Genomic DNA, 57,671 nt, shown 5'->3' with positions numbered 1-57,671 from the left:
TCAGCACCTGGCCACCGGCCTCGCCGCTGAAAGAATACAGGCCAACCACGCCGCGCGAGCGACCACCGCCGTCGTAGTTGACTTGAAGTTCTTGACTCACCTGCTGGTCGTTGTAGAAGGCTTTGACGTCCGCGATCGGGAATGGCAGCGTATCGAAATCGATGTTGGTCTCGGTATCAGACTCGCGTTTTGCCAACACGTATTTGAGTGTCCAGTTGTCGTCTGCCCGATAGTTCACGGTCATCGATGCACCATCCACCTTGGTGTAATTCGTGTTGGGCATCCCGTTACGTACGTCGTAACGGCTGTCCAGCGGCAACCAAGTAGACAGCCCCGGGAACAGGAAATTGGCCGTTGCATTGGTGTTGGGTGCTAGCAGCTTGGCACCGCGCACGCCGGAATCGTCCTTCATCCAGTCCATTGCAAACTGGATGTCGAAACTGTCGGTGACATATGCACCCAGTTGAGCACGCACGACCTTGATGTCTTTGTCGCTCACCTGATCGCCAGTGCGAATGTTTTCACCAAAGCCGTCACGGCTCAGGCTCGCAGCAGTAATGCGAGCGCGCAAAGTATCGCTACCCAAGCCGCCGCCCAACCCCAGCTTGAAATCGCGCTGACCATAGTTGCCAAGGGTGACCGCACCGAAGCCGTTGAACTCTGGCGACAGTGCGCGTGTTACGTACTTGATTGCGCCACCGATGGTGTTCTTGCCGTACAGGGTGCCCTGCGGGCCGCGCAGCACTTCCACGCGCTCAACATCCAGTACATCCAGTAAGGCACCCTGCGGGCGGGCCAGATAGACATCGTCCAAGTACAGGCCCACACCAGGATCAACGCCCCACAGAGGATCAGACTGGCCAACGCCCCGGATGTAGGCAGTGATGGTGGTATTTGATCCACGCGCGGCGTAGATGGTCATATTCGGCACCTGCGCACCCAGATCCCCCAGATCCTGGATATTGAGCTTGTCTAACGAATCGGCAGTGAACGCGGTGACCGCGACTGGCACGTCCTGCAGGGTTTCTTCGCGTTTGCGGGCAGTGACCTTCACGCTTTCAAGGGTTGTCGCCTTTTGTGCCGCGGGAGTGGCCGCCTGCTCGCCGTCCTTGCCCTTGGCAGCATCCTGCGCCAAAGCAGGAGCTCCAATCAGGAACGACATCGCCAGTGCACCGTGAACAGCCAGACTCAATTGCTTACGCTTCATCGCCAATTCCTCCCGGGATATGCAGAACCAGCGGACGGATGCCGCCATTGCTGTGCACGGTAATCACTTGCCGGGCGGGTGGGCATTGGACGTTAGGACAATGTTGCATCGCCCGATTGGCAACGACACTCGCAGCCCAACGTCCGTTGCCCGGAGTGGCGCATGTCGTTTTTGATCGTATTGGCCGCACTGTGCTTCCTGATGGTGGTGGCCTACCGCGGCTACAGCGTGATCCTGTTCGCGCCGGTAGCGGCGCTGGGCGCGGTACTGCTGACCGATCCGCAACTGGTGGCACCGATGTTCACCGGCTTGTTCATGGACAAGATGGTCGGCTTTCTGAAACTGTATTTTCCGGTGTTTTTGCTGGGCGCGGTGTTCGGAAAAGTGATCGAGTTGTCGGGGTTTTCCAAGGCCATCGTGCGGGCCACCATCCGGATGGTCGGCGCGCAGCGGGCGATGCTCTCCATCGTGCTGGTCTGCGCGCTGCTGACCTACGGCGGGGTGTCGCTGTTCGTGGTGGTGTTTGCGGTGTATCCGTTCGCTGCCGAACTGTTCCGCCAGTCGAACATCCCCAAGCGGCTGATCCCCGGCACGATTGCGCTGGGCGCGTTCACCTTCACCATGGATGCGCTGCCGGGCACGCCGCAAATCCAGAACATCATTCCCACCACGTTTTTCGGCACCAACACCTGGGCCGCGCCCACGCTGGGCAGTTTGGGCGGGGTGTTTATCCTGATCGTGGGCATGAGCTATCTGGAATGGCGCCGCCGCGCCGCACTGCAAGCCGGCGAGGGCTATGGCGATGCCGCCAGCCTGCGCAACGAGCCGGCGGCCTTTGCCGGTGGCAAACTCGCGCATCCACTCATCGCCATCTTGCCGCTGCTGCTGGTCGGTGTGGTCAATAAGCTGCTGACCTTGTGGATCCCCCAACATTACGGCGATAGCACCAGCTTCGTGCCGGCGGTGATTGGCAACCCTGCACCGGTGGTGCAGGAAATTTCGAAAGTCGCGGCGATCTGGGCGGTAGAAGGCGCGCTGCTGGCCGGTATCGCCTGTGTGCTGCTGTTTGCATGGAAGCCGGTCAAAGCAAGTTTTGCCGAAGGCAGCAAATCCGCCATCTCCGGTGCACTGCTGGCCGGCATGAATACCGCATCCGAATACGGCTTTGGTGCCGTCATCGCCGCCCTGCCCGGCTTTTTGGTGGTGGCGCACGCGCTGGGTTCGATCCCCAATCCGCTGGTGAACGAAGCGGTGACCGTCACCGCCCTGGCCGGCATCACCGGCAGCGCATCGGGTGGCATGAGCATTGCGCTGGCGGCGATGGCGGACACCTTCATCGCCAATGCGCATGCCGCAGGCATCCCGATGGAGGTACTGCATCGGGTGGCCGCAATGGCCTCCGGCGGCATGGATACCCTGCCGCACAACGGTGCAGTCATCACCCTGCTCGCGGTCACCGGGCTGAACCATCGCCAATCCTACAAAGATATTTTTGCCGTTACCTGCATCAAGACGCTGGCGGTGTTTGTGGTCATTGCGGCCTATTACATGTTCGGGCTGGTGTGACGGGCTTGTCAGACAGGTGGATTGCCACGCACCATGCGTGGCATGAATGACATCGAAAACCCGCACACACTGTCACGCCGCACCACTCCGACGTGGGAAGTTGAATTACTGATTTCCGGTATTGCGGTGTTTGCCATGCTGCAATTGCCAGGCTGGCTGGATGACCGGTTTTTCGCGCTGCGCCCGCGGTTTGATTCCGACTGGCGAACGGTGCTGCAGCTGGTGTACATCTACGCCAGAAGTGCGGCGCTGATCCTGGCCTTGACCTTCGTCCTGCATCTGCTGCTGCGTGCGCGCTGGATTGCCTTGGTGGGCATGCATTCGGTGTATCCCGATGGCATTCGCTGGGACAAACTACGCATTGGCCCGATTGCACGCGCGATGGAGCAAGCGCGTGAAATATCATTCCCTGACATCATCGAAAACGCCGATAACCGCGCCACCATCTTGTTTGCAGTCGGAGTCACTCAAGCGATGTTTGTGGTGGTGATCTCAATCGCCGCGATCAGCATACTTGGGTTGTCCATGATAATTGCCGCACTGAGCGGCGGCCGACTAGATCCAAGCAGTATTCTGGTCGTGCTCATGGGGCTCTGGGTGGTGCCGTCGGCAGTAGCGGCAATGATTGACCATAAGTACGGTAGTGCATTAACGCCAAATAGCCGTTGGTACCGGCTATTGCAGCGCATGTTCGGAGTCTATGCGAGGCTTGGTTTTCGCCGCAGCAACAACCCGGTGATGGCGTTGCTGAGCAGCCACAGCAGCGACCGCAAAGTACTCACTGCCACTATGCTGCTGATGTTCCTTGCACTAGGGGTGACAATATTCAGTGGGACACTGCAGCGTGAGCCATCCTTGCTTGGCAATTACGCACTGTTTCCTGCCGGACGCGATGTGCGGGCCCTCGATAGTGCCCACTACGATGACCAGCGCAACCCTGCGCGGGATGATGCCGTGCCCTATGTGCAGTCCGCGATCATCAAGGATGCCTACGCACAGTTGGTGGTGCCGTTCCAACCCAATCGCGATACTTCCGCGATGCAGCGGCGTTGCCCGCAGACCCGGGCACAGTCCGCACAAACACGGCTGACCTGCTTGTCCGCACTGCACACGGTTACGCTGGACGGCAAGCCACTGCCTGAACTGCGCTATGAAATTTCCAGCGACCCACGCACCGACCGCCCCGCCCTGCTGGCGATGATCGATGTGCGCACACTCGCTAACGGGCGGCATGAATTACATGTAACGCGCCCTCCGCGCAGCGGAAGCTCCGCGAAGGACATCTCACAAGATCCCGGTTTCGATGTGATTGCATTCTGGCGCTGACCTGACCGCCAGCAACTTCTAAACTAACGCGGTGAACACCCCGCAGCGCAAGATCATCCACGTGGACATGGACGCGTTTTACGCGTCGGTGGAGCAGCGTGATAACCCGTCCTTGCGCGGGCAACCGGTCGTAGTGGCGTGGAAAGGATCGCGTTCTGTGGTGTGTGCGGCCAGCTACGAGGCACGCACGTTTGGCGTACGCTCGGCAATGCCGGCGCTGCGTGCGGAAAAACTCTGCCCGCAGGCGGTGTTCGTGCCACCGGACTTTTCCCGCTACAAAGCGGTCTCCCGGCAGGTGCGCAGCATCTTTGAACGCTATACCCACTTGATCGAACCACTGTCGCTGGATGAAGCCTATCTGGACGTCACCACGCCCCTGCGTGACCTGGGGAGTGCTACTGCCATCGCGCAAGAAATACGCAGCGCAATTTTCGAACAAACCCAGCTCACCGCGTCGGCCGGCATCGCGCCCAATAAATTCCTGGCCAAGATCGCCAGCGACTGGAACAAACCCAATGGGCAATTCGTGGTCAAACCCACAATGGTGGACGCTTTTTTGGCACCGCTGGCGGTGGGCAAGCTGCCGGGTGTGGGCAAGGTGATGGAAGCCAAACTGGCCGAGCTGGGCATCCACACCTGCAATGATCTGCGCAGCTTCGGTGCGGAGCCGCTGCAACTGCGCTTCGGGCGCTGGGGCCGACGGCTGCATGAGTTGGCCTTCGGGATCGACCAGCGCGAGGTGCAAAGCGAGCGCGCCACCTTGCAGATTTCCAGCGAAGACACCTTCCCGGTGGATCTGCCGCTGGACGCGCTGGAGCCGCATATTCGTCGCTTGGCGGCCGCTACATGGCAGGGCTATGGCAAGGAATGGCAGCGCCACCCCGGTCGCATCGCCCGCACCGTGGTGCTGAAACTGAAAACGGCCGACTTCCGCAGCCTGACGCGCAGCTTGACCGGGGCGGAACCGCCCACCTCGGAACAGGCCCTGGCCGATATCGCCTGTGCCCTGCGCGCGCGCGTGGATCTGCCCGTGCAGACACGCTACCGGTTAGTGGGCGTGGGGCTGTCCGGCTTTGCCGAGGCCGACGGCAGCCCGGCGCAAGAGGACCTGTTTTTGTCCGCCACGCCGGCATGACCACGCAGGTGTGAACACCGCCGCAAGAATGGAACAATCACTCCAGATTGCAAGCGCTAGGCTGTCGCAATGACCACGCCTGCAGCCAGTCCTGCCACGACTCCCCTAGTGCCCTCAACCGCACCCCTGGGTGATGATTTGCGCGGGCTGTTGCGTCTGTTGCTGCAGGCCATCACCGCCACCAGCGGGCTGGCCGAGCACGTCCATGCCAATGTCCTGGGCGTGCCGTCGCGGCTGCTGGGCGCACCCACCCGTGCGCGCACACGCGGCATTGCGGGCCTTGCTTACGCGTCAGTGCGTACCACCTCGCAGTGGCTGGGTGGCGGGCTGGACGCGGCCTTGGCCAAACTGCCGTTGGCTGCGCAAACCGGCACCCGATCAGCGCGGCGTGAGGCCCTGCTGGCCGCACTCAATGGCGTGTTGGGTGACCACCTGCAGGCCAGCAGCAATTCCCTGGCGTTGTCCGCTTGCCTGCGCAGCAATGGACAAGCCTTGCCGCTGGATGACGCGGCATGGCCCGCCTGCCTGCCCTTCGCAACCCCCAAACTGCTGGTGCAGGTGCACGGGCTGTGCATGAACGACCTGCAATGGCGTCAGCAAGGCCACGATCACGGTGCGCAACTGGCCGCCGAGCATGGCTATACGCCGGTCCATCTGCACTACAACAGCGGCCTGTCGATCGCCAGCAACGGCCAAGCATTCGCGCAGTTGTTGCAACAATTGCTGGCGCGCTGGCCGGTGCCGGTGGAGCGCTTTGCCATCCTCGGTCACAGCATGGGCGGCTTGGTGGCACGTGCGGCGATTCTGCACGCCAGTCGTAACGCGCAAGCATGGTTGCAACAGCTCGATCAAGTCGTGTTTCTGGGTACCCCGCATCACGGCGCGCCGCTGGAACGGGCCGGCCATCTGCTGCAACACACCTTGGGCCTGACGCCGTGGACAGCCCCCTTCACGGGCATCGGACGGTTGCGCAGCATCGGCATCCAGGACCTGCGGCACGGCAGCATCGGCGCACCGAATGCAGACTACCCGCCGTTGCCGGCAGGCCTGCGCGCCTACGCCGTTGCAGCCTCCACCCAAGCCATTGCAGCGGGCCGCGGCGGCCGCTATCCGCGTGGTGACGGCTTGGTGCCCATTGCCAGCGCCCTGGGCGAACACCGCGACCCCCGCCGCAATCTGCGCATCCCCAAAGCGCGCCAATATCTGGTGGCCGGCACTGGCCATATCGGGCTGCTCAGCAGCATCGAGGTGTACCAACAGTTGCGGCGTTGGTTGGCGTAATTGGCATGCACCACAGCGTGGTGCAAATACCCTACGCTTGCGTGATGCACACGCCCATCGACCACACAGCACTCACCCGCCCCCAGCTCAAAACCCTCGCCCTGGCCTCATTGGGCGGCGCGTTGGAGTTTTACGATTTCGTGGTGTTTGTATTTTTCGCCACCACCATGGGGGCGTTGTTCTTTCCGGCGGACATGCCCGGCTGGCTGAAACAAGTGCAGACCTTCGGCATTTTCGCTGCCGGTTATCTGGCGCGGCCGCTGGGTGGCATTGTGATGGCGCATTTTGGCGATCTGTCCGGGCGCAAGCGGATGTTCATGCTCAGCATCTTGCTGATGGCCATCCCTACCTTGTTGATGGGGCTGCTGCCGACGTATGCACAGATTGGCGTGCTGGCACCGATCCTGCTGTTGCTGCTGCGCATCTTGCAGGGTGCGGCGATTGGCGGCGAAGCACCGGGGGCGTGGGTGTTTGTCAGCGAACATGTGGCACCGGGTCGGCGTAATTTTGCGTGCGGCGCGTTGTCGCTCGGGCTACTGGCTGGCATCTTGCTGGGCTCGCTGGTGGCGCTACTGGTCAACGCCAACCTGGATGACGCGCAGCTGTTGGCCTGGGGGTGGCGCATCCCCTTCGTCCTAGGCGGCGTATTCGGATTATTGGCTTTGCATCTGCGCCGGCAATTGCACGAAACCCCGGTGTTTGCGCAGTTGCAGGCGCAAAAACAATTGGCTGCAGGGTTGCCGCTCAAATCCGTGCTGCGCGATCACGGCACTGCCGTCATCATCGGCATGTTGCTGACTTGGCTACTCACCGCTGCCGTAGTGGTAACCATCTTGATGATGCCCACCTTCCTGCAAAGCATGGGGGTATCTCGCAGCGATGCGCTGACGGGGAATGCGCTGGCGGTGCTGGCTGCAATGGCCGCCAACTTGATTGCAGGTGCGCTGGCCGACCGCTTCGGTGCAGGCCGCGTGCTGGCATTGTGGAGTGTGCTGCTTGGCGCGGCATTTTTCGCCTTCTACCAAAGCGCCCAAGCCGGCGAATACTCGCACCTGTTGTATGCACTGGCCGGCAGTGCAGTGGGCCTGACCGCGATGATCCCCGCCATTGCACTGGGCGGGTTTCCGGCCAGCGTGCGGTTTTCCGGATTGTCGTTTGCTTACAACGTGGCGTATGCCATCGCCGGTGGTCTGACCCCCGTGCTGCTGAGTTTGGCAATGAAGGGCAACCCCAGCGCGCCATTGCATTACATGCTGGCCATGGCGGCGCTGGGGCTGGTGCTGGGGGTGCTGGTGCAATTGCGTCAACCGCGCACGGTCACGGCAAGTGCCCCGCTGCCACCGGCAGGCTGATAAAACTGGCCTGTTGCGGCGTGGCCCAGATGCGTTGGGTCGCTTTGCGGTAATCGTCCGGCTTGGCCAGGAAGATGTTGTTCACATACGTCTGTGGATTGCGGTCGTACAGCGGGAACAAGCTGGACTGGATCTGCACCATCAGCCGGTGCCCCGGCTTCAGCACGTGATTCACATTGGGCAAGTCGAAGCTGTACGTCAGCGGCTGATCCGATGCCAACGCCTTGGGCGCATCGAAGCCTTCGCGATAACGGCCACGGAAAATGGTGAGCGCAATCGGCAATTCATAGCCGGCCATTTTCGGGTCATCCGGGTATTGATCGGGGTACACGTCAATCAATTTCACGACCCAATCACTGTCACTGCCGGATGTACTGGCGAACAAATGCGCCACCGGCACGCCAGCCAGCTTCACTGGCGCAGTCAGCTCTGCACTGGTGTAGCTCAGCACATCGGTGCGGCCATCCACAAAGCGCTGGTCACGCACCAGCCACGTGGTCCACGTGGCGCGGTCGCCCATATCCACCGGGCGTGGCACAAACGGCACCGGCTTGGCGGGGTCGGACACATATTCGGCGTACTGCGCGCCGCTGTTGTCCTGCGTACCACGCAAGGTTTGGTCGGCATGCAGATACAGCGGCACCGAGGCCTGCGCGCAGCCCTGTGCGCAACTTTGCGGCCAGTGCTGATAGGTGTCCCAGCGGTTGCTTGCCGCATCGTAAATCCACACCGGCGGCGTCTTCGCGATGGGCGCGCCCGTCTTCAAATATTGATCGAAGAACGGCTTGAGCACGTTGCGCCGCCATTGCTGGGCGGTGTCGCCGTCAAACTTCAAATCCCCCAAGCTGCTGCCATCGTAATTGGCTTGGCTGTGCCGCCACGGGCCAATCACCAGGAAATTGCGGGTGTTGTCGGTGTCCTTGGATTCCAGCGCCGCCCACGCATGGTTGCCGCCGTACATGTCCTCCTGATCCCATAACCCTTGTTCCCACATCACCGGCACGTTGATAGCCGGCAGCCTGGCAAGCAGTTTGTCCAAGCCTTGCTGCTGCCAATAGCTGTCGTAGCTGGGGTGCTCCAGCAGCTTGTGCCACGCCGGCAACTGCTCCAGTCCGGCAGCGCGGGCGTAATCGCCTACCGAGCCTGCACGCAGGAAGTTGGTGTAGTCGTCATTGGTGGCGCGAGGCATCCCCACACCTGGCCCACGTGCTGCGGTCTGGCCGGTGAGATAACCCAAATTGATCTGCCGGTAGGCACCATTCTGGAACCAATCATCACCAATCCAGCCATCGATCATCGGGCTTTCCGGCGCGGCCACTTTCAATGCCGGGTGCGGCTCCAACAGGGCCATCACCACCGTGAAGCCTTCATACGAAGAGCCCAGCATGCCCACCCGGCCATTGCTTTGCGGAATGTTTTTGACCAACCAGTCGATGGTGTCGTAGGCATCGGTGCTGTTGTCGATCCCGGTTTTGTTGAGCGGGCCACGCGGTGGCCGCGTCATCACGTAATCGCCTTCCGAGCCGTACTTGCCGCGGATATCCTGAAACACGCGGATATAGCCATCTTCGGCAAAAGCGGTATCGCCCTGCGGCAGCGCATCCACCATGCGCGTGGCGTTGTCGATGCGTTCTGCACGTTTGGCGGCGTTGTAGGGCGTGCGGGTCAGAATGATGGGCGCATCGTGTGCACCTTTGGGAAGCAGGATGACCGTGTACAACTTGACCCCATCGCGCATCGGCACCATCACCACGCGCTTGGTGAAGTCGCGCTGCGGCTCTGGTACGACGAATGTCTTGCCGGTGATATCCGGCGTCATCGGCGCGGTTTGCGTCCATCCATTGCCGGCCATGGCCAGCGCCAAGGCCAGAGCAGATACCCGCAGTACAGCTTGCAGCTTCATTGCACCACTCCAGCCATCGCGTCAGCTTGGCAGTGTGGCACGCCGCCGCCACCGCCAACAGCCTGTCCATCTGCACTTAGTGACTGGTGCGAAGATCGCCTATGATGGGTCGATTGTGTGTGCAGTGCGGTTAGCGGGCGGCGGCCACGCGCTGTTGCAAATACGCCAGGGATTCCTCCACCTGGTCGATCAGCACCAAGCACAACTCGCCCGGCTGCAAGCTGGCCAACGCATGATCAATCGCTGCGAATTCGCCTTGGATGGTTTCAACCACTTGCGTGCGCGGTGCATCTTGCAGGCCTTCGCGCAGTAGTTGTACCACTTCGCCATCCTCACGCCCACGCTGGCAGGCATCCTGATACAGGATGACCTCATCGAAGGCCGCGCCCAGAATGCGGGTTTGTGCGCGAATGTCGTCATCGCGCCGATCCCCGGCACCACTGATCACCACCTTGCGCCGACGCGCCGGCATGTTTTCAACCGCGGCCACCAATGCCTGCATCGCATCCGGGTTATGGCCGTAATCGGCAATCAAGGTGGCGCCTTGATAATCCATCACGTTGAAGCGCCCCGGCGCGTTGCCGGTGTCGGACTGGAAGCTGGCCAAGCCCTGCCGGATTGCATTCCAACTCAGCCCCAAGCCCCACGCTGCTGCCACCGAAGCCATCACGTTTTCGACTTGAAAACCTATCGTGCCGTTGCGGGTCAGAGGCACGCCAGCCAGTGGCAAGCGGGTTTCGAACGCGCCTTCCATCGCCACGACATCCCCGTTGTGGACATACACCACGCGCCCGCCTTGGGTTTTATGGCTGGTGATCACCGGGTGTTCCGGGTCTGCGGCAAAAAAGATCACCTTGCCGGGGCACTGTGTCGCCATGACCGCCACAATCGGGTCGGCGGCATTGAGTACCGCATAACCATTCTTGGCCACATTACGTACGATCACGCGCTTGAGTACCGCCAGGTCATCCACCGTGGTGATGAAGTTCAAGCCCAGATGATCGCCGACCCCAATATTCGTCACCACCGCCACATCAGCATGGTCAAACGCCAACCCTTCGCGCAGCAAACCGCCGCGTGCGGTCTCGAATACGGCGGCATCCACGGTGGGATTCAGCAGAATATTGCGGGCGCTGCGTGGGCCGGAACAGTCACCCGAATCCACCTGCACCGCATTGACATACACGCCATCGGTATTGGTCATACCCACACTCAAACCACTGGTGCGCAGCAGGTGCGTGATTAAACGCACCGTGGTTGTCTTGCCATTGGTACCGGTGACGGCCACCACCGGGATGCGCCCGTTCTCGCCCGGCGCAAACATATGATCAATGACCGCTTTGCCCACATCACGGGCTTTACCAAACGAGGGCGACAGGTGCATGCGCAGGCCCGGTGCGGCATTGACTTCCACGATGCCGCCGCCCTGCTCTTCCAGCGGCCGCAGTACGCTGTCACACACCACATCGACACCGCAAATATCCAGCCCCACCATTTGCGCGGCTTCCACTGCGCGTGCCGCCACTTCGGGGTGCACATCACCTGTGACATCGGTGGCGGTGCCCCCGGTGGAAAGATTCGCGTTGTTGCGAAGCACGATGCGCCGGCCTTTTTCCGGAATCGACTCTGCGTGCAGGCCTTGTTTTTCCAGCGTACTCAGCGCAATTTCATCGAAACGGATTTTGGTCAGCGACGTCGCATGGCCTTCTCCACGGCGTGGATCGGCATTGACCTGTTGTACCAGCTCACGCACGCTGTGGATGCCATCGCCACGCACATTCGGCGGCTCACGACGGGCAGCGGCGACCAATTTATTGCCCACTACCAGCAGGCGGTAATCGCCACCCGGCAGGTAGCGTTCCACCAGAATGTCATCGCGGAAACCTTGCGCTACTTCAAACGCACGCCGGATTTCGGCTTCACCACGCAGGTTGACCGTCACGCCCTTGCCTTGGTTGCCGTCCAGCGGCTTGACCACTACCGGCAAGCCGATCTCTTGCGCGGCGGTCCACGCATCGTCGGCACTATGCACTGGCCGCCCTTCCGGTACCGGCACGCCGGCGGCGCGCAGCAGTTTTTTGGTCAGCGCCTTGTCTTGTGCAATGGCTTCGGCAATCGCGCTGGTGCGGTCCACTTCGGCGGCTTGGATGCGGCGCTGTTTGCTACCCCAACCCATCTGCACCAAGCTGCCGCCGGTCAATCGCCGGCACGGAATGCTGCGGTTGATAGCCGCTTCGACAATCGCGCCGGTGCTTGGCCCCAGCCGCACCTCCTCGTCTAGATCGCGTAGTCGCCGCAATGCTTCTTGCAGATCGAATGGCGTATCGGCACGTGCAGCCAGGCAGAGCTGCTCGGCCAGTTGCAAAGCCAACCGGCCCACGGCTTCTTCGCTGTATTCAACAACAATCTGGAATACGCCCGGCTGTACCGTTTTGGCAGTGCGGCTGAACGTGACCGGGCAACCGGCTTGTGCTTGCAGGCAAATCGCGGCCACTTCCAGCGCATGCGCCAGCGTCAGCGTGTCGGACTTATGCGTGGCACGCAGAAACCCGAGCTCGGGAAAGCGTTCGCGTAGACGATCTTCGAAACCGGGCATGCCCGCCAATGGGCGCTCGCCCTCGGACAGGGTGACGATGGCCTCGATCGCGGTGCGTCGGGTCCACAGGTTGGGCCCGCGCAGGGCCCGGATACGTGAAATCTCCATCACGCGCCCTTCGTATCAATGGAACGGGCGGCAGCCGCCAATTCCTGTTCAAAATGTTCGATGCCTGCAGGAATCAGATCCACCGGCACATCCAGCGCCCAGCATGCGGCGATTGCGGCCAGCACTGCTTCGAGGTGTGCCGGAGTGGCCGATGCGGAAGTCAAATCAAACCGCGACAGCCTTGCCAGCGGTTCTTCATTGCTGCCGGTGGCCAGAATAATCGCGCCATTGCGCACAAACACGGCGCGCCCGCCTTCGCTCAAATGCTCGGCCAATGGCGCGGCATCTGCTTGCATGGCGTAGAACATCACTTCGCCATCGCTGAATTTGGCCATCTCGGCAACCGCTGGCTCACACGCATTGAGCACCGCTGCACCACCTTTCAACACTACATCGATTTGCGTGCGCAGTACGTTGAACAAGCGTTCGGGCGAGTCAATATAAAATTCGGCCAGTGCGGGATCCGCATCGGCATCGGTGAGCACCGCCACTTGGCAGCGGTCGTACGGTAAGCCTTCGGCAAGGATGGCGCGGGTGCTGGTTTCGATCACTGCCGCATCAATGGCGCGATTGATCAGCAACCGCTCGCCGCCATCAAAATGATTATTGGGACGCGTATCCAACACCCGTTGATCCAGCTGCAAGCCGGCGCTGCAAGCCAAACCCACATGGCGGCCGGAGAGGTGCAACAACCGTGCAATCAAACTGGCCAGCAAGGCCGGCTCACGCCGGCCCAATACGCCAATCACGGGGATCCGCCCACTTTCACCTGCAGGGAACAAATGCTCAACGATAGCCTGCCCTGCCGGCCGTGGCTTGCCGATGGCCGGCTTCAAATGCATCAGCAGACTGGGCCCGGCATTGACTTCCACTATCGCGCCCCGGGTTTCACTCAGCGGCTTGCCGATGTCTTCGGTGACAAGATCAATACCGGCGATATCAAGGCCCACCACACGCGCAGCCAGCACGCCGGCTGCGGCAACATCGGGGTGCACTTCGTCGGTCACGTCAAACGCCATGTTGCCGTGACGCAAGATCAGCACGGTCTGGCCTGCCGGTGGAACCGATTCGGGGGTAAAGCCTTGCCGCTGCAACTCGTGCAGGGCAATTGGCTCGCGCTCCAGCAGCAAGGTTTCCAGCGGGAAGTGTTCTTCCTCTCCACGCCGCGGATCACTGTTGATCTGCAAATCGATCAATTCACGAATGTTGTTCTGGCCATCGCCCACTACTTCCGCCGTGAAGCCTTTGTTGGCCGCCACCAATTTGCCGCCAATCACCAACATGCGGTGTTCAACGCCCTGGATGAAGCGCTCCACGATCACCTCGCTGCCTTCCTCCAGCGCGCCGGCATAAGCGACTTCGATTTCGGCGCGGGTTTTCAGGTCGGCAAACACACCGCGCCCGTGATTGGCATCGGTGGGTTTGACCACTACCGGCAAGCCGATGTCTTCGGCGGCCTCCCATGCATCGTCCGCACTCTTCACCACGCGTCCTTCCGGCACCGGCACGCCACAACTTGCGAGCAGGGTTTTGGTGAGGTCTTTATCGCGCGAAATGCTTTCGGCAATCGCGCTGGTGTGCTCGGTTTCCGCCGTCCAGATGCGGCGCTGGCGGTTGCCATAGCCCAATTGCACCAGATTGCCTTCGGTCAGCCCAAGATGCGGAATGCCGCGGTCGGTGGCGGCGTCCACAATCGCCGCGGTGCTGGGCCCCAGCAAGCGGCGGTCGGCCAGTTCGCGCAGCGGTTGCAGGCGCTCGTCAAGGTCAAACGGGGTGTCATTGATGGCCGCCATGAGCAAATCACGGGCAAGCGCCAGTGCAGCGCGGCCCACGGTTTCTTCACGCGCCCGGATCGCCACTTTGTAGATGCCACGCGGTCCGGCTTCGCGCGCTTTGCCAAAGCCGGTTTGCATGCCCACCAAATTCTGCAATTCGATGGTGACGTGCTCGAGGATATGCGCAGGCCAAGTGCCCTCTTGCAGGCGCTGCACAAAGCCACCGGTGGCGCCCACGCTGCAGCGGTGCTCGTGCAGGCCGGGCAGCCAAGCAATCAAGCGGTCGGTAAAACCATCCAGCTTGTTGGATGGATAGTCTTCCAGATCACCAATATCCACCCAAGCTTCCAGCACCGGGCGATACGTCCACAGACTGGGGCCGCGCAAGTAGGTGACCCGCTGAAACGTGATCTCATTGTGCTTCATAAGTCATCATCGAAAATTCAAACAAGCCGCCTGCGGGATGCTCCGAAGGGTGTGTGGTGCTCTCAACCGACACCCCGCGTGCCCTCGCTATACTGCCATGCTTCAGGGTACGCATTCAGCCTACCCCAGCCACGCTTTTCCGTCATGTTACGGATAATTTAAAGATCCTTATGTCAGCCGTAGCCACCTCACTTCCCATTTCCCACGCAGCCATCGACAGGCTGGGTGGCCAGCGCCACGGGCTGACGGAGCAGTGGCTGCATCAGCTTGTTCAACAATTGCAGCCGGATGAGGCCGTACTAAGTGCCTTCACGATGGATTTGGATGAGGACCTGCACTTTGCTGATGGCGTATTGGTACTGACCGATCAACGCTTGCTCGCGCACATGCCGCACGCGCAGGGTTGGCAAGCGTGGCCACTGGCCCCCGGTTTGCAACTGCGGCATGGCGATCATGCCGGTGTGGGTCTGATTGAATTGCTGGATACCAAAGCCCGGCTATTGCATTGCCGCTTCACCCTGAACCAGAACGTCGCTGCGCTGCGCTTACTGGGCTTGTTCGAGCGCCAACTGGACAGCCTGCAGGGCGCGCAGCCGGTGGATGACGATGACACCCTGTGCCCGATTTGCAAAGCCCCATTGCCTGACGGTGAGGACGAATGTCCCACCTGCGTACGCGAGCTGCACACGCCACCGTCCACATGGACGCTGCTGCGGCTCTGGCGGTTTGCGCGACCTTACAAATGGCCGCTGCTGGCGGGCTTCTTGCTGACCTTGGCTTCCACCGGTGCCACCTTGGTGCCGCCGTATCTCACCATGCCGTTGATGGACAAGGTGTTGATCCCGTTTCAAAACGGCAGTGACATTGATCATCAATTTGTCCTGCTGTTGCTGGCTGGCATTTTGGGGTCGGCACTGGTGGCATGGCTTCTGGGTTGGGCGCGCACCTATATTCTGGCGCTGGTATCCGAGCGCATTGGCTGTGATCTGCGTACCGTCACCTATGAGCATTTATTGAAGTTGTCGCTGGAATATTTCGGTGCCAAGCGCACTGGCGATTTGATGGCGCGCATTGGTTCGGAATCTGACCGCATCTGCCTGTACCTGTCGCTGAACCTGCTCGACTTCGCCACCGATGTACTGATGCTGGCGATGATTTCAGGGATCCTGTTTTCGATCAACGCCAAACTGGCGTTGGTGACCTTGCTGCCATTGCCATTGATCGCATGGATGATCCAGTTGGTGCGTGACAAGCTGCGCAACGGTTTTGAAAAAATCGACCGCGCATGGTCTGAACTGAGTAGCGCGCTGGCCGACACCATCCCCGGTATTCGCGTGGTCAAGGCATTTGCCCAGGAGGGCCGCGAAGTTCATCGCTTCCGTGTAGCCAATCGTCACTATCTGGCAGTCAACGACAAACTCAACAAGGTGTGGTCGTTGTTTACCCCGACGGTCACACTGCTCACCGAGCTTGGTTTGATCGTGGTATGGGCATTTGGCATCTGGCAGGTTTCCAAGCACCAAATCACGGTGGGTGTGCTCACCGCATTTTTGGCCTATATCGGGCGTTTCTATACGCGCTTGGATTCGATGAGCCGAATTGTTTCAGCCACGCAGAAGGCCGCTGCCGGTGCCAAGCGCATTTTCGACATCCTCGACCACGTTTCCAGCGTGCCGGAATCGGCCAACCCGGTGTCACTGCCCGCTGTACAAGGCGCGATCACCTTGCGCGATGTGGGCTTTCGTTATGGCAACCGCGGCGTGATTCGTGGCTTGAATCTGCATATCCAACCCGGCGAAATGATTGGTTTGGTGGGTCATAGTGGCTCCGGCAAAAGTACATTGGTCAATTTGATTTGCCGCTTTTATGACGTGACGGAGGGCGCGGTGCTGGTGGACGGGGTGGATATTCGTTCGCTGGCGATTGCGGACTTCCGCCGGCATATCGGTCTGGTACTGCAAGAACCTTTCCTGTTCTTCGGCACCATTGCCGAAAACATCGCCTACGGCAAACCCGATGCCAGCCGTGACGAGATCGTAGCTGCTGCCCGCGCCGCACACGCGCATGAGTTCATCCTGCGCCTTCCGCATGGCTACGATTCGCTGGTCGGCGAACGCGGGCAAGGGCTATCGGGGGGCGAACGGCAGCGCATTTCGATTGCACGCGCATTGCTGATTGATCCGCGTTTCTTGATCATGGACGAAGCTACCTCGGCGGTGGATACCGAAACCGAAAAGGAAATCCAGCGCGCGCTCGACAACCTCGTCAAGGGCCGCACCACCATTGCCATTGCCCATCGCTTGTCCACCCTGCGCAAGGCCGACCGTCTGGTGGTGATGGATCGCGGACGCATTGTCGAAGTTGGGCCACATGATGAGCTGATGGCCCAACAAGGTGCCTATTGGCGGCTGTATCAAGCGCAGTTGCGCAATGTGGATCAGGAAGATCAACTGGCGGAACTCACGCTGGGAGGCATCAACCGTGAGTGATCTTGATTTCACCTTGGCCGAGGATGCCTTTGGCCAGCTGCAACTCACCTTGGGTGATGGCAGCACGCATGCCGGCGTAGTACCGGTGCGTGCATTTCCGATTGCCGCACCCGATGAAGGCGTCTCGCTGGTGGGACATGACGGTCATGAATTGGTGTGGATCCCGCGCCTGTCTGCACTGGATGCTTCGCGCAAGGCAATCATCGAGGCAGAACTTGCGCAGCGCGAATTCATGCCGGTAATCGAACGCATCGTCAGCGTGTCGAGCTTTGTAACGCCCAGCCAATGGACAGTAGCCACCAATCGCGGCGAGACCACCTTCACCCTGAAAGCCGAAGACGATATCCGCCGCATCAGCACCACTACCCTGCTGATTGCCGATAGCCACGGCGTGCATTATCTGATCCAAGATCTGGTTGCCTTGGATCGCAACAGCAAGAAGCTGCTGGACCGGTTTTTGTAACCTTGGCTCCGGCAGGAGCGCGCACTGCGTGCGGCAGGCTTGGTGGCAGAGCAGTCGCGACCAGTGGTCGCTCCTGCCAATAACGCACGCCGCGTTTGCATGCAAACGCCAGCCTGTCAAGCTTACGCGCCGGCCGGAACAGGGCGAAAATGGCAGTTCCGTTCGCCTTTGGTTTGTCCTTCGCATGACCGAGCTTTCCCCCGCCATCGCCCGCAAAATTGCCGCCACTATTGCCTCTGAAATCAGCGCGCAACCCGCGCAGGTGCTGGCCGCGGTAGGGTTGCTGGACGAAGGTGCCAGCGTGCCCTTCATCGCCCGCTACCGCAAGGAAGTGACCGGCGGGCTGGATGACACCCAACTGCGCAATCTGGAAACAAGGCTGACCTATCTGCGCGAGATGGAAGATCGCCGCGCAACCATCCTTGCCAGCATTGAAGACCAAGGCAAACTCAGCGACGCGTTGCGCGCCGACATCCTGGCTGCCGACAGCAAATCGCGACTGGAAGATTTGTACCTGCCCTACAAGCAGAAGCGCCGCACCCGCGCCCAGATCGCACGCGAAGCCGGACTGGAACCGCTGGCCGACGGCTTGATCCAGGACCCAACCCATGTGCCGGAGGAATTTGCCGCTGCGTTTGTGGATGCGGGAAAAGGCGTGGCTGATGCCAAGGCCGCACTGGAAGGCGCACGCGCCATCCTGATTGAACGTTGGGGTGAAGATGCGGCGCTACTGGGTGAGCTGCGCGACTGGCTGTCACGCGAAGGGGTGATTCGCGCCAAGGTGGTGGAAGGCAAACAGTTGGCGGGTGAAAAATTCCGCGATTATTTCGACCACGCAGAGCCGCTGGCAAGGATTCCATCGCACCGTTTGTTGGCACTGTTGCGTGGTCGCCGTGAAGAGTTTTTGCAGCTTGACCTTGACCCCGGCAACGATGCCGAAGCCGGTCATCTGTATGCCGAAGGCCGGATTGCCTTGCATGCCGGGATAGAAGTGCGTGGCCGCGCTGCGGATATTTGGTTGCGCAATGCAGTGCGGTTGGCATGGCGCGCCAAAATCCATATGCATTTGCTGCTGGACTTGTTCAATCAAGCCCGCGAAAAAGCCGAAGGCGAAGCAATTGCAGTATTTGGCGACAACCTGAAAGACCTGTTGCTGGCTGCACCCGCTGGCCCGAAAGCGGTGCTGGGGCTGGATCCTGGCCTGCGCACCGGAGTCAAGGTTGCAGTGGTGGATGCCACCGGGAAACTGGTGGCCACCGACACCATCTACCCGCACGAGCCACGCCGGCAATGGGATCAATCGTTGGCATCGCTGCGCAAGCTGTGCAGTGCACACAACGTGCAACTGATTGCGATTGGCAACGGTACTGCATCACGCGAAACCGACAAACTGGCCGGTGATCTGCTCAAGCGGGTGCCCGAATTGAAGGCGCAGAAAATTGTGGTCAGCGAGGCCGGTGCGTCGGTGTATTCGGCTTCGGAATTGGCAGCCAAGGAGTTCCCCAATCTTGATGTGTCGCTCCGTGGTGCGGTCTCGATTGCACGCCGCTTGCAAGACCCATTGGCGGAATTGGTGAAGATCGAACCCAAGGCCATTGGCGTGGGCCAGTATCAACACGATGTGGATCAATACCGGCTGGCGCGTGCGCTGGATGCCAAGGTGGAAGACTGCGTGAACGCCGTGGGTGTGGACGTGAATACCGCCTCCAGCGCACTGCTGGCGCGGGTGTCCGGGCTATCGGCCACGGTGGCAGAAAACATCGTGGCGCACCGCGATGCGCATGGTGCATTCAAATCACGCAAGGCATTGTTGAAGGTGCCGCGCCTGGGCGATAAAACCTTCGAACAGTGCGCAGGTTTTTTGCGCATCATGGATGGCGAGCAGCCGTTGGATGCCTCCTCCGTGCACCCGGAAGCCTACCCGGTGGTGGAACGCATCCTGGCCGCCGGCGGCAAATCGGTGAAGCAAATCATCGGTGATGCCAGCTTTTTGCGTTCGCTCAAGCCTGCGCAATTTACCGATGCAACCTTCGGTGAGCCAACCGTGCGTGACATCCTGAAAGAGCTGGAAAAACCTGGCCGCGACCCGCGCCCCGAGTTCAAGGCCGCGCAGTTTGCCGACGGCGTGGAAGACATCAAGGATCTGCGCCCCGGCATGGTGCTGGAAGGCGTGGTCAGCAACGTCGCGGCGTTTGGTGCGTTCATCGATATTGGCGTACATCAGGATGGCTTGGTGCATATCTCGGCGCTGTCCGACACCTACGTGAAAGACCCGCGCGACGTGGTCAAGGCCGGCGACATCGTCAAGGTCAAAGTGTTGGAAGTGGATGTTGCACGCAAGCGCATTGCACTCACCTGCCGCATGAGCGACGAACCTGGCCCAGCGCAGCCCCGCAGCGCCGACCGCAACGCGGTGCGCGGCAATGACCGAAACCAGGACCGTGGCGCACGCCCTGCCCCTCGCCCGCAGCAAGCAGCACCGGCACTCAATACCGCGCTGGCCGATGCACTGAAAGGGCTGCGGCGCGGCTGAACCGTGCTGGCCTTGGAATCCCACACTGGTTTACCTGCACGGCCGGACGCAGCCGAGCGGACATGGATAATGGGCTGAAATGACCATCCAGACCACCCCCGACGATCCCCGCCCCTTGCCGCCAGAGCCACCGCTGCCCAGTGACTGCTGCGATAGCGGCTGCGCCCCCTGCGTGAACGATACTTACTCGGAAGAGTTGACGTACTACCGTCAGGCGCTGGCGGCGTGGCTGGCACGGCACCCTGAGGCCACATAGCGCCAGTAGTCGGGTGCGCCGACCATGGCAGCAATGGCTGCTGCGCCTTCCACCCGCCATTGACTGGCGGCTGGCCCGCACACGGCCAGCGCACCGTGCGCAAACAACCACGTGCAGGCGTCAGCCTGGGCAGAACCGGTCGGCTGGGCGGTCAGTAATTGCGCCTGCTTGGGCTGCAAGCCTTCGCCGCTCCATTTGCCGTGGGCTTCTTTGAGTGTCCACAATTGGTGGAAAGCAGCTTGCTTCAGCGCTGCGGGCTGCTGTTGCAGATAGGCCAGCTCATCAGGTGAACAGACAAACTCTGCCAGTGCATCCCAATTCCGGGTGCGGCGTGGGAGTTCGATATCCACGCCAACGGCAGCTTCGGCCACCGCCAGCACCAACCAGTCACCGCTGTGACTGATGGACAGCTGCAACGGTGCATCGCTGGCATCGGCGCACAACCGTGGGCGACCATCGGGATGCGTGTGTAGCGTAATGCGCTGCCACGCGACCCCCAACTGCTGCGCTGCCAACTGGCGGGCCTGCCAATGCCCGGCGATAAAGCTGTCGCGTCGCGCTTGCGCACGCATGGCCGCAAGCCGCTGGCGCTCGGCCTCGGTCAGCCAGTGATCGGCATGCGCAGCGGCCTGCGCCACCACATCGCCGATGCGCAGCAATTGCAAACGCGCCAGCGTACTCATCCGGGTGGCGCCTTTGGCACGCGGCTATTCCACCAACGCCGGCAGCAGTTTTTCCGGTTCGGCCTGCACGTCCAGCGCCAATTCGCCCGCCACCGCATCCAAGGTCACCCGGCCACCGCTCACCAGTTTGCCAAACAGCAATTCGTCGGCCAACGGGCGCTTGATCTTGTCCTGGATCAAGCGCGCCATCGGGCGTGCGCCCATCAGTGGGTCAAAGCCATTTTGGCCTAGCCATTCGCGCGCGGCCGGCGTGGCCGACAAGGCGACGTGTTTTTCGTGCAGCAACAATTCCAACTCGATCAGGAATTTATCCACCACCCGCAAGATGTGGTCAAAGCTCAGGGCCTGGAATTGCACGGTAGCATCCAGCCGGTTGCGGAACTCGGGCGTGAAGCTGCGCCTGATCGCCTCCATTGCATCCGGGCTGTGGTCTTGCTTGGTGAAGCCGATACTGCGGCGCGCCGCTTGGGTGGCACCGGCGTTGGTGGTCATCACAATGATGACATTGCGGAAATTGGCTTCGCGGCCATTGGTATCGGTCAGCGTGCCGCGGTCCATCACCTGCAACAGGATATTGAAGATGTCGGGGTGCGCTTTTTCGATTTCATCCAGCAACAGCACGCAGTGCGGCGTCTTGACGATTTTTTCGGTCAGCAGCCCGCCTTGGTCGAAACCCACATAGCCCGGAGGCGCGCCAATCAAGCGCGACACCGAATGCGGCTCCATGTATTCGCTCATATCAAAACGAATCAGCTCGATGCCAAGTTGCATCGCCAGTTGGCGCGTCACCTCGGTCTTGCCCACGCCGGTGGGGCCGGCAAACAGGAAATTGCCGATCGGTTTGTCGGGGTTGCCCAACCCTGAGCGCGCCAATTTGATTGCACTGGCCAAGGTGGCAATGGCCGGGTCTTGGCCAAAGATCACCATCTTCAAATTGCGTTCGAGATGCTGCAGCACGTCCTTGTCGGAGGCGCTGACTTGCTTGGCCGGAATGCGCGCCATCTTGGCCACGATGGTTTCGATTTCTTCCACGTCAATCAGGTGTTTGCGCGTTTCCGGCGACTGCAAGCGTTGGCGTGCACCGGCCTCGTCGATCACATCGATGGCCTTGTCCGGTAGCAGGCGGTCGCCGATATGCTTGACCGACAGGTCCACTGCCGCACGGATCGCATCGTCGGCGTAGCTGACCTCGTGATGCGCTTCGTAGCGCGGTTTCAGTCCCAACAAAATCTGCACCGCCTCGGCCACGGTGGGCTCGGTGATATCGATTTTCTGAAAACGCCGCGCCAGTGCGCGGTCTTTTTCAAACACCCCGCGATATTCCTGGAATGTCGTTGAGCCAATGCAGCGCAGCTCGCCATTGGCCAGCACCGGCTTGATCAGATTGGACGCATCCATGGTGCCGCCGCTGGCCGAACCGGCACCAATAATGGTGTGGATTTCGTCGATGAACAGGATTGCATGTGGCAATTTTTTCAGTGCCGCCAGCACGCCTTTCAGGCGTTTTTCGAAATCACCACGGTATTTGGTGCCGGCCACCAAGGCGCCCAAATCCAGTGCGTAAATCACGGCCTCGGAAAGAACGGCAGGCACTTCGCCATCCACGATGCGCTTGGCCAGGCCTTCGGCCAACGCCGTCTTGCCCACGCCGGATTCGCCCACGTACAGCGGATTGTTCTTGCGCCGGCGGCACAAGACCTGGATGGTACGTTCCACCTCTTCGGCACGGCCCACCAGCGGGTCAATCCTGCCGGCCAATGCGGCTTCGTTGAGGTTGCTGGTGAACTCATTCAGCGGGTCGGTCTTGGCGTCGGTCTCGCCCGCGTCGGGTTTGTGATCAGCATCTGCTGGCGGCGGCGTGGGTTCGTCTTCATGTTTAGCGATGCCGTGGCTGATGTAATTGACCACGTCCAGCCGATGCACATCCTGCTGATTGAGGAAGTACACTGCGTGTGAATCCTTTTCACCAAAAATCGCCACCAACACATTGGCCCCGGTGACCTCTTTGCGGCCCGAGGACTGCACGTGATACACCGCGCGCTGGAGTACGCGCTGGAAGCCCAATGTAGGCTGAGTGTCGCGTGCATCGCCATCGGCCAGACGGTTCACCGACACTTCAATCGCATTGTTCAACTCATCGCGAAGCTTGGGAATATCGGCGTGCACCGCACGCAGCACCGATTCTGCTGACGTGTTGTCAAGCAATGCCAATAGCAGGTGCTCAACCGTCATGAACTCATAGCGCGCCTCGCGGGTGCGCTTGTAGCAATTGCCAATGGTGAGCTCGAGATCTTTACTGAACATGGTGCACCGCCTTTCAAAAGCATTTCCCACTATTTAAGGTGCATTCCAGCCTGAAACAAGTCCCCTCTCGTACTAAGACTTTTCCATTGTGCACAACAATGGGTGTTGGTTCAGGCGGGCATAATCATTGACTTGCGCCACCTTGGATTCGGCGATTTCACGGGTAAATACCCCGCACACCCCGCGCCCACGGGTGTGGACGTGCAGCATCACTTGCGTGGCTTTTTCCAGGTCCATCGTAAAAAACTGCATCAACACGTCCACCACGAAATCCATCGGGGTGAAATCATCATTGAGTAAAAACACGGTGTACAACGGTGGCCGCGCCACGCCCGGGCGTGCCGACGCCACGGCCACGCCATGCTCGTGGGTGTGCTGCGGTTTATCAGATTGGTTTGACATGTGCCAATTATACGAAGCCGGTGCATGGACGATACGGCCGGCAACAAGGACAATAGCCTGATGCACACACAACCCCCGCGTTTCTGGCAGCCTGATATCACCGTGGCCACGGTTGTGGTGCATGATGGCCGGTTGTTATGTGTGGAGGAACAGGTCAATGGTGCATTGGTGATCAACCAGCCTGCCGGCCATCTGGAGCCGGATGAAAGCCTGATCGCCGCTGCGCTGCGCGAAACCCGTGAAGAAACCGGTTGGAACGTGCGCATCACCCATGTGGTCGGCTTTTACCAATGGCAGGCTGGCGAAACCGGCAAACACTATCTGCGCGTTGCATTCGCCGCTGAACGGCTGGATGAAATTGCCGACGCGGTACTGGATGACGGGATCGTGCGCGCCCTGTGGCTGAGTCCGCAGGAATTGCAGGCGCAAGCATCGCGCCACCGCAGTCCATTGGTCTGGAAGGTGGTGGCAGACTATCTGGGCGGCAGCCGGCACCCGCTGACGTTGGTGCAGCAACTGCCATGACCGGCAACAAGATCGTGGTGGGCGTGTCTGGCGGCGTGGATTCCTCGGTGGCCGCGCTGCTGCTGCGCGATGCGGGTTGCGAAGTCATTGGCCTGTTCATGCAGAACTGGGCCGACGATGGCAGTGGCCAGTGCCGTGCCGAAGACGACCGCCGCGACGCCGTAGCCGTGTGTGGCGCGCTGGGTATTCCGATCCGGTTTCGTGATTTTTCGAAGGAATATTGGGAAGGCGTGTTCCAGTATTTTCTGGCCGAATACGCCGCTGGCCGCACCCCCAACCCGGACGTGCTGTGCAACCGCGAGATCAAGTTCAAGCATTTTCTCGATGCCGCGCACGAGCTGGGTGCCGATGCCATTGCCACCGGCCATTACGCCCGCGTCGATCAACGGATGGGCACATTCCGGCTGCTGCGTGCGGTCGATCGCAGCAAGGACCAGAGCTACTTCCTGCACCAGCTGGGGCAGGCGCAATTGGCGTTCACCCGCTTCCCGCTGGGCGAGCTGGCAAAAACAAGGATCCGCGAAATTGCCGGTGCGCACGGCCTGCGCACCGCCGAGAAAAAAGATTCCACTGGCATCTGCTTTATCGGTGAACGTGATTTCCGCAGCTTCCTGGCGCAATACCTGCCTGCCAAGGAAGGCGAGCTGCGCACCCCGGAGGGTCTCCGGATCGGTGCACATTGCGGCGTGTTTTATTACACCTTGGGCCAGCGCGAAGGTCTGAATATCGGCGGTGTGCGCGGCAGGCCGCAAGCCCCGTGGTTTGTGGTGGCCAAGGATGTTGCCAATAACATCCTGTATGTCGACCAGGGCCATGACAGCCCGTGGTTGCAGTCCCGCAACTTGCGCAGCGAAACCGCGCATTGGATCGCCGGTGCGCCGCCTGCACCGCAGTTTTCCTGCACCGCGCAAACCCGCTATCGGCAACCCGACGAGCCCTGTACGGTGACAGTGCACGATGACGGTACGCTTGCAGTGCAGTTTGCACGCGCGCAGCGCGCAGTCACCCCTGGTCAATCCCTGGTGCTTTACGATGGCGAGGTCTGTCTGGGCGGCGCCGTGATCGCCGCCACCGACGCCCCTGTTCCCGGAAATTGTGCATGAGTAATCCGTTCGACGACCGCGTATTGGCGCTGGCAGGCATGTTGCAAGCCTTGGCCCAGGTGCGCCGAATTGCAGATACCGGCCAGTCCGACAGCAGCCAAGTACAGGCCGCGCTGGACAGTGTGTTCCGGATTGATGCGCACAGCACCGAAGCCGTGTTCGGCAGCGCCAATGGCCTGCACACGGGGCTGCGCCAATTGCGTGACTACTTGGCCAACGGCAACAAGGACGAAGCCCTGGGCAAGCTTGCGCTGGCGGTATTGCAACTGGAGCGCCGCTTTGTACGCACCGGCGCGATGGTGACCCAGGTGCAGACGGCGCTACTGCGATTGCAAGCCAATGCCAATACCATGGGCAGCACGCATGCCAACGTCATTTCCGAGCTGGCCAAGCTTTACGCCGACACCCTCAGCAATCTGCGCCCTCGGGTGATGGTACAAGGCAACCCGCACTATCTGGGGCAAGCAGGTGTGGTCGCCGAAATTCGTGCCCTACTGATGGCCGCGCTGCGTGCCGCCGTGCTGTGGAGACAACTGGGCGGCAGCTTATGGGACTTTGTGTTTTCACGCCGGCAAATGGCGGCCGCAATTGATGCCCGCATCCCCGGGTAAGACGGATTCGCTACCGAGTCAGCAGCGAAACTCCAAGCCCTGCCTGCCAATCCGCTGCACCCTGCACGCCGCGCAGCGCGGATACATCCAATTGGAACCGTGGGCTTGGTTGCCAGGTCAGGCCGCTGCCGAGCATGCGGCCTCGCTGCGAACCACTCCCGATACCGGCTTCGAGATAACCAGCCCAGTGTTGGCTGAAATTGAAGTTATAACTTGGCGACAGCATCCAACCGCGCTCATGGCCGAGGCTGCGATCGGCATATAGCGCGAACGAACAATCGTTGGCCATCGCCCATTGCGCAGTGATGCCAAGATCATAGCCACGCGTGCCACCGCCGATGGGCGCTCGGCCGGTGGGCAAGCTGGCCGTGGCAAGCATCGCCCAGGAAAATGCATCCGTGTGACTAGGCAGCGACATCTTCAGACCAAGACGGCTATTCCCCATCCCCTGCGCGCGCCAATGCCCGCTGACATCGCTCGCATGCTGCCAAGCATAGCTATCAGCACCAAGTTGCAATTCAAGCCCATCACGCAGTCCATAACGCAACAAGGTGTCTGCAACCCACTGCCGCTGTCGACCACTGGCATCGTGATTCGTTGAAACGTCCGCTAGCCCCTGCTCCCACGCCAAGCCACCACGCGGCACCGTCGTGCTGGCAAAGCCAATTCCGGGCCGATCAAACGCCGCGGCATCCTGCGCATACAGCGGTGCTGCACGCAACAGCACCAGCAGACCAATGCAGGCGGCTCTTGACTTCACCACGCCAAATCATCCGGTATCCGGTATTGCGGATCCGCATACGGATCGTCGGGCGCAAGTGCATCGGGGTCCACTCTCAACGCAACAGCTTGCGCGAAAATGGCCTGTGCCGCGTCCAGCACCGCCGCTTCTACTAGCAGATACCGGCCATTCATCTGCAACACTCCCAAGGCGCCTGCATTGAGTGCCTTGAGTTGTTCGGCGGTCACATGGATGCGCTTGATCTTGCCACCGTATTCGAAATGGCGGACATGCTCGGCATCTGCGGCATTCAGCGCCTTGTCCTTGAGGAAGGCCTCCAATTTGGCTTTGGCTTCGCGACGCAAACGCGCCTCTTCCTGCTTCAGTCGCTCGGCCTCGATGCGCTCGTCTTTTTCTTTCTGCGCACGAATGGCATAGGCCTTGGCCAAATCAATGTCTTCGCGGGTTCGTGGTTGCGCGGCACGCGGGTCGGACTTGCGACCACCGGCTGCAGGTTTATTTCCTGGCCGTGCACCTGACCCTGCGCCTGGTTTACCTGCAGCGGCATGCGGGGCGTGCACAGGCCGTGGTGCATGTGCGGGCTTGGGCGCAGGCGTCGGAGGCTCCTTGAAGCCGAGGCCTTTCAATTGGTCACGCAAGGAGTTGCTCATCGCTACGTCTATGGCTTAGTAATGCGGAGGGGGGGGCTCGCTGGCGGCATCCACCGTTAAGGGACTGGCCGCCATCGCGCTGCGAAATTGTCGCAATTCTTCCAGTGCCCGATGCAGCATCAGCGAATTGCTGGCTTCTTCGCTGCGTGCAGCGGCCAGTGCGTCGGAGAGCTCTTGCAGGGCATGTTCTTGGAAGGCGATGCGCACTTCCAAATCGACGATGCGTTGTTCTAGGTCGGCACTCATGCCGCAGGCCTTTGCAGGGATCGTCCGCGCCCGATGCCGTAATATGCCAGGCCCGCGGTTTCCACCTCGTCGGGGGCATACAGGTTGCGGCCATCAAACACCACAGCATCGGCCAGCCTGGTGGCCAGCTTGGCAAAATCGGGGCTGCGGAACTGCTTCCATTCAGTGATCACCACCAGCGCATCGGCACCGTGTAGTGCAGCCTCTGCAAAATCACACAGCACCAAGTCGACGCGCTCGCCATAAATGCGCCGCGTCTCCGGCATGGCCTCGGGATCATAGGCGCGCACCGTCGCGCCAGCGTCCCATAAGCGCTGCAACAGGCGTCGACTGGAGGCTTCGCGCATATCGTCGGTATTAGGCTTGAAGGCCAGGCCCCACAAGGCCACAGTCTTGCCATGCAGCGCTTCGACACTGCCGTAATGGCGCACCATCAATTCAAACAGATGTTCTTTTTGTGCGGCATTCACCGCCTCCACCGCATCCAGGAGTCGCGGCCGCACGCCGAATTGCTGGGCAGTTTTGGCCAGCGCCTGCACGTCCTTGGGGAAACACGAGCCACCATAACCGGCACCCGGATAGATGAAATGCCAGCCGATGCGCGGGTCTGAGCCGATGCCCTTGCGCACCATCTCGACATCAGCCCCCACTTGTTCGGCGATGTTGGCGATCTCATTCATGAAGCTGATTTTGGTGGCCAACATGGCGTTGGCGGCATATTTGGTGAGTTCGGCCGAACGCACATCCATGCTCACGATGCGATCGTGATTGCGGTTGAACGGCGCGTACAGGCGCTTCAGCATTTCAATCGCGGTTGGATTGTTGGCACCAATGACGATGCGATCGGGGCGCATGCAGTCTTCTACAGCTGCACCTTCCTTCAGGAATTCCGGATTGGACACCACATCGAATGCGATGTCGATACCGCGCTGTGCAAGTACATCACTAATCGCGGCGCGCACCTTGTCTGCAGTCCCCACTGGCACCGTGGATTTATTTACCACCACGAGGGGTGCTTGCATGGACTGGCCGATGCTGCGTGCCACGGCCAGGACATAGCTCAAATCCGCACTGCCATCTTCGTCGGACGGAGTGCCCACTGCAATAAACACCACATCTCCATGCGCAATACCCTGCGCGGCATCAGTGGTAAAACGCAAACGACCGGCCGCGTGGTTGGCCTGCACCATCGGCGTGAGGCCGGGCTCGAAAATCGGGATCACGCCTGCATTCAGGCGTTCCACTTTGCCCGCATCGATATCGACACACACCACATCGTGGCCAACGTCGGCCAGACAGGTTCCGGTGACCAGCCCCACATAGCCGGTGCCGAAGATACATACACGCATTGGCCATCCTCCAAAACACAACGCCCGGGCGCACCCAAGGGTACGCCACGGGCGATGGCAAACAGATTACTTGGCGGCGTTCGGCTTGATGATGTCGAGCAACTCGACTTCAAACTCCAGCACCTGGTTGGGGCCAATCATCGGCGGTGCCTGCTCACCGTAGGCCAGCTTGGCCGGAATCCAGAACTTGTACTTGCTGCCCACCTGCATCAGCTGCAGGCCCTCGGACCAGCCGGGGATCACGCCACCCAGCGGCAGCACTGCCGGTTCTCCGCGCTTGTAGGAGCTGTCAAATTCCTTGCCATCCAGCAAGGTGCCCTTGTAGTTCACCTTCACACCATCGGCAGCGGTGGGCTTGGCGCCCTTGCCTGCGGTCATCACCTGGTACTGCAAGCCTGACGGGGTGGTCACCACGCCGGTTTTCTTGCCGTTCTCGGCGAGGAACTTGTCACCCTTTTCCTGGTTGAGCTTGCCCTCTTCCATCATCTTGGCGATTTGCTTGGCCTGCATTTTCTGGCCGAATGCCTGCATGATCTTCTGTGCTTGCTCGTCGGTCACCAACACTTTTTCGCCAGCCATCTGCGTGCGCAGTGCTTTGACCACGGTGTCCAGATTTACCTCGTCCTTGATTTCCGACAGTTGCTTACCCATCGCCATACCGATGGTGTAGCTGACCTGCTCTTTCTCGGTGGCCAAACCCGGAATACCGGTTTTGTCGGTCGCCGTCTTGCCGGCTTCGGTCTTCTCGGCCGAAACATCGACCGGCTTTTGTTCAGCCTTACAAGCGGACAGGGCCAGCAACATGGCAACGGTCAGCGCGGTGGTGCGGGCAAACGGCTTCATCAGTGTGGAACTCCAGGTAGTTGAGTGAGGCGGCAAGCCCGCCCATTGCATGTAGTACGACGTGCTTTGACTTATTCGACGCCCAGCAGTTCCACATCAAACATCAGTGTGGCATTGGGTGGAATCTCGGTGCCGGCGCCCTTCTCGCCATAGCCCAGACGCGCAGGGATCCAGAACCGATATTTGGCACCCACCGGCATCAGACCAACGCCCTCGGTCCAGCCCTTGATCACTTGATCCAGCCCGAATTCAGCAGGCTGGCCACGGTCATAGGAACTATCGAATTTCTTGCCATCCAGCAAGGTGCCCACGTAATTGACCTTGACCTTTTGGCCAGGCCTCGGACGCGGGCCATTGCCTTGCCGCAGCACCAAATACTGCAAGCCGCTGAGGGTGGTAAATACGCCCTTGACCTGTTTGTTGCGGGCCAGGAAATCATCTTCGAGTTTGCTGGAAGCCTTGGCATCGGCCTCGCGCTTGGCAGCCTTGATTTCCCCCATGTGGGCGGAAAATGCGCTGCGCACCCTGGCGATTTCGGCATCATCCAATGCCGGTTTTGCCGCCGGATTGGCACCGTCTTTCACGCCATGCATGAACATCGGCAAGTCGAATTCCGTGTGGATGCTGGCCAATGATGTCCCGATATTGCCACCCACCAATAACCCGGCTTTGACGTGGTCGATGCTGGTTGCCGGTTTGCCGGCCTTGCGTGCGCTGATACTGTCGATCAAGGCTTGCCGCGTGACTTTGACGTCGCTGTCATTCAGCAGTGGCTGGCCGTTGACCATGCCGTTTTCCACGGCGCGCTGTAGCGCGGTCATGTCCAGATCCAGAAAGCCTGGACCAATCGACTTGCCCACATCCAACCCGATCATGTAGCCCACTTTGTCGCGTTCGCTGACCGGGGCGGCGTCTTGCGCATGCACACTGCCCGATGCGATGACAGCCAGCAGCAGTGCGCTCAAGGCGCGTGATGCAAAGTTCATTGTTCGTGCTCCAGACGGACTGCAGCGGCAGGATACCGGCGCAGGCATAGCCCTGTATTGTCATGCGCATGGCTGTCGGGGGCAATCCTGTTGTGATGCGGTGGGTGAGTGTGGCGTTCAGATTCAGGCCAACGCAGGTGTCCGCATGGCATCAGCCCCCCTGCCATCAGTTGGGTGCATGGGGGGTTGACGGGCAAAAATATAGTGTTATAGTTGCCTACAACACCGAACACCCAGAGCAGGACGTTCACCATGAACCGCAAGCTCCACAACACCCTGATGGCCATGCTGACCAGTAGTGCTTTGCTGGTTGTCACCTTGTTGGCCAGCACGCCGGCCGCGCCGGAAACGCGTTCCCAAACCTTGGCTGCCACCACCTCGCAAGCGGCTGGTGTCGGCGAAGTCTCCCCTGCCGCACGAGTGAACCACGGCGTGACCCGCCGTACTTACCAATCCGTGCGGATGCCGTTTTTTTCCTTCTTTCTCCCGAAGGAGTGAGTCATGACTGCCGTTGAATGGAGCGATGGCGCTCCGATTTATCGCCAGCTCAAGGATCGCGTCGTGGCCATGTTGCTGGACGGAATCTTGAAGCCTGGCGATGCCTTGCCCTCGGTGCGCCAGGTGGCCGCCGAATACCAACTCAACCCGATCACCGTCTCGCGCGCCTACCAGGAGCTTGCGGACGATCAACTTGTCGAAAAACGCAGAGGCCTAGGTATGTACGTCACCGATGGCGCCAACGCGCGCCTACTGCAAAGCGAACGCGAACGTTTTCTGCGCGAAGAATGGCCCTTGATGCTGGAGCGCATCCAGCGGCTGGGCCTGACGATTGAAGAACTGCTGGATCCCAAGAGCAAATGGGGGCCAAAGTGAACACCATGACCACTGCATCCGTTGTTTCCGCACGTGGCCTGCGCAAGGCCTACAAAAACAAGTTGGCGCTGGATGGCACCAACTTTGACATCCCCGCGGGACGCATCATTGGTTTGATTGGCCCCAACGGTGCCGGCAAAACCACCGCACTGAAAGCGGTGTTGGGGCTGATTCCGTTCGAGGGCGAGTTGAAAGTGCTGGGCAAGGACCCACGCACCCAACGCGATGAATTGATGAACGATGTCTGTTTCATCGCCGATGTGGCGGTGCTGCCGCGTTGGATCACGGTGGCGCAGGCCATCGAGTTCGTCGCCGGCGTGCATCCACGCTTTGATGCCGGCAAGTGTCAGCGCTTCCTGCAAGGCACCCAGCTCAAGCCCAATCTGAAAGTACGCGAAATGTCCAAGGGCATGATCGTGCAGTTGCATCTGGCGCTGGTGATGGCGATCGACGCCAAACTGCTGGTGTTGGACGAACCCACCTTGGGCCTGGACATCCTGTATCGCAAGCAGTTCTATCAGCGCCTGCTGGAAGACTATTTCGATGAAGACAAGACCATCATCATCACCACCCACCAAGTGGAAGAAGTCGAGCACATCCTGACCGATGTGATGTTCATCCGTGACGGCAAAATTTCGCTGAACGCACAAATGGACAGCTTGGGCGAGCGCTATACCGAAGTGCTGCTCAATGCCGACAAACTGGAAGCCGCACGTGCATTGCAGCCGATTGATGAACGCAGTCTGCCGTTTGGCAAGACGGTGATGTTGTTCGACGGTGCCGACCCGGCACGCCTGCGCGAACTTGGCGAGACCCGCACCCCGGGCTTGGCCGATCTGTTCGTCGCCACCATGAAAGGAACCTACGCATGAACGCCACTTTCGAAGCGGCCGAGCGCGCCCCGGTCAAAGCGGCCACGCCCCCGCACACCACCCACAAGCTGAAGCTGCTGCTCAAGCGTGAATTCTGGGAACACAAAGGCGGGTTTTTCTGGGCACCGATCTGGGCGGGCGGCATCTCGCTGCTGTTGACCTTGATGGGCTTGATCCTGGGCGAAGTGGCGCTGCGCAATAGCAGCGGCAAAATCCAGGTGGACGGGCACTTCAGCGTCAATGGCTTGGACTTGAGCACGATCACCTCGCATATGAGCCCGGCCGATGCCGAGCAGCTGGCCGGCGCAGTCAGCATGAGCACCGCCTCAGCGATGTTCTGGCCGATGCTGGTATTGGGCTTTGTGGTGTTCTTCTACTGCTTGGGCACCTTGTTCGACGAACGCAAGGATCGCAGCGTGCTGTTCTGGAAGTCATTGCCGGTGTCCGACCGCGATACCGTGCTGGCCAAGGTACTGAGTGCATTGGTGGTCGCACCCACCATTGCGATGGTGATCGGTATCGCCTGCATGCTGGCCTTCCTGCTGCTGCTCAGCGTGTTCGTGCTGATCCATCACGGCAACCCGCTGACCCTGTTGTGGAGCCCTTCCAATTTGCTGGCCAATGCCGGCGTGGTACTGGCCGCCATCCCGCTGTATGCCTTGTGGGCACTGCCCAGCGTGGGCTGGTTGCTGCTCTGCTCGGCATGGTCCAGGAGCAAGCCGTTCCTGTGGGCGATCATGATCCCGGTATTCGCTGGCGTGTTTGTCACCTGGTTCAACCTGATGCACGTGTTCAACCTGGGCAGCAGTTGGTTCTGGAAGAACGTGGTGGCACACCTGTTGGGCGGCGTGTTCCCGGGCACTTGGTTCATCGTCACCAATACCGATGCGCTGACCTCCAGCGATTTCCCCAAGCATCTGGCCGTGGTGCAGTCGATGTACACCGCCTTTGCCGCACCGCAGTTGTGGGTGGGTGCGGTGGCCGGCATCGCCATGATCATCGCCGCCATCCGCCTGCGTCGTTGGCGCGACGACAACTGAACCTGCAACCGCGCATTCGACACATCCCGAGGACCAGCACATGCACCTACGTATCGCAGCTCTCCCCTTGCTCGTTGCCTGCAGCTTGCTGATACCGGGGCAGGCCGACGCCCACCCGGCGTCCGATACCAGCCTCCAGACCGACGTCCAACACAGCTTGGCCGAAGCCCGCAAGGAGGTTCGCACCGAATTGGCACAGGCCCGCCGCGAGCTGGATACCGGCAACTTGAAAGTGGACGGCAACTTTCAAGTTGGTCGCCGCCACGACGCACCTGGCAAGGCGTCCAGTGCACTCCCCACTGCGGAAATCACCCCGCAAGGCGATTTTTTGATCGGCGGCCAGATGCAGCCCATTGATACCAATCAGCGGCGGCAACTGCTGGCCTATCGCGGACTGGTGGTCGAAGTGGCCAAGATCGGGATTGATATTGGCCAGAAAGGCTCCGAGGCCGCGCTGGACGCAGTTGGCGGTTCGTGGCTCAGCCTGATGGTCGGCGCGATGACTGGCAGCTTGGAGCGTCGCGTCGACCGCGTGGTGCGCGAGCAAGTGGAACCCGGCGTGCGCGGCATCTGCCGGCTTCTGCCAAAGGTGCGCGACTCACAGCAGCAACTGGCCGGCAGCGTGCCGCAATTTCGTCCCTACGCCAATCTTGATGCCAATGATGTCGAACAATGCGAAAGCGATGTTCGCCGTGAATTTGCCATCCGCTGAACCCGAGGAAATGCAATGAAAATCAGAATCGCCACTGCCGTGATCGCCTGCATGCCACTGTTGGGGTGCAGCCAACCGCCGGCTCCGCCCGCCCCGCCCGCGCCACCGGCACCGCCCGCCACTGCGGACAAAGGCTTTATCGGCCAGCAAGTGGACAAAGCCTTGACACAAGCGCGCAAGGAACTGCGCGAGGGCAATCTCAGCCTCAACGGCGACATGAAAATCAATGTCAACGGCCACAATGTGAGCAGGCACACCAGTGGCCTGCCGAAAGGCGAAATCAGTCCGCAGGGCGATCTGTTGATTGATGGCAAGCCGGTCGCCATCACCCCGGCGCAGCGCCAGCAATTGCTGGCGTATCGCGGCCAGATCATCAACATTGCCGAAGCCGGCATGGCGATTGGCTCGCAGGGTGCCGATATTGCCGGCACCGCGCTGCAAGGCGTGGCCGGGGCGATTTTTGGCGGCGAAAAAGGCCAGAAGGATTTTGAAGCACGGATGGAGGCCGAAGGCAAAAAGATCGAAGCCCAGGCCATGAAACTCTGTGCCTATCTGCCGCCGATGCTGGCCAGCCAGCAAGCCCTGGCCGGCTCCCTGCCCGCCTTCAAGCCCTACGCCACAATGACCCAGGACGACATCAACGACTGCGGCAAAAAGGGTGACAAGGGTGTCGCTGTGATCAGTGACGACAGCAATAGCGAAGACGAAAAGCAGTAATCACCGCGCCACGCTCCAATCCCCGCTTCGGCGGGGATTTTTCTTTCCAGCCCTCACCCAATTCCGCCCCGCGTCAACTTGGCCGGATCCAGCAGTCGGCGCAGCGTCGCTTCATCCAGCCCACTGTCCTCCAACGCCACTTCCAGTACCGGGCGGTTTTCCGCGTAGGCGCGCTTGGCAATCCTGGCACCCTTCTCATACCCAATCACCGGGTTGAGCGCGGTGACCAGAATCGGATTGCGGTCCAGTGCCTGCTGCACATTCGCCTCGCGCACGCGCAAGCCGGCAATGGCTTTGTCGGCGAGCTCCTGCATGGCGTGGGCCAGCAAGCCGATGGCCTCATCCAAATTGCAGGCAATCAGCGGCAGCATCACATTGAGCTGAAAATTGCCGCTCTGGCCGGCAATCGTCACCGCATGGTGCAAGCCCATCACCTGCGCGCACACCATGCACAGCGCCTCGGGAATCACCGGGTTGACCTTGCCCGGCATGATCGAGCTACCCGGCTGCAAGATCGGCAATTCAATTTCCCCCAAGCCTGCCAACGGCCCCGAGTTCATCCAGCGCAAATCATTGCCCAGCTTCATCAGCGCCACCGCCAGCGCGTTCAACTGACCCGACAGTTCCACCAGGTCATCCTGCGCGGCCAGCCCTTCGAATGTATTCTTGGCCTGCTCGAATGTGCATTCCGTGGCCGCCGTCAGCGCCTTGGCCACGCCTTTGCCGAACTTGGGATGGGCATTGATGCCGGTGCCAATGGCGGTGCCACCAATCGGCAGGCGCCGCACGCGTTTCAAGCACCCTTCAATCCGCGCCTGCGCCGAGGTGAGCTGCGCCGACCACGCGGAAAACTCCTGCGCAAAGGTCAGCGGCATCGCATCCATCAAATGTGTGCGCCCGGTTTTCACCACATTGCCCAGCGCCTTGCCGCGTGCATCCACGGCCTTGCGCAGGTGCTTCAATGCCGGCAGCAAGGTGTGCTCGGTTTCCAGCACCGCCATCACCCGCAGGCTGGTGGGAATCACGTCATTGCTGCTTTGGCCCAGATTGACATGATCATTGGGATGCACCGCCCGCTTCGACGCAGCACTGGCCACATGCGCAATCACCTCGTTGGCATTCATGTTGGATGACGTGCCGGAGCCGGTCTGGTAGCGGTCAACCGGGAATTGGTCGGCATGCGCGCCACCGGCCACCGCCGTGGCGGCATGGATGATGGCCTCGCTCTGCGCCTTGGTGAGCAGGCCCAAATGCCCATTGACCACCGCGGCGGACGCTTTGACCAGCGCCAAGGCGCGGATGAACGCGGCGGGCATCGGCCGCCCCGAGATGTGGAAATTGTCCTTGGCACGCTGGGTTTGCGCGCCCCACAGCGCCGCTACGGGTACCCGCAACTCGCCCATGCTGTCGTGTTCGATCCGAAAATCCGTGCGCTTGGCCATGTGCGTCGTCCTCCTGTCGATCCGCCTAGGGTACGCCTCGGCGCTAGCCAAAGAACGCAGCCGAGCAAGCTCGGCTCTACAATAGAGGCCCGTTTCCAGTCCCTCGCCTCCATGTCCGACACCCTCACCGCCCTGTCCCCGCTCGATGGCCGCTATGCCGGCAAAGTGGACGCCCTGCGCCCGATCTTTTCCGAATATGGCCTGATCAAGGCGCGGGTGAAGGTGGAAGTGGAATGGTTGCTGGCATTGGCGGCTGAACCTGCAATCCCCGAATTGAAGCCATTTTCCGATGCCCAAATCAGCCGCTTGCGGCAATTGGCCGATGGGTTTTCGGTGGTGCATGCCGCCCGCGTCAAAACCATTGAAGCCACCACCAATCACGACGTGAAGGCAGTGGAATACTTCATCAAGGAACAGCTCAAGGACGATGCCGAGCTCGGGCCCGCATTGGAATTCGTCCACTTTGCCTGCACCAGCGAAGATATCAACAACCTCAGCTATGCACTGATGCTGAGCCAGGCACGGCAAGATGTGCTGCTGCCCAAACTCGATGGCCTGATCGAGAAACTGCGCACGATGGCGCACGACTACGCCAGCCAGCCGATGCTCTCGCGCACCCACGGCCAGACTGCCTCACCCACCACCCTGGGCAAGGAATTGGCCAATGTGGTGGCGCGCCTGCAACGCCAAGGCGAAGTGCTGGCCGGCTTGCCGATGCCGGGCAAGATCAACGGCGCGGTGGGCAATTACAATGCGCACAGCGTGGCTTATCCCGATATGGATTGGCCGGCGTTTTCCAAACATTTCGTCGAATCGCTGGATCTTGACTGGCAGCCCTACACCACCCAGATCGAGCCGCACGATGGCATCGCTGAACTCAGCGATGTGGCCAAGCGCATCGACACCATCCTGATTGATTTGTGCCGCGACATCTGGGGCTATATCTCGCAAGGCTATTTCAAGCAGGTGGTCAAGGCCGGCGAAGTGGGCAGCAGCGCGATGCCGCACAAGGTCAACCCGATTGATTTTGAAAACGCCGAAGGCAACTTCGGCATTGCCAATGCCCTGTTCGAACATTTCGCCGCCAAACTGCCGATCTCACGCTGGCAACGCGACCTGACCGACTCCACCGTGCTGCGCGCACTCGGCACCGCGTTTGGCCATCAGTTGATCGGCTTCGATGCCCTGCAGCGCGGCTTGAACAAGCTGATCATGAACGCCGAACGCTTGAACGCCGACCTCGACGCCAGTTGGGAAGTATTGGCCGAAGCCGTGCAAACCGTAATGCGTCGCCACGGCTTGCCTAATCCGTATGAACAACTGAAGGCGTTGACGCGTGGCCAGGACATCAATGCCACCACGATGCGCGCTTTCATCGAAACGCTGGACTTGCCCACCGACGCCAAACAGCGCCTGCTGGCGATGACGCCGGGCCGCTATACCGGCCTGGCCGCGTACTTGGCGCGGAGTATTTGAGCGTCATGCAGCTTGCGCGCACGTTTGCCGTACTGATGATGCTGCCGGCTTGCACCGTCAGCGCCGCCAAGCGCGAGCAGCCAGCGGTGCCACATTGTCCTGCCCATGCAACTGTCATGGACGGCTGGGATGACCGCGCACCGCCACGCAAGCTGTTTGGCAATACGTGGTATGTGGGCAGTTGCGGGCTGACGGCCTTGCTGGTGACATCCCCTGCAGGCCATGTAGTGATCGATGGTGCCAGCGAGGCCGCAGGCCCACTGATCGCGGCCAATATCCGTGCATTGGGTTTCAAGCCACAGGATGTGAAGTACATCGTCAACTCGCACGAGCACCGTGACCACGCCGGCGGTATTGCCTATTTGCAGCGCATCACCGGTGCAGTGGTGCGCGTGCGTGCGCCCGCGCTTGCCACGTTCCAGTCTGGCCACGGCGACCGCAGCGACCCGCAATTTCTGGATGGCTCCACGGTCTTTCCACCGGTTGCAAACACTGCAGTCGTTGCGGATGGCGAAACCATTCGCGTTGGCAGCCAATTGGCGCTGACCGCACATGCCACGCCCGGACACGCCGCGGGGGGTACCTCTTGGACATGGCGGTCCTGCGCAGGCAAGCACTGCCTCAATATCGCCTATACCGACAGCAGCAGTGCGATTTCGGACAACGACTTCCAATACTCTGCGCACCCGGCCTATGTGGCCGCATTTGAGCACGGCCTGGACACCATCGCCGCGCTGCCCTGCGACATCCAGATTGCGCCACATCCACTTGCAGTCAATTTATTTGCACGGATGCAAGGGCGCGCACCGCTGATTGATGCCAACGCCTGCAAAACTTACGCCGCCAATGGGCGCATCGCACTGGCTGCGCGCCTGCAACAAGAGCAAGCCGGGGCGAAGCCATGATCGAAATCGACGCCACCGGCAAAGGACTGCTGGGCATGCCCCCTGCGGTGTTCCTGCGCGACTACTGGCAAAAGCAGCCGCTGCTGATTCGCAATGCATTCCCTGATGTTGTCCCGCCGATTGAACCTGAAGACCTCGCCGGTTTGGCCTGCGAAGATGGCGTGTTGGCGCGCTTGATTGAACACGACAAACGCGACGACAGTTGGCGCGTGCGCCACGGGCCGTTTGCCGAAGACGACTTCCCTGGCCTGCCCGACCACGACTGGACCTTGCTGGTGCAGGATGTGGACAAGTGGGATGGCGATGTGCGCGCATTGCTGGCGCATTTCGAATTTCTGCCGCGCTGGCGGATCGACGACATCATGATCAGTTTTGCGGCCACCGGCGGTTCGGTGGGGGCGCATGTCGATCAATACGATGTGTTTTTGTTGCAGGCCCAGGGTCAGCGGCATTGGCAGATCGATGCCGGTGCACATCCGCCGCTGGCATGTCGCGACGATGTGGAACTCAAACTGTTGCGCGACTTCACGCCCAGCCATGACTGGGTGCTGCAACCCGGCGACATGCTGTATCTGCCGCCCGGGGTGCCGCACCACGGGGTGGCAGTGGATGCGTGTTTGACCATTTCGGTCGGGATGCGTGCGCCGGCAGCGGCCGAACTGCTGGGTGATTACGTGGATACGCTGGCTGCCGATGCCCCGGACGAGCTGCGCTACGCTGATCCCGATATCGTCCTGCCCAGTGACCCCAACGAAATCGACGCCGCCGCTATCCAACGTGTGCACGCGGCCTTGCAACAGCTGCGCATGGATGACCCCGACCGCTTTGGCGACTGGTTTGGCAGCTTCATCACCACCTATCGCAGCGCGGTGTTGCCGGTGCCCGCCGACAACCCGCCGCCTGGCGATGGGGTGGCACTGGCGCTGGCCGATGGCGCGCAACTCATCCGCCACCCTTGGTCGCGGATGGCGTGGCGGCAGGCAGCCTGCGCCAGCGACAACACGGCACGGCTGTATGCGGGCGGTGTTGCCTACCCGCTGCCCAGCGCCGACGCCCGTGTGCTGGCTGCCAGCGATACCATCGACGCTCCGCTGCATGCGGGCCTGAGCGATGCCGGGCGTGCCGCTGTCATCGCCTTGCTCGGTGCCGGGCACTACCAACTGATGCAGGAGGACGCCCCATGAACGACGCCAGTGACAACGCTGACAGCAGCACGCTGATTCGGGTCAGCGACCATCCCACCGCCATTGCTCTGGCCACCCAAATCGTGGCCAATGCCCGCCGCCGCGTGTGGATCCGCAGCCTGGATATGGAATCCTGGCTGTTCGACCATGCCGACCTGCTCACCGCGCTGCGCGACTTTGCCACCGCCGGCCGCGATGGCCAAGTGTTGATCCTGTTGCACGATGCCACCGCGCCGCAGGCGGCGCACGCCAAACTGCTGGAATTGGCGCAGCGGCTGCCCAGCGTGTTCCAGTTCCGCGAAGTGAATGATCCGGTCTATCGCGAAGATCGCAGCGCCATGCTGGCCAATGACACCGGCGGTTATTACACGCGCACGCTGGGTGAACGCGCCGAGGGGATTGCCTGCTTGGATGGGCGCGGCCGCGTACGGCAGTTGCAGCAACGCTTCGAAGAAATCTGGGAGCGTTCCCGACCCATAGCTGAATACAGGGCTTTGGGAATCTGAAACCGGCATTTTCTTGACCGGAATCGGTACTGCAGGCGGGGCCCTGTGGCTATAATTCCAATTCTTTGTTTGCGCGTATTCATTTTCAGCCTGTTTTTGTTTCTGGCGCAGACAAGCCCCATTCCCTTCCCCACCAATAGGTTGCTAGCCACCCCGTGGACAGTCTCCTCAAGCAGTTCGCTCAAACCTCCCAACTCGGCGCCAATGGCGCGTTCATCGAAGACTTGTACGAGCAATATCTGGTTGCGCCGGACAGTGTTGATGGCAAATGGAAACAGTATTTCGATGGCCTGCATGGCCGCGAAGCCGGTGATGTGCCGCACTCTGCGGTCATCGAGCAGATTGCCGAGGCCGGCAAATTGGCCGCCCGAGGCCAACTGGCCGGCAGCGCAGGTGGCGATGAGCGCGAACGCAATATCGGCCGCTTGATCACCGCCTACCGCTCACGCGGGCACCTGGCTGCCAAGCTTGACCCGCTGGGCATGGCCACGCCGGTCAACCCACCGGATCTGGATCTGGGTTTCCACCATCTGGGCCAGTCGGATCTTGCCGATGAGTTCAGCACCGGCGGCGTGGCGGGTCAGACGCGAATGAAGCTGCGTGATTTGGTTGCACACCTGCAAGCCACCTACACCGGCAGTATCGGTGCAGAGTTCATGCACATTTTCGAGGCCGACCAGCGGCAGTGGCTGTATCAACGGCTGGAAGCGGCCGGTGGCAATTACAACCTGGATGCCGATACCCGGCGCCGCACGCTGGAACGCCTGACCGCCGCCGAAGGTCTGGAGCGCTACCTGCACACCAAATACGTCGGCCAGAAACGCTTTTCGCTGGAAGGCGGCGATGCGCTGATTCCATTGATGGACACCGTCATTCGCGGTGCCGGCAGTGCCGGTGTCAAGGACGTCATCATCGGGATGGCCCATCGCGGCCGTTTGAACGTACTGGTGAACACACTGGGCAAAAACCCGCGCAAATTGTTCGATGAGTTCGAAGGCAAATTCGACCACGACGAACACGCCATTGCCGGAGACGTGAAATACCACATGGGGTTCTCTGCCGATGTCAGTACCCCCGGCGGCCCGGTGCATCTGGCGCTGGCGTTCAACCCCTCGCATCTGGAAATCGTGGATCCGGTGGTCGCCGGCAGCGTGCGCTCGCGTCAGGAGCGCCGTGGCGATCACGCCCGCAAGCAAGTCATGCCCATCCTGATCCACGGCGATTCGGCGTTTGCCGGCCAGGGTGTGGTGATGGAGCTGTTCCAGATGTCGCAGGCACGCGGCTTCACGGTGGGCGGCACCGTGCATGTGGTGGTCAACAATCAGGTGGGCTTCACCACCTCCAACGTGGAAGACACCCGCTCCACCCGCTACTGCACCGACATCGCCAAGTTCGTGGGCGCTCCGGTGCTGCACGTCAACGGCGATGATCCTGAAGCCGTGGTGTTTGCCGCGCAACTGGCGTTCGAGTTCCGCCAGCAATTTGCCAAGGATGTGGTCATCGATCTGGTGTGCTACCGCCGCCACGGTCACAACGAGGCCGACGAACCGTCGATCACCCAGCCACTGATGTACCAGGTCATCCGCCAGCACAAGACCACCCGCGAGCTGTACGCCGCGCAGCTGGAAGCCGCCGGTGTCATCTCCGCCGGTACGGGTACTGCCTTGGTGGATACCTATCGCAACAAATTGGACTCCGGTGAATGCACCACCGAAGTTGCCGCTGCACACAAACTGGCCCCCACCGATCCGCTGTACGTGGATTGGCCCAAGCTGCTCTCCGGCAAGCTCTCCGATGCCATCAGTACCGCCGTGGGCATGGACAAGCTCAAAGCGCTGGCCGCGCAAATCAACACCATCCCCAACGAAGTGCAACTGCACTCGCGCGTGGCCAAGGTGTATGACGACCGCCGCAAGATGGCCGCAGGCGAACAGCCCGGCGACTGGGGTTTTGCCGAAAACCTGGCCTACGCCACCTTGCTGGATGAAGGCTTCGCCCTGCGCTTGGTCGGCCAGGACGTCGGCCGTGGCACCTTCACCCACCGTCACGCGATCTTGCACGACCAGAAGACCGACAGTTATTACCTGCCGCTGCGGCAACTGGTCAGCTCACCCGAACGCGCTGCGGTGGTTGATTCGCTACTCAGCGAAGAAGCGGTGATGGCGTTCGAATATGGCTTCTCCACCACCGACCCCGACACCCTGTGCATCTGGGAAGGCCAGTTTGGCGACTTTGCCAATGGTGCGCAGGTGGTGATCGACCAATTCGTGGCTGCCGGCGAGGCCAAGTGGGGCCGCGTGGCCGGCTTGACCTTGCTGCTGCCGCACGGCTACGAAGGCCAAGGCCCGGAACACAGCTCGGCGCGGCTGGAGCGCTTCCTGCAACTGTGCGCACTGGAGAATATGCTGGTGTGCGTACCCTCCACCCCGGCGCAGGCCTTCCACATGCTGCGTCGCCAGCTGCACATGACCACCCGCAAACCGCTGGTGGTCATGAGCCCGAAATCGCTGCTGCGCCACAAGCTGGCAGTGTCCTCGCTGGAAGAGATGGCCAATGGCGAGTTCCAGCATCTGATTGGCGATGCCAACGCCGATGCGAAGCAGGTCAAGCGCGTGGTGTTGTGCTCCGGCAAGGTCTATTACGACCTGCTGGAAGACCAGCAAAAGCGCGGCAAGACCGATGTGGCCTTGGTCCGCGTCGAACAGCTCTACCCGTTCCCACGCACCCGGCTGGCCGCCGAACTGGCCAAGTACAGCAAGGCCAGCGAGGTTGTGTGGTGTCAGGAAGAACCGCAAAACCAAGGTGCCTGGTACCAGATCCAGCACCATTTGCGTGCCTGCCTGCAAGCCAAACAAACCTTGGGCTACGCTGGCCGGCCGCGCTCGCCATCACCCGCCGTGGGGCATATGGCCGACCATCTGCGCGAATTGCAGCAGCTGTTGGACGATGCCTTCACCAATCCCGTCGCCGGCGACACTGCCGCTGACTGACCTTCAGACCTATTTTCCGACAGGACGCCCATATGACCACCGAAGTCAAAGTCCCGGTTCTTCCCGAATCCGTTTCCGACGCCACGATTGCCAGCTGGCATAAAAAAGTTGGCGACACCGTCAAGCGTGACGAAAACCTGCTTGATCTTGAAACCGACAAGGTGGTGCTGGAAGTGCCCTCGCCGGTGGATGGCGTGATCAAGGAGATCAAGTTTGCCGAAGGTGCCACCGTCACCAGCCAGCAGCTGCTTGCGCTGATTGAAGAAGGCGCCGTTGCCGCAGCACCCGCACCCGCCGCACCGGCGCCCGCTGCACCGGCACCGCAGGCGACGGCTCCGGCCGCCGCCGCCCCAGCTGCGCCCGTCGCCGCTGCCGCCGCCGAGACCCTGCCGCCAGGCGCACGCTTTGCCGCCACCACCAGCGGCGTAAATCCTGCGGATGTCGCCGGCACCGGCCGTCGCGGCATGGTGACCAAGGAAGACATCGTCAACTACGCCAGTGGCAAGACCGCCGGCGTGGGTGGCGGCGCGCGCCCGGAAGAACGCGTCCCGATGACCCGTATGCGTACCCGCATCGCCGAACGCCTGATGCAGTCGAAAAACTCGATTGCGATGCTGACCTCGTTCAATGAAGTCAATCTGGCCAAGGTCATGCAGATGCGCAAGGAGCTGGGCGAGCAGTTCGAAAAGGCCAACGGCATCAAGCTGGGCTTCATGAGCTTCTTTGCCAAGGCCGCCGCCAACGCACTGCAGAAGTACCCGGTCATCAATGCCTCGGTGGATGGCAGCGATGTGATCTATCACGGCTATGCCGATATCAGCATCGCGGTGTCCACCGACAAGGGTTTGGTGACTCCGGTGCTGCGCAATGTCGAACGCATGGGGTTTGCCGAGATCGAACAAGGCATTGCCACTTATGCCAAGAAAGCGCGCGACGGAAAACTGGGTCTGGATGACCTGCAGGGCGGCACCTTCACGATCACCAATGGCGGCACCTTTGGTTCGTTGATGTCCACTCCGATCGTGAACCCGCCGCAGAGCGCCATCCTCGGCATGCACACCATCAAGGAACGTGCCATCGTCGAAAACGGCCAAGTCATTGCCGCACCGATGATGTACATCGCGCTGTCCTACGACCACCGCATCATCGATGGCAAGGAAGCCGTGCTGTTCCTGGTCGATATCAAGAACCAGTTGGAAAACCCGCACCGCATGCTGTTGGGGATGTGAGATGAGCGAACAACACACTTTCGACGTCGTCGTCATCGGTGCCGGCCCCGCCGGCTACCACGCCGCCATCCGCGCCGCGCAGCTGGGCCTGAAGACCGCCTGCATCGACGCCGCGCTGGGCAAGGACGGCAAGCCGGCGCTGGGCGGCACCTGCCTGCGGGTGGGCTGCATCCCGTCCAAGGCGCTGCTGGATTCCAGCCGCCAGTTCTGGAACATGGGCCACCTCTTCGACCAGCACGGCATCAGCTTCGAGTCGCCTGCGATCGACGTGAAGAAGATGGTCGCCCGCAAGGACGGCATCGTGAAGCAGTTCACCGGCGGCATCGCGGCGCTGTTCAAGGCGAACAAGATCACCGCGTTCTACGGCTTCGGCCAGCTTCAGCCGGGCAACATCGTCAAGGTCAAGCAGCACGACGGTTCCGAGGTTTCGCTTGCGGGCACCAACGTCATCCTCGCCGCCGGTTCGGATTCGATCGAACTGCCGTTCGCCAAGTTCGGCGAACACATCATCGACAACGTTGGCGCGCTGGACCTGGAGCAGGTGCCGAAGCGCCTCGGCGTGATCGGCGCCGGCGTGATCGGGCTGGAGCTGGGCAGCGTGTGGAAGCGCCTGGGCGCCGAGGTCACCATCCTCGAAGGCCTGCCGAACTTCCTCGCCGCGGCCGACGCGGAAGTGAGCAAGGTCGCCGCGCGCGAATTCAAGAAGCAGGGCCTGGACATCAAGCTGGGCTGCAAGTGCACCGCCACCGAGGTCAAGAAGGACGGCGTGCACATCAGCTACACCGATGACAAGGGCGCGGCGCAGGAACTGGTGGTGGACAAGCTGCTGGTGGCCGTGGGCCGCCGCGCCGCCACCAAGGGCCTGCTGGCCGAAGGCACCGGCGTGAAGCTCAACGAGCGCGGCCAGATCGAGGTCGACGCGCATTGCCACACCGGCGTCGACGGCGTGTGGGCGGTCGGCGACTGCGTGCGCGGCCCGATGCTGGCGCACAAGGGCTTCGAGGAAGGCATCGCGGTGGCCGAGCTGATCGCCGGCCTGCCGGGCCACGTCAACTTCGACACCATCCCGTGGGTGATCTACACCGAGCCGGAAATCGCCTGGGTCGGCAAGACCGAGGAGCAGCTGAAGGCCGAGGGCATCCCGTACAAGGCCGGCAGCTTCCCGTTCGCGGCGGTCGGCCGCGCGGTGGCGATGGCCGAGCCGGCGGGCTTCGTGAAGGTGCTGGCGCATGCCGAGACCGACACCATCCTCGGCATGCACCTGGTCGGCGCCAACGTGTCCGAGCTGGTCCACGAAGGCGTGCTGGCGATGGAGTTCAAGGGCAGCGCCGACGACCTGGCGCGCATCTGCCACGCCCACCCGTCGCTGAGCGAAGCCGTGCACGACGCCGCGATGGCGGTGCACAAGCGGGCGATCCACAAGGCCAACTAAGGCCGCCCGCGTCCCCGGACGGCGCCCTCGCGGCGCCGTTCGCATTTCGAGGTCCCGCTACGCCGATGCCCCTGCAGTTCCTGCTCAAGACGACGATCACGGTGGCGCTGGTGCTGCTCGCCTCGGGCCTCGCCAAGCGCCCCGGCCTGCTGGGCGCGCTGGTGGCGGCGCTGCCGGTGACGTCGCTGCTGGTGCTGGGCTGGCTGTACGTCGACACCGGCGACCCGCGCCAAGTGGCGCGGCTGTCGATGGATATCTTTTGGTTCGTGCTGGGCGGGCTGGCGTTCTTCCCGGCGCTGAGCCTGTCGCTGCGGGCCGGCTGGCCGGTCTGGGCGTGTTTCGCGGTGGCGGCGGTCGCCGCCTTCGCCGGCATGAGCGCCACCCAGGCGGCCTTGACCCATTTCAGGAGTGCAGGATGAAGACCCTCTGCGTCTATTGCGGTTCCAACGCCGGCGGTGATCCGGCCTACGCCGCGCTGGCCCGCGACTTCGGCGCGCGCCTCGCCCGCGACGGCATCGCGCTGGTCTATGGCGGCGGCAACGTCGGCCTGATGGGCATCGTGGCCGATGCCGTCCTCGCCGGCGGCGGTGAAGTGATCGGCGTGATCCCGCAGCAGCTGGTCGATTGGGAAGTGGCGCACAAGGATGTGACGCGACTGGAAATCGTGGATTCCATGCACACCCGCAAGGCACGCATGTTCGAACTGGCCGACGGCTTCGTTGCCCTCCCCGGCGGCTTCGGCACGCTGGACGAGATGTTCGAAATGCTGACTTGGCGGCAGCTGGGCCTCGGCAAGAAACCCTGCGCCTTCCTCGACAACAATGGCTTTTGGGAGCCACTGATGGCCATGCTGGACACCATGGTGCGCGAGCGTTTTCTGCACGCGGAGCAGCGCCACGACCTGTGGCAAGGCCATGACATCGATACATTGCTGACGTGGATGCGCAATTACATTCCGGCGCAGGCCGACAAATGGCTGGATGAAAAACGCCGCAGCCAACTCAAATTGTCATCGGAGGACGTATGAGCATTCCCTCGTCGTTTCGCGCATTCCGAATTCACAATGACGCGGCGGGCTACCGCAGCGGGCTGGAATCGATCGCGCTGACGGATCTCAACTCCGGCGAGGTGATCATCAAGACCGCGTACTCCTCCATCAACTACAAAGACGCACTGGCGGGTACCGGCCAAGGCAAAATCCTGCGGCAATTTCCGCTGGTGGGCGGGATTGATGTGGCGGGGCATGTAGTGACATCCACCGATGCGGCCTTCAAAGAAGGCGACGCGGTGCTGGTGACCGGCAGTGGCCTGTCGGAAACCCGCGACGGCGGTTATAGCGAATATGCACGGCTGGAGGCGAAGTGGGTTATCCCGTTGCCCACAGGGCTGAGCCTGCGCGAAGCGATGATCCTGGGCACCGCTGGCTTCACCGCTGCACTGGGCTTGCTGCGGATGGAAGACAATCGCCAAACACCGGCGCACGGCCCTTTGGCGGTGACGGGGGCCAGCGGCGGCGTGGGCTCGTTGGCATTGGCTATTTATCGCAAGGCCGGTTATGAAGTCCACGCGATCAGCGGAAAACCCGAGCATGCGGACTATCTGAAGTCGCTGGGTGCGCACGAAGTCTTGGGCCGCGACGCATTGGCCACCACCAAACCGATGGACACCGCCCGCTTTGGCGGCGGTCTGGACAATGTCGGCGGGCCGATGCTGGCCGCCCTGTTGGCGCAGACCGCACCCTACGGCAATGTGGCCAGTTGCGGGCTGGCGGCGTCGCACGAACTGCATGCCACGGTGATGCCGTTCATCATTCGCGGCGTGTCGCTGCTGGGGGTAGCCTCGGCCGGCACCGCGCGCGATATCCGTGAAGAGGTCTGGCGGCGGTTGGCGGACAGCTGGAAACCCGACAATCTGGACGCCATCTGCACCCGTGAAGTAGGCTTAGACGGTCTTGCAGAGGTATTTTCAGCCATGTTGGCCGGTCAATCCTTGGGCCGCAGCGTGGTGAGTATCGCAAACCCAGTTTGAGCTGCTTGCAGGCTACGCCGCGACCGCTACAATCCAATTGAATTTCCGGGGATTCCCATGGCACGCATTCTGATTGTTGACGATTCACCCTCCCAGCTGATGAGCATCCGTCGCATCGTCGAAAAACTCGGCCATGAAGCACTGACCGCTGAAGATGGAGCCGCCGGGGCGGAAGCCGCCAAGCGCGAAATTCCTGATCTGGTCCTGATGGACGTGGTGATGCCTAACCTCAACGGGTTTCAGGCCACCCGCGCCATTACCCGTGATGCCACCACCAAACACATTCCGGTGATTCTGGTGACCACCAAAGATCAGGACACCGACCGCGTGTGGGGCATGCGCCAAGGGGCCAAGGCGTACATCACCAAGCCATTCAACGAAACCGAATTGGCCAATCTGATCAACCAGTATCTGGGCGGTTCCGGCGCTGCCTGAACGCAGCGCACTGATCCCGCAGCCTGATCCTGCGCGCCTTACGCGCGCCGCCAATCCTCGCCAAACACATCGCGCATCTTGGCGTACGCCTTGCGCTGCGCATCCGTATGCGCCTTGGGTGCAAGAATCTCCAGTTCCACGATTTGATCGCCAGCGGCCGCAGTACCGGCATTGGGCAAGCCTCGTCCGCGCAAACGCAGCTTGCGGCCGGATTCGGAATCCGCCGGGATCTTCAGCTCCACCGCGCCGCCTAGGGTTGGCACGCTGAGGGTCGCCCCCAAGGCTGCCTCCCACGGGGCCACCGGCAGCACATGAATCACGTTGCTGCCATCCACCTCGAACTGCGGGTCGGCGGCATATTCCACCTCCAACAACAAATCACGCCCGGCATTGCCCTGCTTGGCCAAGCGGATCACTTGCCCGGGTTTGATGCCCTTGGGTACCCGAACTTCCAGGGTGCGACCGTTGACGGTGACACGCACGCTGCTGCCCGCGTACACCGATTGCAACGGTACCGCCAGTTTGGCGCGGGTATCGGCGGCCGGTGCGCCCCCGCGGGTATTTGAACGTGGGCCGCCACCCGCACGACTACCGCGCCCGAACATATTTTCGAAAAAATCAGAAAACCCGCCGCCAGCACCACCGCCTGCAAAAATTTCATCGAAATCCACGCCCCCGCCCGGTCCGTGCCCAAATCCGCCCGGTGGCGGGCGAACTTCGTCGCCCGGCCGGTAGCCGCCGGCGCGCAACTGGTCATACGCCTTGCGCTTGGCCGGGTCACGCAACGCCTCATAGGCTTCGTTGACCGCCTTGAATGATTCCTCGGCGCTTTTTTCCTTGCTGACATCCGGGTGGTATTTGCGCGCCAGGCGGCGGTACGCGGTCTTGATTTCCGCGTCGCCCGCGCTGGGTTCAACGCCCAGAATGCCGTAGTAATCTTTGAATTCCATGATTGCTCCTTGACCGGGTTTGCGCAGCAGGAAACATCCTGCGCTCCGCGCAACCCGGGGTACACTGTATTTTCATCGAAATGAGGCCCGAACATGCCGATTCAAGTTGGCGATCACATCCCGGAAGCCGTGCTTGCCTATATTGATAACGGCGTGCATCGGATCGATACCCATACCCTGTTTGGTGACCGCAAGTTGCTGCTGTTTGCGGTGCCAGGTGCGTTCACGCCCACTTGCTCCGAACGCCACCTGCCCGGCTTTGTTGAACAGTTTGATGCGTTCCGCACGCGCGGTATCGAAGTGGCCTGCATGGCAGTGAATGACCCGTTTGTGATGCAGGCCTGGGGCAAAAGCCAGCATGTCCCCGATGGCTTGCGAATGTTGGCGGACGGCAACGCCGATTTCACCCGTGCGTTGGGGCTGCAGATGGATGCCAGCGGCTATGGCATGGGCGTGCGCTGCAAACGGTTTGCGCTGTATGCCGATAACGGCGTGGTGCAAGGGTTATGGGTGGAAGCACCGGGTGAGTTTCGGGTGTCTTCGGCCGAGTACGTACTGACGCATTTGCCGCAGTGATTGCATCCCGCAAGCCGGTGCCTGATCGCCCGACTACTGCAAGATTGTGAAGCCCAAACTGTTCCACGCGCCGCTATCGGCCAGTGCTGTCAGCGTATGCTTGCCGGGGCTGGAAAATTCATAGGCCAACGGTTGCGCAGCCTCGGTTTCACCGATCCAACGCCCATCCAGCAACCATTGCACCCTGCCACTGGCACCGGTGGCACGCAGGGCCAATTTCACGCCGCCACCTTGGCCGGGAGGACGGATCAGCGTGGCGGCATCGTTCACGCCCTCAATGACCAGTGCTGTGGTGGCATTGCGGCCATCGTCCTCGCAATCGGCGGCCAGCGCCGGCAACGTGGCCGCCGCACGCCATGCCTGTGGCAACCATGGCGAGGCCAAGGCTGGCCAACGTGCGATCGAACGCGGAATGGATGCATGCGGCTGGCGGCAATTGGCCGACAGCCGCAGGCCGCTGTGCGCATCGACGTCGAAGTGTTCGATGCCGGGATTCCACAATCGCGCTTGGCGCTCGGCAAAGGTTGGCGGCACCACGCCATCCAACACCCACGCCTGCATGCGCTTGGCGCACAACGCAGCCGATTGCGTATCGGCAGCAAGGCCAGAGGGCCAGCAGATGGCGATATCGGACACGTTGCGCGGCATTGGCACGCGCACCGGATCGGTGGGTGCGTGCGGCAGACTGTCGATGACTTCGAACAACAACGGCAACGCGGTCACCGCGCCGTATTGGCCGGGCAAAGGCGTGCCATCGGGCCGCCCGACCCACACGCCGACGCTATAACGCGGGGTGCCACCCAGCGCCCAGGCATCGCGGAAGCCATAGCTGGTGCCGGTTTTCCACGCCACCTGCGGACGCCGGCCGCTATCGAACAACTCGCGGGCCTCGCCAGGGCGCGGATTGGCCACCAAGATTTCGCGCACGATCCACGCCGCCCCCGGCGATAGCAAACGGCGCTCGATCAGCGGTGCATCCTGGGTAAAGCGCACATGCCCGGCAATGCCAGCACGATGCAAGGCCGCAAATGCCCCCACCATGTCTTCCAGCTTGGCCCCTGTGCCGCCCAGGATCATGGAAAGATTCGGCGCTGCACCGGCAGGGAACTTCAGCACAAGCCCCGCGTGTTGCAGGCGTGCTGCAAACCGCGCCGGGCCAACCCGGTTCAACAGCTCTACCGCCGGTACATTGAGCGACAGTCGCAGCGCTTCGGCCGCACCAATGGGGCCATTGAATGCTTTGTCGAAGTTGCCGGGCCGATAGCCGTCAAACGATTGCGGTGCATCCAGCAATAAACTTTCGGAGTGGATCAGCCCATCCTCCAGCGCCATTCCGTACAAGAAAGGTTTGAGGGTGGATCCGGGCGAGCGCCACGCTTGCACCATATCCACATCACCCAAGCGCTGTTTATCACCGAAGGCGACTGAGCCGATATAGGCGCGCGCTTGCAGCGTGGCATTATCGATGACGAGCAAGGCAGCCGACGTGCGCGGCGGCAGGTCGGAAAAATAACTGGCCACGCGTTCTTCCAACGCACGTTGCAGGCCCGCATCAAGCGTGGACACGATACGCGGCAGCGTTGGCTGGTTGCGATGCAAACGTTGCGCCAGCAACGCTGCGTCCATCGGATTGCGCAGGCGCCGCGAGACCACGGTTTCAATGCGCGCATCGTCCGCTTGCGGCTTGGACCAAATGCCAAGCGCAGCCATGCGATCGAGCACTTTGTCACGCGCATGCTGGGCGGCTTCCGGGTTGCGATCCGGACGCAATCGAGTGGGTGATTGCGGCAATACCGCCAGCAACGCCGCTTCAGCATGCGAGAGTTGCGCGGCGGGCTTGCCAAGATAGGCCCAGCTGGCCGCTTCCACGCCTTCAATGGGGCCACCAAACGGTGCGCGCTGCAAATACAGGGTCAGGATTTGGCGCTTGGACAAATGCGCTTCCAGTTGCAGCGCACGCAACACTTGCCGCAGCTTGCCGCCGATGCTGCGGCTACTGCCATCGCGCAACGCGGGGTCGATGATGCGTGCTACTTGCATGGTCAAGGTAGAGCCACCCGAAACGATGTGGCGATTGCGCAACACCTGTGCCCCGGCACGCAACATCGCGATGGGGTTGATCCCGGGATGCTTCCAGAACCAGCGGTCTTCGTAACCCAATAACGCTTGCAGATACAACGGCGATACCGACTCGGGGCTGGCCGGGTAACGCCACACCCCATGTGCATCGGCAAATGCGCGCAGCGGGGTGCCGTCCCGTGCCACCACGACGGCTGCCGCATCGCGTGTTTTGGGCAGCGGTAATGGAAATGCGGCATCCAGAATCAGCAACGCCAACAACACCATCACCGTGCCCCAGCGTAGCCAGGGCAACATGCGGATGGCGGTGGCTTTGATCCTTCTTCCGAAACCGGAAGAAGGCCACTGGATCACGGCTGCACCACCGTGATGCGGTCAGGCACGGATTTACCCACACCACGCAGCTCGGGCCGGTACATGTCTTCCACCAGTGGCGGGGGGACGGTGTAACTGCCGGGGGTGACTGCACGCACCAAGTAGAACAATTTGGCGGGACTGCCGGCTTGCAGCTTCAATGCCGCCACATAACGATCATCGCGGAACTCCTCATGATTCAGGCTGGCCTCGTTTGCGCGGTCGCTGATGTTGATGCCATCCACCACCACGTCGGCCCACTGCTTGGCATCGCCCAGGTTGAAGTTTTCGATCTCAAGCCCGGCTGGCAACAAATCAGTCAGCAAGGCATCGGGCATGTTGCGGTCGGCGGTAATGACCACGCGCACGATCAAGGCCTCGCCCTCCTTCAGCGCACGCGGCGTCCACGGCTTGCCATCGGTGCCAAATAGATTGCGCTCGACTTTGATTTGTCGCGCATCCGCCGCCGGTGCTGTGCGCGGCACACCAGCTACATCCAGACTGGCGTAATACGGGCCTTCACCTTGCGGCAGGAAGCGCAGCCCCTTGGCTAGTGCGGCATAGTCAAGTTCACGGCTGAAGCCCTTGCTGGCAGCGATAGCTTCGTTCGCGCCGGCGCTGGTCAATGTGCCGGACACCAACTTTGTTTGCGAAACCAGCAGGGCTTTACCCAAACGCGCCAAGGCGATTTGTTCTTGCGTACTCAGCCACAACCACGGCGAAGCTGCACGCCGTGCTTCCAACTCGCGGCCCAGTTCAATCACCTTGGCGTCATACGCAGGCTTGCTGTAGCCGCGTTCGTGGGTGATGGCGATCATCAATGCAGCGTCGCGCAGGGGGCTGCCGTAATCGCCCAGCCAGCCTTGGCGATCCCCCTTGAACGCAAACCCATCGGCAATCGCTTTTTCGCCGCGCTGCTTGTCACCCTGCATCGCCAGCGCCAAGCCAAGCTGCACCAATGGCAGCCCTTTCAACGCATGTTTGCGATCGTTGTCGTACAAGCTGCGCAAGGTGCCCAACGGCGCGCGATTGACCCGGGCAAGGACATACCCGGCATACGCTTTGTAAGCAAACTGCAAGTACTCGCGATGATCGCGTCCGTAGAACCCGCTGCCGCCAGACAGCAAATCCTCATTGAGGCGTTGCAGGGCTTTTTGCAGCACGCCATCGGGTACCGCAAAGCCGGCTTGGCGCGCATCCAACAGGAAATCAACAATGTACGGGGTGAGCTGCGGGTCGGCGTTGTCGTCGTTGCCCCACATCGAAAAATGCCCATTGCCCAACTGCATCGATGCCAACCGGCCAAATGCGCCGTCCATGCGTGCACGGCGTTGCTCGGGCGTCAACCCGGTCACACCAAACCGTTGCGCGGTGTCGGCATCCAGCTCCAATGCCGCATAACCTTTGCTGGTGGTTTGCTCGGCGCAGCCATACGGATAATCCAGTGCGCCTTTGAGCGCCGCCCCAAACGGAATCGGTGGCAGCGCACTGACCAACATGCGTGCGTGCACCGAGCCGGGCATCAAACCCTCCGCAAGGCTGCCATCCATGCTGGCGGCACCGCCGGTGGCAAGTACCTGCGTGCGTGTACGCAACACCGACGGCCACGCCGGGCGCACCGGCAGATCATATTTGCGATCCACCTTGAAGCCGTTGCCTTCCACCCGCACCCGCACCTGCGCCACGCCGTAACCTTCCTGCGCAGACAACGGGAAACTCAGCGTCGATTTGGCTTCACTGCCCAACGTCAGGCTGCGGCTGCCTTCGGCAATCGTTGCCGGGCCAATGCCGTCGACTTGCAGCTTGAATGCACCCGGTTTGCCGGTGTAGTTGCTGATGTCCAGCGTCACCATGCCACGATCCCCCGGCGCCATCGCACGCGGCATGCTGGCTTCGGCGACGATCGGCGCGCGCACCACTACTTCCGCATCTTTATTGCCGTACTGCGTGTCGGAATACACCAAGGTGGAGACCCGCAAGGTGCCGTTGAAATCCGGCACATTCACCGCAACCCTGGCACTGCCCTTGGCATCCAATTGCACCGGGCCTGCGAACAGGTCCACGGTCTGCACCCGCGCCGTCGGGCGACGTGCCTGCGGCAGTGCGGCCAAGGCCATGTCACCACCGAAGCGCATGCGTGCAGTGGCACCGTCGAAACTCTCGATCACGCGGGCATAGATGTCATACGCATCCACCCCCAAGCGGCGCTGGGCAAAAAAGTGCGCATTGGCATCCGGCACCGGAAAGCGGGTGATGTTGAGGATGCCCACATCCACCGCCGAAACCGTCGCGAAGGCTTGCCTGCCCGCCAGCTGCGGTGCACTTACGGTCACCTGCAACGGTTGTTCAGGCCGCACTTGCGATGGCACCGTCAAGCCCACCGCAACCCGGCGCTGACTGCGATCCATCGGCACGAACACCTCGCCCACTGCACGTGCCGGGGTGATTTTGCTGGCGGCACTACCACCGCGCAGTACCAAGGCGGTGATGTAGATATCGTGCCGCTCCCAGTCCTGGGTGACGGGAATTTCGACCACGGTACCCGGTTTCACATCCAGCGACTGCACGAACAACATGCGATCGGATTCCACCATCACCAAGCCCTTGCCGGCATGCGGCGGGGTCAGCGTCACTTTCAATTTGTCACCAGCACGATAGGCGGGCTTGTCCAGCGCCAGCTTGACCTTGTCGGGGCGTGCATCCAGCCCGCGGTTTTCGTTGTCCCATCCCCAGCCGGCGTGGAACGGGTAGCGCATGGTCAATTGCGTGGCCGGGTCGAACACATCCAACCTGTAATCGCCCCACTCCACCGGCATATCAAAACGCAGCGCAGTATTACCAACATCCACGGTGCGGGTTTCAATGGTTTTGTAGCGGCGAGTGAAATCGTAATTCCAACCACTGCTGTCATCGTGGGTCCAGTGATAATCGCGCAGCTCGCGCACCAAACTCACCTTCAGGCCCTTGCCGGGTTGCGGTTTGCCGTCACGGCCATAGCGCATCAACTCAAAGCCGGCATTGGCATTGGGATTGGCACCCTCGACATCGTCAAACAATGGCCGCACGCCTACCAGCACATCCGCCGGCCATAAGGTGCGGCTGACGCTGCGGTTGACGCTGCGGCCACCGGATTCAAACAGGCTTCCGGCCACAATGGCTTGCACCGGGGTGTTGTTTTTAACCTCCGCAGGCAGTGGCAACTCCTGCCGCAGTTCACCCTTGGCATCCAGCTGCGCATCCACCACATCCTTGGCGTCTTTCGGCAGCACCACCGTCGGATCACCGAAGAACCAGCCCTTCAACGCCTCCAGCGGATGCTGGTCCACGCGTACCGCCAGTTTGGCGGTGAAGCGGTTGCCGGCAGCCGGCGCGCCGTACAGATACGCGCCCTTGGCCTGCAGCCGGAACGGCTGGCCGGGCCGCAGCACGGGCGCATCGCTATCCAGATCCAGCTTCATGCGCTCGGGCAGGAATTCCTCGATGCGCAGGCTCATGCCCTGGACCGCGTCCTTGCTGGCAGGGTCGGTACGGAACTCCACTTGCCAACGGCCAGTGGGGGCCTCGGCGGGAATGGTTTTTTCGAAACGGAAATAGCCTTGTGCACCCGGCTCGATCCGCGACTCAATGAAGGTCTTGCCGTCCGGCTGTTTCAATCGCACGAATAGCGATTGGGTTTTGCCATTCTTTGCTGGCACCGGCTTGCCATCAAAATCACGCAGCAGCGCCGACACGCGCACAGTCTCGCCGGGGCGATACAAATCACGCCCGGACCACGCGAACACATCGAACCACGCCTGTTCGCGGCCGCCCACTGCAAATTCAGATAGATCCAGTGCCGGCTGGTTGAACGACAACATCGACATGTCCTTGCCGCGCAATGCGGTCAGTACATGCGCGGCATCCAGCGTGTAGTTCAGCAGTGCGTTGCCATTGCTGTCGGTGCTGGCCTTGAAAATGGCCTCGCCGCGTGCGTCCAGCACCTGCAAGTCCACCCCGCCCAAGCCATCGCCAGTGGCAAGCGATGCGGTATGCACGAACACCTTGTCCTTGTAGGCGCGCACATGCAGGCCGATGTCGCTGACGCTGAAAAATGCAGTGTCAAATTCACCTTTGAACGAGCCGGTCTTTTTCATCACCGCGAAATACAGGCCCGGCTTTTGCAACTCGCCAATGCTCTGGATTGGCAGATAGGTCAATACACGCTCGTTGCGTGCGCCACCGAGCACAAAGCGATTCATGTACACCGGCTCGGCCAATTTCGAGATTGGCGAGCGGCTGTCGGCATCGTCCGGATCGTACCAGGACGGATCCAATTCCCAATTGCTGCGCTTGCCCGCACGCTGATATTCGGCAAAGAACTTTGGCAACGCCGTATCGCGCACGCGCAGAAACTCGACGTCCACCTCATCCACATTCACCGACACCACCGGCAAACCGCGTGATTCCTTCGCCGGAATCACACTGCCCTGCGAAGCAAACCCCACCACCGGCTCCAACTCGCCGGTGTACACCTTCAGCTCAACATCCTTGCCCAAGGTCGTGCCATCAGCGGCGGTCAGCGTGCCGGACAATTTCAGGGTATAGGTTTTGTTGGTTTCGACATTCGGATAGCGCAGCGTTTTGCCGTCATCGCCAAGCGCCCAACCACTCCGATCTTCGCCGCTGGCATCAATCAATACCAGCTTGTCAAACTCTTGCGTGCCCACCAACGGCCGCGAGAACTCCACCGCCACCGTCAGCGCATCCGAGCGCTGCTCCGGATACGCGCGCACCACCGCAAAGCCCTTGACCGCTGCGCGCTCTGCCTTGATCGCCTCGCCACTGGCGGTGGGCAGTTGCCCTTCTGTATTGCGTTTGCAGGCAGCCAGGCCGAGCAGCAGGTTTGCCAGCAACACGGCGGTGAGCAGAGAACGCAGCAGCGGGATCCTTGAACGAGGCATGGCGATTCCATCGCAGAGAACTGGGTTTGAGTATAGGACGCGAAGCACGCGAATTTCAGGACGTGAGTTTG

The 57,671-nt window shown here is 61.3% G+C and carries 46 protein-coding genes and 1 pseudogene (1 of these 47 running past the window's edge); 30 read left to right on the top strand and 17 right to left on the bottom strand.

Features of this window, described 5'->3' with window-relative positions; translation table 11 throughout:
* On the bottom strand, positions 1–1,207 hold the 5' portion of the coding sequence (locus tag QWB57_RS01605; protein WP_223629493.1) for a TonB-dependent receptor. It extends 1,070 nt beyond the left edge of the window; the window shows 1,207 of its 2,277 coding nt (coding positions 1–1,207); it begins with the start codon at positions 1,205–1,207; its stop codon lies beyond the left edge, outside the window.
* 162 nt (positions 1,208–1,369) lie between these two features.
* On the opposite strand from QWB57_RS01605, the gene QWB57_RS01600 reads away from it, so the two are divergent.
* The 5 genes from QWB57_RS01600 to QWB57_RS01580 all read left to right on the top strand — a co-directional run bounded on the left by QWB57_RS01600 (position 1,370) and on the right by QWB57_RS01580 (position 7,867).
* Positions 1,370–2,773 (top strand): GntP family permease, encoded by a 1,404-nt coding sequence (locus QWB57_RS01600; RefSeq protein ID WP_288968052.1) that lies wholly within the window; start codon positions 1,370–1,372, stop codon positions 2,771–2,773.
* A 42-nt stretch (positions 2,774–2,815) separates the two neighbouring features.
* On the top strand, positions 2,816–4,099 hold the full coding sequence (locus QWB57_RS01595) for a hypothetical protein (RefSeq protein ID WP_223629495.1): 1,284 nt from the start codon (positions 2,816–2,818) through the stop codon (positions 4,097–4,099).
* Positions 4,100–4,130: 31 nt separating this feature from the next.
* Positions 4,131–5,234: a DNA polymerase IV gene (gene dinB / locus QWB57_RS01590; protein ID WP_288968050.1), complete on the top strand. Its 1,104-nt coding sequence runs from the start codon at positions 4,131–4,133 to the stop codon at positions 5,232–5,234.
* Between the two features lie 69 nt (positions 5,235–5,303).
* The gene (locus QWB57_RS01585; RefSeq protein WP_288968048.1) at positions 5,304–6,515 is read left to right on the top strand and encodes a hypothetical protein; all 1,212 of its coding nucleotides are present in this window, start codon (positions 5,304–5,306) and stop codon (positions 6,513–6,515) included.
* A gap of 44 nt (positions 6,516–6,559) precedes the next feature.
* A complete protein-coding gene (locus tag QWB57_RS01580) occupies positions 6,560–7,867 on the top strand; it encodes an MFS transporter (protein ID WP_223629498.1) in 1,308 nt (435 codons plus the stop codon).
* Here QWB57_RS01580 and QWB57_RS01575 read toward each other — a convergent pair.
* The 3 genes from QWB57_RS01575 to cphA (QWB57_RS01565) all read right to left on the bottom strand — a co-directional run bounded on the left by QWB57_RS01575 (position 7,833) and on the right by cphA (QWB57_RS01565) (position 14,675).
* Positions 7,833–9,770 carry a CocE/NonD family hydrolase gene (locus tag QWB57_RS01575; protein ID WP_288968046.1) on the bottom strand — a complete coding sequence of 646 codons (1,938 nt, stop codon included), beginning with the start codon at positions 9,768–9,770 and terminating at the stop codon, positions 7,833–7,835. The genes QWB57_RS01580 and QWB57_RS01575 overlap by 35 nt on opposite strands.
* A gap of 130 nt (positions 9,771–9,900) precedes the next feature.
* Positions 9,901–12,474, bottom strand: coding sequence for a cyanophycin synthetase (gene cphA, locus QWB57_RS01570; protein WP_288968044.1), 2,574 nt, complete (start codon positions 12,472–12,474; stop codon positions 9,901–9,903).
* Entirely contained in the window at positions 12,474–14,675 is a 2,202-nt protein-coding gene (gene cphA, locus QWB57_RS01565) for a cyanophycin synthetase (RefSeq protein ID WP_288968043.1), read from the bottom strand. The genes cphA (QWB57_RS01570) and cphA (QWB57_RS01565) overlap by 1 nt, the downstream gene beginning before the upstream one ends.
* 170 nt (positions 14,676–14,845) lie before the next feature.
* On the opposite strand from cphA (QWB57_RS01565), the gene QWB57_RS01560 reads away from it, so the two are divergent.
* From QWB57_RS01560 to QWB57_RS01545, 4 genes are all read left to right on the top strand, one after another.
* A complete protein-coding gene (locus QWB57_RS01560) occupies positions 14,846–17,164 on the top strand; it encodes an ABC transporter ATP-binding protein (RefSeq protein WP_223629502.1) in 2,319 nt (772 codons plus the stop codon).
* Positions 17,157–17,627: a DUF1854 domain-containing protein gene (locus QWB57_RS01555; protein ID WP_288968040.1), complete on the top strand. Its 471-nt coding sequence runs from the start codon at positions 17,157–17,159 to the stop codon at positions 17,625–17,627. The genes QWB57_RS01560 and QWB57_RS01555 overlap by 8 nt, the downstream gene beginning before the upstream one ends.
* A gap of 184 nt (positions 17,628–17,811) precedes the next feature.
* Positions 17,812–20,160: a Tex family protein gene (locus tag QWB57_RS01550; RefSeq protein ID WP_288968038.1), complete on the top strand. Its 2,349-nt coding sequence runs from the start codon at positions 17,812–17,814 to the stop codon at positions 20,158–20,160.
* 79 nt (positions 20,161–20,239) lie between these two features.
* Positions 20,240–20,416 (top strand): oxidoreductase-like domain-containing protein, encoded by a 177-nt coding sequence (locus QWB57_RS01545; protein WP_223629505.1) that lies wholly within the window; start codon positions 20,240–20,242, stop codon positions 20,414–20,416.
* Here the strand turns inward: QWB57_RS01545 and QWB57_RS01540 are convergent.
* The 3 genes from QWB57_RS01540 to clpS form a co-directional block, all read right to left on the bottom strand.
* The gene (locus QWB57_RS01540; protein ID WP_223629506.1) at positions 20,371–21,099 is read right to left on the bottom strand and encodes a 4'-phosphopantetheinyl transferase superfamily protein; all 729 of its coding nucleotides are present in this window, start codon (positions 21,097–21,099) and stop codon (positions 20,371–20,373) included. The genes QWB57_RS01545 and QWB57_RS01540 overlap by 46 nt on opposite strands.
* A gap of 24 nt (positions 21,100–21,123) precedes the next feature.
* A complete protein-coding gene (gene clpA / locus QWB57_RS01535; RefSeq protein ID WP_288968036.1) occupies positions 21,124–23,403 on the bottom strand; it encodes an ATP-dependent Clp protease ATP-binding subunit ClpA in 2,280 nt (759 codons plus the stop codon).
* A 72-nt stretch (positions 23,404–23,475) separates the two neighbouring features.
* On the bottom strand, positions 23,476–23,805 hold the full coding sequence (clpS, locus tag QWB57_RS01530; RefSeq protein WP_223629508.1) for an ATP-dependent Clp protease adapter ClpS: 330 nt from the start codon (positions 23,803–23,805) through the stop codon (positions 23,476–23,478).
* Positions 23,806–23,865: 60 nt separating this feature from the next.
* Here clpS and QWB57_RS01525 point away from each other — a divergent pair, with 60 nt between their 5' ends.
* The 3 genes from QWB57_RS01525 to hflD are packed head-to-tail and all read left to right on the top strand — an operon-like array spanning position 23,866 to position 26,044.
* Entirely contained in the window at positions 23,866–24,330 is a 465-nt protein-coding gene (locus tag QWB57_RS01525) for an NUDIX hydrolase (RefSeq protein WP_223629509.1), read from the top strand.
* Positions 24,327–25,433 (top strand): tRNA 2-thiouridine(34) synthase MnmA, encoded by a 1,107-nt coding sequence (gene mnmA / locus QWB57_RS01520; protein ID WP_288968033.1) that lies wholly within the window; start codon positions 24,327–24,329, stop codon positions 25,431–25,433. Before QWB57_RS01525 ends, mnmA begins: the two co-directional genes overlap by 4 nt.
* A complete protein-coding gene (hflD, locus tag QWB57_RS01515; RefSeq protein WP_223629511.1) occupies positions 25,430–26,044 on the top strand; it encodes a high frequency lysogenization protein HflD in 615 nt (204 codons plus the stop codon). The genes mnmA and hflD overlap by 4 nt, the downstream gene beginning before the upstream one ends.
* 10 nt (positions 26,045–26,054) lie before the next feature.
* Here hflD and QWB57_RS01510 read toward each other — a convergent pair whose 3' ends face one another.
* The 6 genes from QWB57_RS01510 to QWB57_RS01485 form a co-directional block, all read right to left on the bottom strand.
* The gene (locus QWB57_RS01510) at positions 26,055–26,804 is read right to left on the bottom strand and encodes a transporter (protein WP_288968032.1); all 750 of its coding nucleotides are present in this window, start codon (positions 26,802–26,804) and stop codon (positions 26,055–26,057) included.
* Positions 26,801–27,436, bottom strand: a complete 636-nt coding sequence (locus QWB57_RS01505) for a DUF2058 family protein (RefSeq protein WP_223629513.1) — start codon at positions 27,434–27,436, stop codon at positions 26,801–26,803. The genes QWB57_RS01510 and QWB57_RS01505 overlap by 4 nt, the downstream gene beginning before the upstream one ends.
* Before the next feature lie 15 nt (positions 27,437–27,451).
* A complete protein-coding gene (locus tag QWB57_RS01500; RefSeq protein ID WP_223629514.1) occupies positions 27,452–27,682 on the bottom strand; it encodes a SlyX family protein in 231 nt (76 codons plus the stop codon).
* Positions 27,679–29,031, bottom strand: coding sequence for a UDP-glucose/GDP-mannose dehydrogenase family protein (locus QWB57_RS01495; RefSeq protein ID WP_223629515.1), 1,353 nt, complete (start codon positions 29,029–29,031; stop codon positions 27,679–27,681). Before QWB57_RS01495 ends, QWB57_RS01500 begins: the two co-directional genes overlap by 4 nt.
* Positions 29,032–29,097: 66 nt before the next feature.
* Positions 29,098–29,874: an FKBP-type peptidyl-prolyl cis-trans isomerase gene (locus tag QWB57_RS01490; protein ID WP_288968030.1), complete on the bottom strand. Its 777-nt coding sequence runs from the start codon at positions 29,872–29,874 to the stop codon at positions 29,098–29,100.
* 71 nt (positions 29,875–29,945) lie between these two features.
* Positions 29,946–30,860, bottom strand: a complete 915-nt coding sequence (locus QWB57_RS01485; RefSeq protein ID WP_223629517.1) for an FKBP-type peptidyl-prolyl cis-trans isomerase — start codon at positions 30,858–30,860, stop codon at positions 29,946–29,948.
* A 252-nt stretch (positions 30,861–31,112) separates the two neighbouring features.
* On the opposite strand from QWB57_RS01485, the gene QWB57_RS01480 reads away from it, so the two are divergent.
* Genes QWB57_RS01480 through QWB57_RS01455 form a run of 6 tightly spaced genes read left to right on the top strand, consistent with a single transcriptional unit; the run spans position 31,113 to position 35,074 of the window.
* Positions 31,113–31,358, top strand: a complete 246-nt coding sequence (locus QWB57_RS01480) for a hypothetical protein (RefSeq protein ID WP_223629518.1) — start codon at positions 31,113–31,115, stop codon at positions 31,356–31,358.
* Between the two features lie 3 nt (positions 31,359–31,361).
* Positions 31,362–31,733 (top strand): GntR family transcriptional regulator, encoded by a 372-nt coding sequence (locus tag QWB57_RS01475; protein WP_223629519.1) that lies wholly within the window; start codon positions 31,362–31,364, stop codon positions 31,731–31,733.
* Entirely contained in the window at positions 31,730–32,605 is an 876-nt protein-coding gene (locus QWB57_RS01470; protein WP_288968027.1) for an ABC transporter ATP-binding protein, read from the top strand. Before QWB57_RS01475 ends, QWB57_RS01470 begins: the two co-directional genes overlap by 4 nt.
* Complete coding sequence (locus QWB57_RS01465; protein ID WP_288968025.1) at positions 32,602–33,645, top strand: hypothetical protein; 1,044 nt, start codon at positions 32,602–32,604, stop codon at positions 33,643–33,645. Before QWB57_RS01470 ends, QWB57_RS01465 begins: the two co-directional genes overlap by 4 nt.
* Before the next feature lie 40 nt (positions 33,646–33,685).
* Entirely contained in the window at positions 33,686–34,357 is a 672-nt protein-coding gene (locus tag QWB57_RS01460) for a hypothetical protein (protein ID WP_288968024.1), read from the top strand.
* A gap of 15 nt (positions 34,358–34,372) precedes the next feature.
* Positions 34,373–35,074: a DUF2884 family protein gene (locus QWB57_RS01455; protein ID WP_288968023.1), complete on the top strand. Its 702-nt coding sequence runs from the start codon at positions 34,373–34,375 to the stop codon at positions 35,072–35,074.
* A gap of 53 nt (positions 35,075–35,127) precedes the next feature.
* Here the strand turns inward: QWB57_RS01455 and QWB57_RS01450 are convergent, their stop codons facing one another.
* A complete protein-coding gene (locus QWB57_RS01450; RefSeq protein ID WP_223629524.1) occupies positions 35,128–36,516 on the bottom strand; it encodes a class II fumarate hydratase in 1,389 nt (462 codons plus the stop codon).
* Positions 36,517–36,627: 111 nt separating this feature from the next.
* On the opposite strand from QWB57_RS01450, the gene purB reads away from it, so the two are divergent.
* The 11 genes and pseudogenes from purB (at position 36,628) to pilH (ending at position 48,701) form a co-directional block, all read left to right on the top strand.
* Positions 36,628–37,992, top strand: a complete 1,365-nt coding sequence (gene purB, locus QWB57_RS01445; protein ID WP_223629525.1) for an adenylosuccinate lyase — start codon at positions 36,628–36,630, stop codon at positions 37,990–37,992.
* Between the two features lie 5 nt (positions 37,993–37,997).
* On the top strand, positions 37,998–38,897 hold the full coding sequence (gene bla / locus QWB57_RS01440) for a subclass B3 metallo-beta-lactamase (protein ID WP_288968020.1): 900 nt from the start codon (positions 37,998–38,000) through the stop codon (positions 38,895–38,897).
* Positions 38,894–40,098 (top strand): annotated as a pseudogene (locus tag QWB57_RS01435) (cupin domain-containing protein); the annotation flags it as partial. The gene bla and the pseudogene QWB57_RS01435, both read left to right, overlap by 4 nt.
* Positions 40,099–40,113: 15 nt before the next feature.
* Positions 40,114–40,587, top strand: coding sequence for a hypothetical protein (locus QWB57_RS01430; protein ID WP_288968075.1), 474 nt, complete (start codon positions 40,114–40,116; stop codon positions 40,585–40,587).
* A 155-nt stretch (positions 40,588–40,742) separates the two neighbouring features.
* Positions 40,743–43,577 carry a 2-oxoglutarate dehydrogenase E1 component gene (locus QWB57_RS01425; protein WP_288968019.1) on the top strand — a complete coding sequence of 945 codons (2,835 nt, stop codon included), beginning with the start codon at positions 40,743–40,745 and terminating at the stop codon, positions 43,575–43,577.
* A 32-nt stretch (positions 43,578–43,609) separates the two neighbouring features.
* Positions 43,610–44,806, top strand: a complete 1,197-nt coding sequence (gene sucB, locus QWB57_RS01420; RefSeq protein WP_288968018.1) for a dihydrolipoyllysine-residue succinyltransferase — start codon at positions 43,610–43,612, stop codon at positions 44,804–44,806.
* Between the two features lies 1 nt (position 44,807).
* Positions 44,808–46,238: a dihydrolipoyl dehydrogenase gene (gene lpdA, locus QWB57_RS01415; protein ID WP_288968016.1), complete on the top strand. Its 1,431-nt coding sequence runs from the start codon at positions 44,808–44,810 to the stop codon at positions 46,236–46,238.
* A gap of 65 nt (positions 46,239–46,303) precedes the next feature.
* The gene (locus QWB57_RS01410; RefSeq protein WP_223629530.1) at positions 46,304–46,657 is read left to right on the top strand and encodes a DUF3147 family protein; all 354 of its coding nucleotides are present in this window, start codon (positions 46,304–46,306) and stop codon (positions 46,655–46,657) included.
* A complete protein-coding gene (locus QWB57_RS01405) occupies positions 46,654–47,265 on the top strand; it encodes a TIGR00730 family Rossman fold protein (RefSeq protein WP_223629531.1) in 612 nt (203 codons plus the stop codon). The genes QWB57_RS01410 and QWB57_RS01405 overlap by 4 nt, the downstream gene beginning before the upstream one ends.
* Positions 47,262–48,266: a YhdH/YhfP family quinone oxidoreductase gene (locus tag QWB57_RS01400; protein ID WP_223629532.1), complete on the top strand. Its 1,005-nt coding sequence runs from the start codon at positions 47,262–47,264 to the stop codon at positions 48,264–48,266. Before QWB57_RS01405 ends, QWB57_RS01400 begins: the two co-directional genes overlap by 4 nt.
* A gap of 57 nt (positions 48,267–48,323) precedes the next feature.
* A complete protein-coding gene (gene pilH / locus QWB57_RS01395) occupies positions 48,324–48,701 on the top strand; it encodes a twitching motility response regulator PilH (RefSeq protein ID WP_223629533.1) in 378 nt (125 codons plus the stop codon).
* 38 nt (positions 48,702–48,739) lie between these two features.
* Here the strand turns inward: pilH and QWB57_RS01390 are convergent, their stop codons facing one another.
* Positions 48,740–49,651 carry a J domain-containing protein gene (locus QWB57_RS01390; RefSeq protein ID WP_223629534.1) on the bottom strand — a complete coding sequence of 304 codons (912 nt, stop codon included), beginning with the start codon at positions 49,649–49,651 and terminating at the stop codon, positions 48,740–48,742.
* A 93-nt stretch (positions 49,652–49,744) separates the two neighbouring features.
* Here QWB57_RS01390 and QWB57_RS01385 point away from each other — a divergent pair, with 93 nt between their 5' ends.
* Positions 49,745–50,227: a peroxiredoxin gene (locus QWB57_RS01385; protein ID WP_223629535.1), complete on the top strand. Its 483-nt coding sequence runs from the start codon at positions 49,745–49,747 to the stop codon at positions 50,225–50,227.
* Positions 50,228–50,260: 33 nt separating this feature from the next.
* Here the strand turns inward: QWB57_RS01385 and pbpC are convergent, their stop codons facing one another.
* Positions 50,261–52,603, bottom strand: coding sequence for a penicillin-binding protein 1C (gene pbpC / locus QWB57_RS01380; RefSeq protein WP_288968015.1), 2,343 nt, complete (start codon positions 52,601–52,603; stop codon positions 50,261–50,263).
* A gap of 53 nt (positions 52,604–52,656) precedes the next feature.
* The gene (locus QWB57_RS01375) at positions 52,657–57,600 is read right to left on the bottom strand and encodes an alpha-2-macroglobulin (protein WP_288968014.1); all 4,944 of its coding nucleotides are present in this window, start codon (positions 57,598–57,600) and stop codon (positions 52,657–52,659) included.
* Between the last annotated feature and the right edge of the window lie 71 nt (positions 57,601–57,671).

It is taken from the genome of uncultured Thermomonas sp. (assembly GCF_937872235.1).
Lineage (GTDB): Bacteria > Pseudomonadota > Gammaproteobacteria > Xanthomonadales > Xanthomonadaceae > Thermomonas > Thermomonas beijingensis.
This window is presented reverse-complemented; position numbering and strand designations above follow the sequence as displayed.

Excerpts from the sequence above, each read along its gene's own strand:
- QWB57_RS01600 (WP_288968052.1), top strand. The coding sequence starts at position 1,370 with ATGTCGTTTTTGATCGTATTGGCCGCACTGTGCTTCCTGATGGTGGTG.
- QWB57_RS01595 (WP_223629495.1), top strand. The coding sequence starts at position 2,816 with ATGAATGACATCGAAAACCCGCACACACTGTCACGCCGCACCACTCCG.
- QWB57_RS01585 (WP_288968048.1), top strand. The coding sequence starts at position 5,304 with ATGACCACGCCTGCAGCCAGTCCTGCCACGACTCCCCTAGTGCCCTCA.
- QWB57_RS01580 (WP_223629498.1), top strand. The coding sequence starts at position 6,560 with ATGCACACGCCCATCGACCACACAGCACTCACCCGCCCCCAGCTCAAA.
- QWB57_RS01575 (WP_288968046.1), bottom strand. The coding sequence starts at position 9,770 with ATGAAGCTGCAAGCTGTACTGCGGGTATCTGCTCTGGCCTTGGCGCTG.
- cphA (WP_288968044.1), bottom strand. The coding sequence starts at position 12,474 with ATGGAGATTTCACGTATCCGGGCCCTGCGCGGGCCCAACCTGTGGACC.
- cphA (WP_288968043.1), bottom strand. The coding sequence starts at position 14,675 with ATGAAGCACAATGAGATCACGTTTCAGCGGGTCACCTACTTGCGCGGC.
- QWB57_RS01560 (WP_223629502.1), top strand. The coding sequence starts at position 14,846 with ATGTCAGCCGTAGCCACCTCACTTCCCATTTCCCACGCAGCCATCGAC.
- QWB57_RS01550 (WP_288968038.1), top strand. The coding sequence starts at position 17,812 with ATGACCGAGCTTTCCCCCGCCATCGCCCGCAAAATTGCCGCCACTATT.
- QWB57_RS01545 (WP_223629505.1), top strand. The coding sequence starts at position 20,240 with ATGACCATCCAGACCACCCCCGACGATCCCCGCCCCTTGCCGCCAGAG.
- QWB57_RS01540 (WP_223629506.1), bottom strand. The coding sequence starts at position 21,099 with ATGAGTACGCTGGCGCGTTTGCAATTGCTGCGCATCGGCGATGTGGTG.
- clpA (WP_288968036.1), bottom strand. The coding sequence starts at position 23,403 with ATGTTCAGTAAAGATCTCGAGCTCACCATTGGCAATTGCTACAAGCGC.
- clpS (WP_223629508.1), bottom strand. The coding sequence starts at position 23,805 with ATGTCAAACCAATCTGATAAACCGCAGCACACCCACGAGCATGGCGTG.
- QWB57_RS01525 (WP_223629509.1), top strand. The coding sequence starts at position 23,866 with ATGCACACACAACCCCCGCGTTTCTGGCAGCCTGATATCACCGTGGCC.
- mnmA (WP_288968033.1), top strand. The coding sequence starts at position 24,327 with ATGACCGGCAACAAGATCGTGGTGGGCGTGTCTGGCGGCGTGGATTCC.
- hflD (WP_223629511.1), top strand. The coding sequence starts at position 25,430 with ATGAGTAATCCGTTCGACGACCGCGTATTGGCGCTGGCAGGCATGTTG.
- QWB57_RS01505 (WP_223629513.1), bottom strand. The coding sequence starts at position 27,436 with ATGAGCAACTCCTTGCGTGACCAATTGAAAGGCCTCGGCTTCAAGGAG.
- QWB57_RS01500 (WP_223629514.1), bottom strand. The coding sequence starts at position 27,682 with ATGAGTGCCGACCTAGAACAACGCATCGTCGATTTGGAAGTGCGCATC.
- QWB57_RS01495 (WP_223629515.1), bottom strand. The coding sequence starts at position 29,031 with ATGCGTGTATGTATCTTCGGCACCGGCTATGTGGGGCTGGTCACCGGA.
- QWB57_RS01490 (WP_288968030.1), bottom strand. The coding sequence starts at position 29,874 with ATGAAGCCGTTTGCCCGCACCACCGCGCTGACCGTTGCCATGTTGCTG.
- QWB57_RS01485 (WP_223629517.1), bottom strand. The coding sequence starts at position 30,860 with ATGAACTTTGCATCACGCGCCTTGAGCGCACTGCTGCTGGCTGTCATC.
- QWB57_RS01480 (WP_223629518.1), top strand. The coding sequence starts at position 31,113 with ATGAACCGCAAGCTCCACAACACCCTGATGGCCATGCTGACCAGTAGT.
- QWB57_RS01475 (WP_223629519.1), top strand. The coding sequence starts at position 31,362 with ATGACTGCCGTTGAATGGAGCGATGGCGCTCCGATTTATCGCCAGCTC.
- QWB57_RS01465 (WP_288968025.1), top strand. The coding sequence starts at position 32,602 with ATGAACGCCACTTTCGAAGCGGCCGAGCGCGCCCCGGTCAAAGCGGCC.
- QWB57_RS01460 (WP_288968024.1), top strand. The coding sequence starts at position 33,686 with ATGCACCTACGTATCGCAGCTCTCCCCTTGCTCGTTGCCTGCAGCTTG.
- QWB57_RS01455 (WP_288968023.1), top strand. The coding sequence starts at position 34,373 with ATGAAAATCAGAATCGCCACTGCCGTGATCGCCTGCATGCCACTGTTG.
- QWB57_RS01450 (WP_223629524.1), bottom strand. The coding sequence starts at position 36,516 with ATGGCCAAGCGCACGGATTTTCGGATCGAACACGACAGCATGGGCGAG.
- purB (WP_223629525.1), top strand. The coding sequence starts at position 36,628 with ATGTCCGACACCCTCACCGCCCTGTCCCCGCTCGATGGCCGCTATGCC.
- bla (WP_288968020.1), top strand. The coding sequence starts at position 37,998 with ATGCAGCTTGCGCGCACGTTTGCCGTACTGATGATGCTGCCGGCTTGC.
- sucB (WP_288968018.1), top strand. The coding sequence starts at position 43,610 with ATGACCACCGAAGTCAAAGTCCCGGTTCTTCCCGAATCCGTTTCCGAC.
- lpdA (WP_288968016.1), top strand. The coding sequence starts at position 44,808 with ATGAGCGAACAACACACTTTCGACGTCGTCGTCATCGGTGCCGGCCCC.
- QWB57_RS01410 (WP_223629530.1), top strand. The coding sequence starts at position 46,304 with ATGCCCCTGCAGTTCCTGCTCAAGACGACGATCACGGTGGCGCTGGTG.
- QWB57_RS01405 (WP_223629531.1), top strand. The coding sequence starts at position 46,654 with ATGAAGACCCTCTGCGTCTATTGCGGTTCCAACGCCGGCGGTGATCCG.
- QWB57_RS01400 (WP_223629532.1), top strand. The coding sequence starts at position 47,262 with ATGAGCATTCCCTCGTCGTTTCGCGCATTCCGAATTCACAATGACGCG.
- pilH (WP_223629533.1), top strand. The coding sequence starts at position 48,324 with ATGGCACGCATTCTGATTGTTGACGATTCACCCTCCCAGCTGATGAGC.
- QWB57_RS01390 (WP_223629534.1), bottom strand. The coding sequence starts at position 49,651 with ATGGAATTCAAAGATTACTACGGCATTCTGGGCGTTGAACCCAGCGCG.
- QWB57_RS01385 (WP_223629535.1), top strand. The coding sequence starts at position 49,745 with ATGCCGATTCAAGTTGGCGATCACATCCCGGAAGCCGTGCTTGCCTAT.
- pbpC (WP_288968015.1), bottom strand. The coding sequence starts at position 52,603 with ATGTTGCCCTGGCTACGCTGGGGCACGGTGATGGTGTTGTTGGCGTTG.
- QWB57_RS01375 (WP_288968014.1), bottom strand. The coding sequence starts at position 57,600 with ATGCCTCGTTCAAGGATCCCGCTGCTGCGTTCTCTGCTCACCGCCGTG.